General features: G+C 65.8%; 38 protein-coding genes (2 of these 38 cut by a window edge). 19 read left to right on the forward strand and 19 right to left on the reverse strand.

What is annotated here, in order from left to right:
- The 4 genes from lspA to EYS42_RS02515 all read right to left on the reverse strand — a co-directional run.
- Positions 1-197, reverse strand: the 5' portion of a protein-coding gene (lspA, locus tag EYS42_RS02500) for a signal peptidase II (RefSeq protein ID WP_130966261.1). 322 nt of this gene lie to the left of the window's left edge; only the first 197 of its 519 coding nucleotides appear in the window; its start codon is at positions 195-197; its stop codon lies off the left edge, out of view.
- 1 nt (position 198) lies between these two features.
- Positions 199-3120: an isoleucine--tRNA ligase gene (gene ileS, locus EYS42_RS02505; protein WP_130966262.1), complete on the reverse strand. Its 2922-nt coding sequence runs from the start codon at positions 3118-3120 to the stop codon at positions 199-201.
- 161 nt (positions 3121-3281) lie between these two features.
- On the reverse strand, positions 3282-4268 hold the full coding sequence (locus tag EYS42_RS02510) for a bifunctional riboflavin kinase/FAD synthetase (protein WP_130966263.1): 987 nt from the start codon (positions 4266-4268) through the stop codon (positions 3282-3284).
- Between the two features lie 47 nt (positions 4269-4315).
- Complete coding sequence (locus EYS42_RS02515) at positions 4316-5065, reverse strand: pseudouridine synthase (protein ID WP_130966264.1); 750 nt, start codon at positions 5063-5065, stop codon at positions 4316-4318.
- 276 nt (positions 5066-5341) lie between these two features.
- Here EYS42_RS02515 and EYS42_RS02520 point away from each other — a divergent pair, with 276 nt between their 5' ends.
- From EYS42_RS02520 to EYS42_RS02565, 10 genes are all read left to right on the forward strand, one after another.
- Positions 5342-6235: a glutamate/aspartate ABC transporter substrate-binding protein gene (locus EYS42_RS02520; protein WP_207301101.1), complete on the forward strand. Its 894-nt coding sequence runs from the start codon at positions 5342-5344 to the stop codon at positions 6233-6235.
- Between the two features lie 181 nt (positions 6236-6416).
- Complete coding sequence (locus EYS42_RS02525; RefSeq protein WP_130966265.1) at positions 6417-7502, forward strand: type II asparaginase; 1086 nt, start codon at positions 6417-6419, stop codon at positions 7500-7502.
- A 2-nt stretch (positions 7503-7504) separates the two neighbouring features.
- Positions 7505-8557: a porin gene (locus EYS42_RS02530; RefSeq protein ID WP_130966266.1), complete on the forward strand. Its 1053-nt coding sequence runs from the start codon at positions 7505-7507 to the stop codon at positions 8555-8557.
- Between the two features lie 33 nt (positions 8558-8590).
- Entirely contained in the window at positions 8591-9328 is a 738-nt protein-coding gene (locus EYS42_RS02535) for an amino acid ABC transporter permease (RefSeq protein ID WP_130966267.1), read from the forward strand.
- A 13-nt stretch (positions 9329-9341) separates the two neighbouring features.
- Positions 9342-10025 carry a glutamate/aspartate ABC transporter permease GltK gene (gltK, locus tag EYS42_RS02540; RefSeq protein ID WP_130966268.1) on the forward strand — a complete coding sequence of 228 codons (684 nt, stop codon included), beginning with the start codon at positions 9342-9344 and terminating at the stop codon, positions 10023-10025.
- A 25-nt stretch (positions 10026-10050) separates the two neighbouring features.
- Positions 10051-10779 carry an amino acid ABC transporter ATP-binding protein gene (locus EYS42_RS02545; protein ID WP_130966269.1) on the forward strand — a complete coding sequence of 243 codons (729 nt, stop codon included), beginning with the start codon at positions 10051-10053 and terminating at the stop codon, positions 10777-10779.
- 21 nt (positions 10780-10800) lie between these two features.
- On the forward strand, positions 10801-12084 hold the full coding sequence (locus tag EYS42_RS02550; RefSeq protein ID WP_130966270.1) for a Glu/Leu/Phe/Val family dehydrogenase: 1284 nt from the start codon (positions 10801-10803) through the stop codon (positions 12082-12084).
- Positions 12085-12100: 16 nt separating this feature from the next.
- The gene (locus EYS42_RS02555) at positions 12101-14092 is read left to right on the forward strand and encodes a sensor histidine kinase (RefSeq protein ID WP_130966271.1); all 1992 of its coding nucleotides are present in this window, start codon (positions 12101-12103) and stop codon (positions 14090-14092) included.
- On the forward strand, positions 14089-15450 hold the full coding sequence (locus tag EYS42_RS02560; RefSeq protein WP_130966272.1) for a sigma-54-dependent transcriptional regulator: 1362 nt from the start codon (positions 14089-14091) through the stop codon (positions 15448-15450). The genes EYS42_RS02555 and EYS42_RS02560 overlap by 4 nt, the downstream gene beginning before the upstream one ends.
- 22 nt (positions 15451-15472) lie before the next feature.
- Positions 15473-16303 (forward strand): MBL fold metallo-hydrolase, encoded by an 831-nt coding sequence (locus EYS42_RS02565; RefSeq protein ID WP_130966273.1) that lies wholly within the window; start codon positions 15473-15475, stop codon positions 16301-16303.
- Between the two features lie 4 nt (positions 16304-16307).
- On the opposite strand, the gene EYS42_RS02570 is transcribed toward EYS42_RS02565, so the two are convergent.
- The 6 genes from EYS42_RS02570 to EYS42_RS02595 form a co-directional block, all read right to left on the reverse strand.
- Positions 16308-17465 carry an acyl-CoA dehydrogenase family protein gene (locus EYS42_RS02570; RefSeq protein WP_130966274.1) on the reverse strand — a complete coding sequence of 386 codons (1158 nt, stop codon included), beginning with the start codon at positions 17463-17465 and terminating at the stop codon, positions 16308-16310.
- Positions 17466-17517: 52 nt separating this feature from the next.
- Complete coding sequence (locus EYS42_RS02575) at positions 17518-18714, reverse strand: acyl-CoA dehydrogenase family protein (RefSeq protein ID WP_130966275.1); 1197 nt, start codon at positions 18712-18714, stop codon at positions 17518-17520.
- Between the two features lie 51 nt (positions 18715-18765).
- The gene (locus EYS42_RS02580) at positions 18766-19950 is read right to left on the reverse strand and encodes an acyl-CoA dehydrogenase (RefSeq protein WP_130966276.1); all 1185 of its coding nucleotides are present in this window, start codon (positions 19948-19950) and stop codon (positions 18766-18768) included.
- Positions 19951-19988: 38 nt separating this feature from the next.
- Entirely contained in the window at positions 19989-21191 is a 1203-nt protein-coding gene (locus EYS42_RS02585) for a 3-oxoadipyl-CoA thiolase (protein ID WP_130966277.1), read from the reverse strand.
- A gap of 183 nt (positions 21192-21374) precedes the next feature.
- Complete coding sequence (locus tag EYS42_RS02590; RefSeq protein ID WP_342635509.1) at positions 21375-22061, reverse strand: retropepsin-like aspartic protease family protein; 687 nt, start codon at positions 22059-22061, stop codon at positions 21375-21377.
- 62 nt (positions 22062-22123) lie between these two features.
- Positions 22124-22612, reverse strand: a complete 489-nt coding sequence (locus EYS42_RS02595; protein ID WP_130966278.1) for a YajQ family cyclic di-GMP-binding protein — start codon at positions 22610-22612, stop codon at positions 22124-22126.
- A gap of 50 nt (positions 22613-22662) precedes the next feature.
- Between EYS42_RS02595 and murB the strand changes: the two genes are divergently transcribed.
- Together murB and EYS42_RS02605 are read left to right on the forward strand one after the other, a co-directional pair.
- Positions 22663-23679: a UDP-N-acetylmuramate dehydrogenase gene (gene murB, locus EYS42_RS02600; protein ID WP_425358861.1), complete on the forward strand. Its 1017-nt coding sequence runs from the start codon at positions 22663-22665 to the stop codon at positions 23677-23679.
- A 74-nt stretch (positions 23680-23753) separates the two neighbouring features.
- Positions 23754-24563 (forward strand): CsgG/HfaB family protein, encoded by an 810-nt coding sequence (locus tag EYS42_RS02605; protein WP_245503471.1) that lies wholly within the window; start codon positions 23754-23756, stop codon positions 24561-24563.
- A 13-nt stretch (positions 24564-24576) separates the two neighbouring features.
- On the opposite strand, the gene EYS42_RS02610 is transcribed toward EYS42_RS02605, so the two are convergent.
- The 4 genes from EYS42_RS02610 to EYS42_RS02625 form a co-directional block, all read right to left on the reverse strand.
- Positions 24577-25836, reverse strand: coding sequence for a GGDEF domain-containing protein (locus tag EYS42_RS02610; protein WP_130966280.1), 1260 nt, complete (start codon positions 25834-25836; stop codon positions 24577-24579).
- On the reverse strand, positions 25833-26870 hold the full coding sequence (locus EYS42_RS02615) for a GGDEF domain-containing protein (protein WP_165456610.1): 1038 nt from the start codon (positions 26868-26870) through the stop codon (positions 25833-25835). Before EYS42_RS02615 ends, EYS42_RS02610 begins: the two co-directional genes overlap by 4 nt.
- A 457-nt stretch (positions 26871-27327) precedes the next feature.
- Positions 27328-27645 (reverse strand): pyrimidine/purine nucleoside phosphorylase, encoded by a 318-nt coding sequence (gene ppnP, locus EYS42_RS02620; RefSeq protein ID WP_130966282.1) that lies wholly within the window; start codon positions 27643-27645, stop codon positions 27328-27330.
- Between the two features lie 22 nt (positions 27646-27667).
- Positions 27668-29158 (reverse strand): argininosuccinate synthase, encoded by a 1491-nt coding sequence (locus tag EYS42_RS02625; protein WP_130966283.1) that lies wholly within the window; start codon positions 29156-29158, stop codon positions 27668-27670.
- Positions 29159-29422: 264 nt separating this feature from the next.
- Here EYS42_RS02625 and EYS42_RS02630 point away from each other — a divergent pair, with 264 nt between their 5' ends.
- The 4 genes from EYS42_RS02630 to EYS42_RS02645 all read left to right on the forward strand — a co-directional run bounded on the left by EYS42_RS02630 (position 29423) and on the right by EYS42_RS02645 (position 46129).
- The gene (locus tag EYS42_RS02630; RefSeq protein WP_130966284.1) at positions 29423-40648 is read left to right on the forward strand and encodes a cadherin domain-containing protein; all 11226 of its coding nucleotides are present in this window, start codon (positions 29423-29425) and stop codon (positions 40646-40648) included.
- Between the two features lie 126 nt (positions 40649-40774).
- Positions 40775-41482, forward strand: a complete 708-nt coding sequence (locus EYS42_RS02635; RefSeq protein ID WP_130966285.1) for a glycine zipper 2TM domain-containing protein — start codon at positions 40775-40777, stop codon at positions 41480-41482.
- A 250-nt stretch (positions 41483-41732) separates the two neighbouring features.
- Entirely contained in the window at positions 41733-42845 is a 1113-nt protein-coding gene (locus tag EYS42_RS02640) for a GGDEF domain-containing response regulator (protein ID WP_165456611.1), read from the forward strand.
- Positions 42842-46129, forward strand: a complete 3288-nt coding sequence (locus tag EYS42_RS02645) for a CHASE domain-containing hybrid sensor histidine kinase/response regulator family protein (RefSeq protein WP_130966287.1) — start codon at positions 42842-42844, stop codon at positions 46127-46129. Before EYS42_RS02640 ends, EYS42_RS02645 begins: the two co-directional genes overlap by 4 nt.
- Before the next feature lie 26 nt (positions 46130-46155).
- On the opposite strand, the gene EYS42_RS02650 is transcribed toward EYS42_RS02645, so the two are convergent.
- From EYS42_RS02650 to EYS42_RS02665, 4 genes are all read right to left on the reverse strand, one after another.
- On the reverse strand, positions 46156-47037 hold the full coding sequence (locus EYS42_RS02650) for an FkbM family methyltransferase (RefSeq protein ID WP_130966288.1): 882 nt from the start codon (positions 47035-47037) through the stop codon (positions 46156-46158).
- A gap of 61 nt (positions 47038-47098) precedes the next feature.
- Positions 47099-50641, reverse strand: a complete 3543-nt coding sequence (gene dnaE / locus EYS42_RS02655; RefSeq protein ID WP_130966289.1) for a DNA polymerase III subunit alpha — start codon at positions 50639-50641, stop codon at positions 47099-47101.
- Positions 50642-50728: 87 nt separating this feature from the next.
- Positions 50729-52123, reverse strand: a complete 1395-nt coding sequence (locus EYS42_RS02660; RefSeq protein ID WP_130966290.1) for a DUF1501 domain-containing protein — start codon at positions 52121-52123, stop codon at positions 50729-50731.
- 8 nt (positions 52124-52131) lie between these two features.
- Positions 52132-54009: a DUF1800 domain-containing protein gene (locus tag EYS42_RS02665; RefSeq protein WP_130966291.1), complete on the reverse strand. Its 1878-nt coding sequence runs from the start codon at positions 54007-54009 to the stop codon at positions 52132-52134.
- A 111-nt stretch (positions 54010-54120) separates the two neighbouring features.
- On the opposite strand from EYS42_RS02665, the gene EYS42_RS02670 reads away from it, so the two are divergent.
- A complete protein-coding gene (locus EYS42_RS02670; protein WP_130966292.1) occupies positions 54121-54912 on the forward strand; it encodes a sulfurtransferase in 792 nt (263 codons plus the stop codon).
- Here the strand turns inward: EYS42_RS02670 and EYS42_RS02675 are convergent.
- Entirely contained in the window at positions 54883-55560 is a 678-nt protein-coding gene (locus EYS42_RS02675) for a TetR/AcrR family transcriptional regulator (RefSeq protein ID WP_165456612.1), read from the reverse strand. The two genes, EYS42_RS02670 and EYS42_RS02675, sit on opposite strands and share 30 nt — an antisense overlap.
- A gap of 98 nt (positions 55561-55658) precedes the next feature.
- Between EYS42_RS02675 and EYS42_RS02680 the strand changes: the two genes are divergently transcribed.
- Entirely contained in the window at positions 55659-57170 is a 1512-nt protein-coding gene (locus EYS42_RS02680; RefSeq protein WP_130966294.1) for a flavin-containing monooxygenase, read from the forward strand.
- Positions 57167-57671 carry the 5' portion of an alpha/beta hydrolase gene (locus EYS42_RS02685; protein WP_130966295.1) on the forward strand. It continues 401 nt past the right edge of the window, so the window shows 505 of its 906 coding nt (coding positions 1-505); it begins with the start codon at positions 57167-57169; the stop codon falls past the right edge of the window. The genes EYS42_RS02680 and EYS42_RS02685 overlap by 4 nt, the downstream gene beginning before the upstream one ends.

The following is a 57671-nucleotide window of genomic DNA, read 5'->3' on the forward strand; positions in this document are numbered from 1 at the left end:
GCCAGGAAGGAGAAGGCCGCGCCATGGTTGTGCACCCTCACCAGATTGAACCAGGAGGTGACCTCACGCGAGTCGTAGAGGTTGAACGCGCCGATCACCACCACCTTGGTGATCTGGTCGAGCAAGATGATGATGAGGGCGATGCCCAGCCAGGGCCACAGGCCCGCAGCGCCGCCAGCGGCTTTCTTGGTGGCCATGTCAGGCGTGCTCGCGGTGTTCACCTTCGCCATGCAGGTTGCTGTCGCAACGGCCGCACAGGGTCGGGTGTTCGGGGTTGATGCCGACGTCGTCGCGGTAGTGCCAGCAGCGCTCGCACTTGGCGGCCTTGGCCGGGTTCACCTCGATCTGGGTGCTGTGGCCCTCGGCCAGTTCCACGCTGGACACGATCAGCACGAACTTGAGGTCGTCGCCCAGGCTGCGCAGGTCGGCCAGCAGGCGCTGGCCTTCGTCGTCCTGCGTGCCCACGGTCACGAACAGGTTGGCCTGCAACGAGGCGCCCACGTCACCGCGGGTGCGCACGTCTTCGATGCGGCGGTTGCACTCTTCGCGGAAGGCACGGATGCGCGACCACTTGGCCAGCAGCTCGGTGTCCTTGTCGGCCTCATGGAAATCCCAGTAGGTCTCCGTGAAGATGGTGTCGGTCTGGCCATGGCCCTGGTTGAAGACCTTCCAGGCTTCTTCGGCGGTGAAGCTAAGGAAAGGGGCCATCCAGCGCAGCATGCCGTGCGTGATGTGCCACAGCGCGGTCTGGGCCGCACGGCGGGCCTTCGAGCCCGCGGCGCTGGTGTACAGGCGGTCTTTCAGCACGTCGAGGTAGAAAGCGCCCAGGTCTTCCGAGCAGTACACCTGCAACTTGGCCACCACGGGGTGGAACTCGTAGCGCTCGTAATGGGCCAGGATGTCTTCCTGCAGCTGCGAGGCACGGGCCAGCGCGTAGCGGTCGATCTCCAGCAGCTCGCCCAGCGGCACGGCGTCGGTGGCGGGGTTGAAGTCGGACGTGTTGGCCAGCAGGAAGCGCAGGGTGTTGCGGATGCGGCGGTAACCGTCGACCACGCGGGCCAGGATCTTGTCGTCGATGCCCAGGTCGCCCGAGTAGTCGGTGCTGGCGGCCCACAGGCGGATGATCTCGGCGCCCATCTTGGTGCTGATTTCCTGCGGGGCCACGGTGTTGCCCACCGACTTCGACATCTTGCGGCCCTGGCCGTCGACGGTGAAGCCGTGGGTCAGCAGGCCCTTGTAGGGCGCGCGGCCGTTGATGGCGCACGAGGCCAGCAGCGAGCTGTGGAACCAGCCGCGGTGCTGGTCATGGCCTTCGAGGTACAGATCAGCCTCGGGGCCTTCGGTGTGGCCGGCTTCGGCGTGGCTGCCGTTCTGGGCGTTGAGCACGTGGAAGAAGGTGGTGCCCGAGTCGAACCACACATCGAGGATGTCGGTGGACTTGCTGTACTCGGCGGCCTGCTCACCCAGCCATTCGGCCGGATCGAGCGTGGACCAGGCCTCGACGCCGCCTTGCTCGACCAGCGCCGCGGCACGGTCGATCAGGGCCAGGGTGTCGGGGTGCAGTTCGCCGCTGACCTTGTGCAGGAAGAACGGCAGCGGCACGCCCCAGTTGCGCTGGCGGCTGATGCACCAGTCGGGGCGGTTGGCGATCATGTCGCGCAGGCGGGCGCGGCCGTTCTCCGGGTAGAAGGTGGTCTGGTCGATGGCGTCCAGGGCCAGCTGGCGCAGGGTCTTGTCGGCCTTGTCGACCGTGAACACGCCCTGGCCTTCGTCCATGCGCACGAACCACTGGGCGGCCGCGCGGTAGATGACCGGCGTCTTGTGGCGCCAGCAGTGCGGGTAGCTGTGCGTGATCTCCTTGGTGGCCAGCAGGCGGCCGGCGTCACGCAGCGCATCGAGGATGACCGGCACGGCCTTCCAGATGTGCTGGCCGCCGAACAGGGGCAGTTCGGCCTCGTACACGCCATTGCCCTGCACGGGGTTGAGGATGTCGTCGAACTTCAGGCCGTGGGCGATGCAGCTGTTGAAGTCGTCCACGCCATAGGCCGGGGCCGCGTGCACGATGCCGGTGCCGTCTTCGGCGCTGACGTAATCGGCCAGGTAGACGGGGCTCAGGCGGTTGTAGCCTTCGTGCACATGCGCAAAGGGGTGCTTGAAGTTCAGGCCTTCCAGCTTGGCGCCCGAGGTGGTGGCCAGCACCTTGACCTGATCGGGCTCGAAGCCGTAGCGGGCCGAGGCCTTTTCCACCAGGCTTTCGGCCAGCACCAGCAGGCCCTTGGGCGTGTCGACCAGGGCATAGCTCAGGTCGGCGTGCATGTTCAGGGCCTGGTTGGCCGGGATGGTCCACGCAGTGGTGGTCCAGATCACGGTGAAGGCGTCCTTGGGCAGCGAGGCCAGGCCGAAGGCGGCGGCCAGCTTGTCGGGCTCGGCACAGGGGAAGGCCACGTCCAGTGTGCTGGACTTCTTGTCCATGTACTCGATCTCGAACTCGGCCAGCGACGAGCCGCAGTCGAAGCACCAGTACACGGGCTTGAGGCCGCGGTACACGAAGCCACGCTCCATGATCTTTTTCAGGGCACGGATTTCGTTGGCTTCGTTGCCGAAATCCATGGTGCGGTAGGGGCGCGACCAGTCGCCCAGCACGCCCAGGCGCTTGAAGTCAACGCGCTGGCCGTCGATCTGCTCGGCGGCATAGGCGCGGGCCTTGGCCTGCACGTCATCGCGGCTGAGGTTGCGGCCGAAGGTTTTTTCGATCTGGTTTTCGATGGGCAGACCGTGGCAGTCCCAACCGGGGATGTAAGCCGCGTCGAAGCCGGCCAGCTGGCGCGACTTGACGATCATGTCCTTGAGCACCTTGTTGACGGCGTGCCCGATGTGGATGTTGCCGTTGGCATAGGGCGGGCCGTCGTGCAGCACGAACTTTTTGGCACCCACGCGGGCAGCGCGCAGCTTGCCGTACAGGTCGCCAGCTTCCCACTCGGCCACCCAGGCGGGTTCGCGCTTGGGCAGGTCACCGCGCATGGGGAAGGCGGTGTCGGGCATGTTCAGCGTGGCGCGGTACTTCGACTCGGGTGCGGCGTCCGGCTTGTTGCCCTTGGCGGGCTTGGCATCTTGGCTCATGGCGATCTCGTCAGGTTCGAGCCACGGCCAGCGCTGACAAGGCGAGGCGGCCGGGCTTCGGCAATCGGGGGGCGCATCGCCGACCGACCCGGCGTTGCAAAGGTGTGGCGCAGCGGGCCCGCCACCGGTGCATCGCGCGCCGGCAGGTCAGTCGGCCCGCGTCAAATTCGGTCGCGGGTGGTCTGACGGCCCTGGGCCTGGAAGAAGCCCTTGGCGTCGGCGATGTCCTTGTGAATGGCCGCCTGCAAGGCCTCCAGCCCGTCGTAGCGGGCTTCGTCTCGGAGTTTGTGCAGCAGTTCCACGCGCACGATTTTACCGTAGCCCCCTTCTTTGCCCAGGGCAGCCGGCCACTCGAAGCAATGGACCTCCAGCAGCACACGCCCGGCGTCTTCCACCGTTGGGCGCACACCCAGGCTGGCCACGCCTTCCAGGGGCTGTTCGGCCAGGCCGTGCGTGCGGACCACGAAGATGCCGGAGGTGGCCGGCTTGTCGTGGCCGAAGCGCACGTTCAGGGTGCGACAATCGAGGCTGCGGCCCAGCTTGGCGCCATGGATGACGTGGCCGCTGATGGTGTAGGGGCGCCCCAGCATCTCGGCCACCCGGGGCATGTCGCCGGCCAGCAGGGCGTCACGCACACCGCTGGACGACACGCGTGAGCCGTGCACCTCGTAGCTGCGCATGCGGGCCACGTCAAAGCCCTGAGCCAGGCCTGCGGCGTCGAGCATGTCGTAGTCACCGGCGCGTCTGGCGCCGAATCGGAAGTCATCACCCACCAGCACGTAGCGGGCGTGCAGCCCCCCCACGATCACATCGTCGATGAAGGCCTGCGGGCTGAGCGAGGCCAGGCGCTGGTCGAAGGGCAGCACCACGACCTGGTCAACGCCGCAGCGCTCCAGCTCGGCCAGCTTGTCGCGCAGGGTGGCGATGCGGTGGGGCGCCAGTTCGGGCTTGCCCGCCAGGGCCGAGAAGTAATCCTTGGGGTGTGGCTCGAAGGTCATGACCGTGCTGGGCAGGCCCCGGTGCTGGGCCTCCGAGCGCAACAGGGCCAGCATGGCCTGGTGGCCACGGTGAACGCCGTCGAAATTGCCGATCGTCAGGGCACAGGCCGGAGCCAGCGCCGCATGGTGAAACCCACGAAAGACTTGCATGGCGAGATTATGGGCTCAGGCAGGGGCTCGGCGCAGAAGCGCAGGCATCAAGGCAGCACCACGGCCGGGTCTTCGATCCAGCACCACTGACCTGGGGCCAGATCGGCGGGCAGTGCCAGGCGGCCAATGCTGCTGCGGTGCAGGCCTTCCACCCGGTTGCTCACGGCGGCTACCATGCGCTTGACCTGGTGGTACTTGCCCTGCAACAGGGTAAGCCGCAGGTGGCAGGAGGGCTCACCACCCTCGCCTTCACCCACCACCTCGGCGGCATGCGCTGCCACCGGGGCCGGGTCGTCGTCCAGCACCACACCCGCCAGCAGTTTTTTGATCTGCTCGGGCGTGACGGGGTGCTTGCAGGTCACTTCGTACACCTTGGGCACGTTCTTCTTGGGCGAGGTCAGGGCATGCAGCAGCGCGCCGTCGTCGGTCATGAGCAGCAGGCCGGTGGTGTCCTGGTCGAGCCGGCCCACGGGTTGCAGGCCCCGGCGGCGCAGCGCAGGCGGCAGCAGGTTGTGCACGCCCGGCCAGGCGCCCGGCTTGAGCGAGCACTCGTAGCCGGCTGGCTTGTGCAACATGATCAGGGCCTGCACGTGCGTGACCCAGGGCAGCCCATCAACCACCAGGCTGAGGCGGTCTTCGGGGAACACGGCGTCGGGGTCATCGACCACTTCGCCATTGACGCTGACCAGGCCGCTGCAGATCAGGCCCTCGCATTCGCGGCGGGCGCCAAAGCCCTGGTCGAACAGGATCTGGTCGAGCGTGTTGTGACCGGCAGGCAGGCGGGGGCGACGGGCCATGGTGTGCGGCAAAGGGCGTGAAACGACAGGCCCGCGATCATGCCAGGGATCAGGCCAGGGTTCACCCTCAGGGGTGTCCGGCATTCCGTACGACCCACCGAACGGAAATCCGGACTTCCGCACAAGCGCCGCCAATCGCTGAAAAAACACCTTTTTGAATCAACAACTTGCGAGATCAACTGGGCCACAGAAAGCTGGCACGCAGCGTGCGAAATGCACAGGGTCTTCCACCGCATGGCCCCCGGCCACTTGAAAAGGACCACCGACATGAACCGCATGATGTTCCGCACGGCCGTGACGGCCGCCCTGCTGGCTGGCACCGCGCTGAGCAGCCTGGCCCAACCGGCCTCGCCCACGCTGGCCAAGATCGCCGAAACCGGCACCATCACCCTGGGCCACCGCGAATCGTCGATCCCCTTCTCGTACTACGACGACAAGCAACAGGTGGTGGGCTATTCCCACGAGATGATGCTCAAGGTGGTCGACGCCGTGAAGGCCGAACTCAAGAAGCCGGGCCTGGCCATCAAGCTGGTGCCCGTGACCTCGCAGAACCGCATCCCCCTGATCGTCAATGGCACGGTCGACATCGAATGCGGCTCGACCACCAACAACACCGAGCGCGCCCGCCAGGTCAACTTCTCGACCAACATCTTCGTGGTCGGCACCCGCCTGATGACCAAGAAGGATTCGGGCATCAAGGACTTCCCCGACCTCAAGGGCAAGAACGTGGTCGTGACCGCCGGCACCACCTCGGAGCGCCTGCTGCGCAAGTACAACGAAGAGAAGGATGCCGGCATGCGCATCATCTCGGCCAAGGACCATGGCGAGTCGTTCCTGACCCTGGAAACCGGCCGCGCCGTGGCCTTCATGATGGACGACGCCCTGCTGTACGGCGAAAAGGCCAAGGCCAAGAAGGCCGATGACTGGGTGGTGGTGGGCAAGCCGATGTCGGAAGAGGCTTACGCCTGCATGCTGCGCAAGGACGATGCCGGTTTCAAGAAGATCGTCGATGCCGCCCTGACCAGGGCCATGACCTCGGGCGAAGCGGCCAAGATCTACGCCAAGTGGTTCCAGCAACCGATCCCGCCCAAGGGCCTGAACCTGGCCTGGCCGATGTCGGACGACGTGCAGGCCCTGTTCAAGGCCCCCAACGACAAGCCTTTCGAATGACATGAAGAGTGGCCCGGGCCATTCGCCCGAGGCCACCGAACGAGGTCGGGCACGCACTGCCGGCCCCCGCTGAATCTCACCCAGCCGTTCCAACCCTCGCAGCACCGCACACGGCCCTCAACACCCTGAATGTGGCCGGGTCGAGCCGCTGCATTGCCTGAACCCCACAAGGAGTGAAGACATGAACCATCCCCTCAGCCGCTGGCTGACCGCCGTGGGCGCTGCCCTGGCGCTGGGCTTCGTGCCCGCCCAGCACGCCCTGGCACAAGCCGCCAAGAAAGCCCAGGTGGTGATCCTGGCCACCGGCGGCACCATCGCCGGTGCTGGCGCCTCGGCCGCCAACAGCGCCACCTACCAGGCCGCCAAGGTGCCGGTGGACAAGCTGCTGGCCTCGGTGCCCGAGATCGGCAACGTGGCCAACGTGCGCGGCGAGCAGGTGTTCCAGATCGCGTCGGAAAGCTTCACCAACGCCCACCTGCTGCAACTGGCCAAGCGCGTCTCGGCCCTGAGCAAGCAGAAGGACGTGGACGGCATCGTGATCACCCACGGCACCGACACGCTGGAAGAAACCGCCTTCTTCCTGAATGTGACCGTGCGCACCAGCAAGCCCATCGTGGTGGTGGGTTCCATGCGCCCCGGCACGGCCCTGTCGGCCGACGGCGCCCTGAACCTGTACAACGCCGTGGCCACGGCCGCAGCCCCTGCCGCCGCCGGCAAGGGCGTGCTGGTGACCATGAACGACCAGATCCACACCGGCCGAGACGTGAGCAAGGCCGTGAACGTGCGCCCTGACGCCTTCAAGAGCCCCTGGGGCGAACTGGGCATGGTGGTGGAGGGCCAGACCCACTGGTTCCGCGCCCCCGTCAAGCGCCACACGGTGAACAGCGAGTTCGACATCGACCAGATCGACGCCCTGCCCCAGGTGGACATTGCCTACGGCCATGGCAACGCCTCGCCCGTGGCCTACCAGGCCTTCGCCGCCGCTGGCGCCAAGGCCCTGATCCACGCCGGCACCGGCAATGGTTCGGTCTCGAAAGACGTGGTGCCTGCCCTGCGCGAGTTGCGCAGCAAGGGTGTGGTGATCGTTCGCTCGTCGCGCGTGGGCGGCGGCGGCTTCGTGCTGCGCAACGCCGAGCAACCCGACGACGACTACGACTGGGTGGTGGCCCATGACCTGAACCCGCAGAAGGCCCGCCTGCTGACCGCACTGGCCCTGACCCAGACCACCGACACCAAGCAAATCCAACGCATCTTCCTGGAGTACTGAGCATGCAACGCAAGAACCACCTGACCCTGGCCGCTGTCTCTGCCATCGCCACCACCGTGGCCCTGGTCCTCCCCTTCACGGCATCGGCCCAGAACGCCGTGACCGTCTACGGCATCGCCGACCTGTACCTGCAATACGGTCAGGGCAGCACCGGCTCGCAGCTGTCGGTGCAAACCGGCGGCGTGAGCGGCTCGCGTCTGGGCTTCAAAGGCACGGAAGACCTCGGCAACGGCCTGAGCGCCCAGTTCCAGCTGGAAATGGGCATCAACGCCGACACCGGCTCGCTGGGCCAGGGTGGCCTGGCCTGGGGTCGTCAGGCCTGGGTGGGCCTGAACCAATCGGGTCTGGGCTCGCTGAACCTGGGCCGCCAGAACATTCCCCAGTACGTGGTGCTGGACACCTTCGACCCCTATGGCACGGGCGCTGGCTCGGCCGCTTCCAGCGGCATCGTCTCGACCACCAGCCGCGCCAACAACAGCATCGTGCTGAAGTCGGCCAGCTTCGGCGGCTTCACCGTGCAGGCCATGACCGCCCTGGGTGAAACCGGCACCAGCAACACCGCCAGCAATGTGTACGGCCTGGGTGCCCAGTACAACGCAGGCGCCTTCGCCGCGGGCCTGGCCCTGAGCCAGTTCAAGGCCGCCGACGCCACCAAGGTGGACGCCAACTACGCCCTGCTGACCGGCAGCTACGACTTCGGTGCCTTCAAGGTGACCGGCGGCGTGCAGCGCGTGAACAACCTGGGCGGCGTGGCCACCGTGGACCGCACCGAAGCCCTGGCCGGCGTGCTGGTGCCGGTGTCGGCCAACGGCACCTTCAGCGCTGGCGTGGGCACAGGCACCACCGAAGACCTGGCCGGCAGCCGTGCCAGCCAGTACACCCTGGGCTACACCCACGCCCTGAGCAAGCGCACCAGGCTGTACGCCATCGGCACCGTCATCCAGAACGGATCGGGCACCCAGTACACCGCTGGCGCGGCCAGCGGCGCCGGCCCGACCACGGCCAACGGCAAGGACGTCAGCGCCCTGCAGGTCGGCATCCGCCACGCCTTCTGAGGCTGACGTGCGCACCCCTCATCAGGAGCAGACATGAGCTATCAATGGAACTGGTCGGTGTTCACCGAACCCACGGTCACCGGTGATGGTGGCGTCTACTGGGACTGGATGGTGGCGGGTCTGAAAATGACCGTCACCGTCTCGCTGAGTGCCTGGGTCATCGCCCTGGCCCTCGGTTGCCTGATGGGGGTGCTGCGCACGGTGCCCTCCCCGTGGCTGCGTCGTTTCGCGACCGGCTATGTGGAGGTGCTGCGCAACATTCCTTTGCTGGTGCAGCTGTTCATCTGGTACTTCATCGTGCCGGAGCTGCTGCCCACCGCCTGGGGCGATGCCATCAAGCAGCTCGCCCCCGAAACCCAGCAGTTCGGCGCCGCCGTGCTGTGCCTGGGTCTGTTCACCAGCGCCCGCGTGTGCGAGCAGGTGCGCGCCGGCATCCTCAGCCAACCCGTGGGCCAGGTGCGCGCTGCACTGGCCCTGGGCCTGAGCCTGCCCCAGGCCTACCGCCATGTGCTGCTGCCCATGGCCCTGCGCCTGGTGGTGCCTCCGATCACCTCGGAGTTCCTCAACATCTTCAAGAACTCGGCCGTGTGCTCGACCATCGGCCTGCTGGAGCTGGCCGCACAAGGTCGCCAGCTGGTGGACTACACCGCACAGGCCTACGAGTCCTTCATTGCCGTCACCCTGATGTACCTGGCCATCAACGTGGTGGTCATGCTGCTGATGAGCTGGCTGGAAAAGCGCGTGCGCGTGCCCGGCTACATGGGTCAATGACCAGGAGATGAACATGGCTTACGAATTCGACTGGTCCTCCATTCCCGCTTCCCTGCCCTTCCTGTGGGATGGCATGCTGGTCTCGCTGGAGATCACGGCCACGGCCCTGGTGGTGGGCATCCTGTGGGGCACGCTGCTGGCCATCATGCGGCTGTCGCCCCTGGCCCCGCTGCGCTGGTTCTCGGCGGGCTACGTGAACCTGTTCCGCGCCGTGCCGCTGGTGATGGTGCTGCTGTGGTTCTTCCTGCTGGTGCCGCAACTGCTCACCCAGGTCTTCAAGCTCGACCCCACCACCGATGTGCGCCTGGCCTCGGCCCTGGTCGGCTTTGCGCTGTTCGAAGCGGCCTACTACTCGGAGATCATCCGCGCGGGCATCCAGAGCGTGCCCAAAGGCCAGCTGGCCGCCGCCACGGCCCTGGGCCTGAGCCGCATGCAGGCCATGCGCCTGGTGATCCTGCCGCAGGCCTTCCGCAACATGGTGCCGCTGCTGCTGACCCAGGGCATCGTGCTCTTCCAGGACACCTCGCTGGTCTACGTCTCGGCCCTGGCCGACTTCTTCGGCTCGGCCTACAAGGTGGGCGACCGCGACGGCCGGCTGGTGGAAATGCTGCTGTTCGCCGGCGGCGTCTATTTCGTCCTCTGCTTCGCGCTGTCGCGCTGGGTGCAGAGCCTACAAAGCACCCGCACCCACGTCTGAGCCCGCGCGCTCACCGGAGTCCCCCATGATCCAGATCGACCACGTTTCCAAGCACTACGGCGCCTTCCAGGTGCTGACCGACTGCTCGACCACCGTCGCCAAAGGCGAAGTGGTGGTGGTGTGCGGCCCCTCGGGCTCGGGCAAGTCCACCCTGATCAAGACCGTCAACGGCCTGGAGCCCATCCAGGGCGGGCGCATCATCGTCGATGGCGTCACGGTCAATGACCCGAAAACCAACCTGTCCAAACTGCGCTCACGCGTGGGCATGGTGTTCCAGCACTTTGAGCTGTTTCCCCACCTGAGCATCATCGAGAACCTGATGCTGGCCCAGCTGCACGTGCTGGGTCGCGGCAAGGACGAAGCCCATGACAAGGGCATGCGCCTGCTGGAGCGTGTGGGCCTGAAGGCCCATGCATCGAAGGCGCCCGGTCAGCTGTCGGGCGGCCAGCAGCAGCGTGTGGCCATTGCCCGCGCCCTGTGCATGGACCCGGTGGTGATGCTGTTCGACGAGCCCACCTCGGCGCTCGACCCCGAGATGGTGGGCGAGGTACTGGATGTGATGACCGAGCTGGCCACCGAAGGCATGACCATGATGTGCGTGACCCATGAGATGGGCTTTGCGCGCCGAGTGGCCGACCGGGTGATCTTCATGGACGCCGGCCGCATCGTCGAAGACCGCCCCAAGGCCGACTTCTTCGACCACCCGAATTCCGAGCGTGCCCAGCAGTTCCTCGCGCGCATCCTGCACCACTGACCCCCGCTGAAAGGTCTCCCCATGGTTCATACGCCTCGAATTCCTTCTTACCTGCCCGAAGACGCCCCCGGCGCCTGGGGCATGTTCCTGGAGCAACTGGACCGGGTGGAGCCCCACCTGGGCGACCTGGCCCGCTGGACCGACACCCTGCGCCGTCCCAAGCGCACGCTGATCGTCGATGTGCCCGTGCGCATGGACGATGGCCGCATCGAGCACTTCGAGGGCTACCGCGTGCAGCACAACCTGTCGCGCGGACCAGGCAAAGGCGGCGTGCGGTTTCACCCCGAGGTGAACCTGTCGGAAGTGATGGCCCTGTCGGGCTGGATGACCATCAAGAACGCCGCCGTGAACCTGCCCTACGGCGGCGCCAAGGGCGGCGTGCGCGTCGACCCCAAGCAGCTGAGCCTGGGCGAACTGGAACGGCTGACGCGTCGCTACACCAGCGAGCTGGGCCACTTCATCGGGCCGGACCAAGACATCCCGGCCCCCGATGTGAACACCAACGACCAGGTCATGGCCTGGATGATGGACACCTACGCCATCAACCACGGGGCCATGCACACCGGCGTGGTCACCGGCAAGCCCGTGACCATGGGCGGCAGCCTGGGCCGCCGTGACGCCACCGGCCAGGGCTGCTACGTGGTGGCCCGCGAGGCCTGCCAGAAACTGGGCATGCAGCTGCCGGGCAGCCGCGTGGCCATCCAGGGCTTCGGCAATGTGGGCAGCGCCGCCGCACGGGCCTTCCACCAGGCCGGTGCCCGCATCGTGGCCATCCAGGATGTGGCCGGCACCGTGCACGCCGAAGCCGGCATCGACCCCGTGGCCGTGAGCGAGCACCTGGCCCGGGGTGGCCAGTGGAGCGACCTGCCCGGCACCACCTTCCTGAGCCGCGAGCAGTTCTGGCAGACGCCCTGCGACATCCTGCTGCCCGCCGCCCTGGAAAAGCAGATCACGCTGGCCAATGTGGGCCAGATCCAGGCCCGCCTGATCGTGGAAGGCGCCAACGGCCCGACCACCCCCGAAGCCGAAGACGTGCTGAACGCCCGCGGCTGCGTGGTGCTGCCCGATGTGCTGGCCAATGCCGGTGGCGTGACGGTGAGCTACTTCGAGTGGGTGCAGAACGCCACCAGCTTCTTCTGGACCGAGCAGGACATCATGGACAAGCTCGACCGCGTGCTGACCGAGGCATTTGCCGCCATCTGGCAGCTCTCGCAGGAGCGAGGCGTGAACCTGCGCACCGCGGCCTTCATCCAGGCTTGCACCCGCGTGCTGCAAGCCCGTGCCATGCGTGGCCTGTACCCCTGACTGATATCCTTGGGTCATGCCTGACGACAGCCCCGACACGCAGACATCGATCCGTGACGCCCTGCTCACGGGCGATGTGTCGGTGCAGGAGGTGGTGCGCCGCAGCCGCATCATGGTGGGCGCCCTGCTGGTGGCGCTGGCCATGCTGGCCACCGGCTTGCTGGCGTATGAGGCCAGCTGGCGCCAGGGCCTGGCGGCCTCGCGCTCGAACACCGAGCACAAGCTTGAGCTGTTCAACTCGGCCATGGAGGGCATGCTGAACCGGCTGGAAACGGTGCCCGCCACCATCCAGCTGAACCAGGAAGTGCTGGCCCTGCTGGCCGCCCCCCAGCCCAATGCCTCGACCGTGCCGGTCAATGCCTACCTGGCCAAGCTCAACGCCCAGCTGGGCAGCATGGCGGTGTATGTGCTGAACACCCGTGGCACGGTGGTGGGCACCAGCAACTACCGCGAAGCCGGCAGCTTCATGGGCGAAGACCTGTCGTTCCGGCCCTACTTCCTCACGGCCCTGGCCGGGCAGGTGGGGCGGCATTTCGCCATCGGCAACACGAGCCGCCAGCCGGGCTACTACCTGGCCAACCCCATCCGTCAGGAAGGCCGCATCGTGGGCGTGGCCGTCATCAAGATCTCGCTGCAACCCGTGCAGCAGCTGTGGGCCATGCTGGCCACGCCCGCCGTGATCGTCGATGAACACGACGTGATCATCCTGGCTTCCGAGCCCGACTGGCTGTACCAGCGACTGGCCGAAACCCCGATCGAAAAACGCATCGAGCTGCAGATCGCGCAGCTGTACAGCGAAAGCCGCCTGCGGCTGTTTCCCCTGGGCCCCGAGCTGGTCAACCCCAGCGAGGTCACCCGCCGGGACGGGCTGGTGCTGTCGAACCACGCCTTCCAGGAGCGCCTGGGCCGAACCCTGATGGCCGTGCCCCGCGACCTGCGCAAGATGGGCTGGCGCCTGTGGAGCCTGCACGAGGTCGACAGCGTGCGCAAGCAGGCCGTGATGGTGGCCATGCTGTCGGCCGTGGCCACCGGCTTCGTATGCCTGCTGTGGCTGGTGGTGCAGCAGCGCCAGCGCCTGGTGCGCCAGAAGCTGGCGGCCAAGCGCATGCTGGAAAAAGCCAACTCCGACCTGGAGTCGAAAGTGGCGCGCCGCACCAGCGCCCTGGCCAGCGCCAACGAGCGCCTGCGCAAGGAAGTGGCCGAACGCATCCAGGCCGAACACACGCTGCGCGAAGCGCAGGACGAGCTCATCCAAGCGGCCAAACTGGCGGCGGTGGGCCAGATGTCCACCGGCATCACGCATGAGCTGTCACAGCCCCTGGGCGCCATCCGCACGCTGGCCGGCAATTCCAGTGCCTTTCTGCAGCGCGGCGACCTGGCCACGGTGGGCAGCAACCTGGCGCTGATCACCCGCCTGACCGAGCAGATGGGCGAGATCGTGCAGTCACTCAAGGGCTTTGCGCGCAAGGCACCGGCCACCGCCAGCCGCATGGACCTCTCTCAGGCCGTGAACAATGCGCTGCTGCTGTTCGTGGCGCGCCTGCGCAGCGACCACGTGAGCTTGCACAACGACTGCCAGGACGAGGCCATCGAAGTGTGGGGCGAACCCAATCGGCTGGAACAGGTGCTGGTGAACCTGATCGGCAATGCGCTGGATGCCATGAAAGACCAGCCCCACCGCACACTGCACCTGCACACCGAGGTGGCCGACCCGAACCGCATCCGCCTGCTGATCGACGACAACGGCCCCGGCCTGCCCGCCCACGGGGCAGACCGGCTCTTCGAGCCCTTCTTCACCACAAAGCCCCGCGGTGAAGGGCTGGGCCTGGGCCTGTCGATCTCGCGCGACATCGTGCGCAGCTTCCAGGGGGAACTGCGGGCCGAGAACCTGCCTGAGGGCGGTGCGCGCTTCATCATCGATCTGCCCAGCCGTGCACCGGAGCCCGGTGAAACGGCCGATCCCCCCACGACCGAACATTCAGCCCCCGCTGCCAACCCGCTGCCATGACCGCGACCGTCCCTGCCCCCGAGCACCTGATCCTCATCGTCGAGGACGACCCGGCCCTGCGCCTGGGCTGCGTGCAGGCCATGCAGCTGGCCGGCCTGCCCGTGGAGGGCGTGGCCTCGGCCGAGCAGGCGCTCACGCGCATCATGCAAGGTGGCGTGGGCGTGGTCGTGACCGACATGCGTCTGCCCAAGGCCGACGGCCTGTCGCTGGTGCGCCTGTGCCAGCAGCATGACAAGGCCCTGCCCGTGATCATGATCACCGGCCATGGCGACATCAACCTGGCGGTCGATGCCATGCGCAGCGGCGCCTACGACTTCATCCCCAAGCCCTTTGCGCCCGAGCACCTGACCGAGGTGGTGCGCAAGGCCCTGGAAAAGCGCCTGCTGAGCCTGGAGGTGGGGCAGCTTCGCCGCCAGCTGGCCTTCCGCAACGGCATCGAAGGCAAGCTGATCGGCAAGTCGGCCGCCATGGCCGCCGTGCGCAAACTGATCATGGACGTGGCCGATTCGCCGGTCGATGTGCTGGTGCATGGCGAAACCGGCTGCGGCAAGGAGCTGGTGGCCCAGGCCCTGCACGACTGCTCGGGCCGGCGCGAGCAGCCCTTCGTGGCGCTGAACTGCGGCGGCATGCCCGACAACCTGCTCGACAGCGAGCTGTTCGGCCACGAGGCCGGTGCCTTCACGGGCGCGCAAAAACGCCGCATCGGCAAGATCGAGTTCGCCGCCGGCGGCACGCTGTTCCTCGACGAGCTGGAAACCATGCCCATGCCCATGCAGATCAAGCTGCTGCGCGTGCTGCAGGAACGCCAGCTGGAGCGCCTGGGCGCCAACCAGTCGGTGCCGGTGCACTGCCGTTTCGTGGCCGCCACCAAGGAGAACCTGCAGGACAAGGCCAGGGACGGCAGCTTCCGCACCGACCTGTACTACCGACTGAACGTGGTCAACATCGTGCTGCCGCCCCTGCGCGAGCGCCGCGAAGACATCCCCATGCTGATGACGCACTTCGGCCTGCTGGCGGCCGAACGCTTCCACCGGCCGCAGCCCGAGATCAGCGCCGAGCAGATGTCGCGCCTGATGCAGCACGACTGGCCGGGCAATGTGCGCGAGCTGCGCAACGTGGCCGACTGCCTGGTGCTGGGCGTGCCCAATGCCGTGCTGGGCGCCCCGTCGGGCTCGGCCAGCCCCGTGGCGGATGCGGGCGGCTTGCCCCTGGCCGAGGCGGTCGAGCGCTTCGAGCGCGAGCTGATCCAGGCCGAGCTGGAGCGCCAGGGCGGAAACGTGGCACGATGCGCGGAGGCCCTGAAAGTGGCCAAGACCACGCTGCACGACAAGATCAGGAAGCACGGCTTGCAGTCCTGATCCTTCAAGGAGACTCTGGCCCATGCGCATCCACCACCTCAACTGCGGCTCGATGTGCCCCCTGGGCCAGCGCCTGATCAACGGCGAAGGCCGCTGGCTGGGCAAGGCCAAGATGTGCTGCCACTGCCTGCTGATCGAGGGCCGCGATGGCCTGATCCTGGTGGACACCGGCATCGGCACGGCCGATGTGGCCCAGCCCTCGCGCATGGGCCTGGCCTTCAATGCGGTCGTGAACCCGCAATACCGCATGTCGGACACCGCCTTGTTCCAGATCCGCGAACTGGGGTTCGATCCGGCCGATGTGCGGCACGTCGTGCCCACCCACCTCGACCTGGACCATGCCGGCGGCCTGGGCGACTTCCCCAAGGCCCAGGTGCATGTGTTCCAACGCGAGCTGGACGCGGCCCTGTCGCGCCCCACCCTGCAGGAAAAGGGGCGCTATCTGCCGCACCAGTGGGCCCACGGGCCGGCCTGGGTGCGCCACGAGGTGGCGGGCGAGCGCTGGATGGGCTTCGAGGCCATGCGCGCCCTGCCCGGCACCGACGACGAGGTGCTGCTGGTGCCCCTGACGGGCCACACGCGGGGCCACTGCGGCATCGCCGTCAAGGGCGATTCAGGCTGGATGCTGCATTGCGGTGACGCCTACTTCTACCGTGGCGAAACCGACATGGACCCCACCTGCCCGCTGGGCCTGCGCATTTTCCAGAACCTGGTGCAGATGGACGGGGCCACCCGCATGGCCAACCAGCAGCGCCTGCGTGAGCTCAAGCGTGACCACGGGCACGAGGTCACGCTGTTCTGTGCGCACGACCCCGTGGAGTTCGACACACTCGCCACGGCTGCGGCGGTGTGAAGGTTCAGGCCACCACGCCCGCGTGCTCGGTCATGCGGGCCGACACCTCGCCCAGGTGATGCAGGGTGTCGCCCAGCGACAGCTCGATGCAGGTCAGGCGCTTGAAGTAGTGCGCGCCCACGTATTCGTCGGTCACGCCGATGCCACCGTGCAGCTGCGTGGCCTGTTGCCCCACAAAGCGCATCGATTGCCCCAGCTGCACCTTGGCCTGCGCGACCGCACGGCGGCGCTCGGCCGCAGGCGCCGTGAGCTTGAGCGTGGCGAAGTAGCTCATGGAGCGAGCCAGCTCCAGCTGCATCTTCATGTCGGCCGCGCGGTGCCGCAGGGCCTGGAAACTGCCGATGACCACGCCGAACTGCTTGCGCGTGTTCAGGTAGTCCACCGTCAGCGCCAGCAAGGCTTCCATGGCGCCCACACCTTCGGCACACAGGGCCGCGATGCCGATGTCGACCATGTGCTCCAGCGCGTCGATGCCCTCGGCCACGATCAACGTGGCAGGCGTGTGGTCGAAACGCAGCTCGGCCGCGCGTGACGCATCCTGCAGCGGGTACAGCGCCGTCTGCAGGCCCGCCGCGCCCTTCTCGACCAGGAACAAGGCAATGCCTTCGCGGCTGGCCACATCGCCACGCACGCGGGCCGGCACGATGTAGGCCTCGGCCACACCGTCATCACCGCCCACGGGCACCAGGTTCTTCACGCCGCTCAACAACCACTGACCACCTTGCTGCACGGCCGTGGTGGCCACCACGTTCAGGCGGTGGCGCGCGCCCTTTTCCTGCAGGGCCGGCAGCACACGTGCTGTGCCTTCGGCCACACGTGGCAACCAGGCCTGCTGCAAAGCGGCCGGCGCATGGTCACGCAGCAGGCCCGCGCCCATCAGGCTGGCCGCCGCATACGGTGAGGCCACCAGGCCGCGGCCCAGCTCTTCCATCACCACCATGGCCTCCACCGGGCCCATGTCCATGCCGTCGAAGTCGGCGGGCACGGCCAGGCCCAGCAGGCCCAGCCCCCCCAGGGCTTCCCAGGTGCTGCTGGGGTCGATGCCCTGTGCGCCACCGGCCTTGGCCAGCGCCCGACGGTGGTCGAAGGTGTGGTCCTTGTGCACCCAGCGGGCCACCATGTCGCGCAGTTGATCCTGGTCGGGCGTGAAATCGAAATCCATGTCGGCGTCCTTTGGCGAATGTGTCGCTTGAAACCTGAGGCCCTGTGCAGGCTCAGCCCAGCAGGGTCTGCGCCACGATGTTGCGCTGCACTTCGTTGGAACCACCGTAGATGGTGGTCTTGCGGTAGTTGAAGTAGTTCGAGGCCAGCGGCGCGCTGTCCACGCGGCCGCCCGGAAAACCACCCGCGTACTGGTCACCCTGCCAGCCGGCCTCCATGGCCTCCATCAGGAAAGGCAAGGCGGCCGGGCCTGCGGCCAGCATCATCAGTTCGGTGTAGCGCTGCTGGATCTCGCTGCCACGGATCTTGAGCAGGCCCGCCACATCCAGCGCCTTCTTGCCGCCCTGCTCGGCGCTCAACACGCGCAGCACCATCATCTCCAGCGCCACGATGTCGACTTCCAGCAGCGCGATCTGGTCGCGAAAGCGCACGTCGTCGTACACGCCTTCGGCCTGCGCGATGCGCTTGAGGCGCTCCAGCTCGCGCTTGGCGCGGTTCACGTCGGCAATGTTGGTGCGCTCGTGGGCCAGCAGGTACTTGGCGTAGGTCCAGCCCATGTTCTCCTGGCCCACCAGGTTCTCGACCGGCACTTCCACGTCGTCGAAGAAGACTTCGTTGACCTCGTGCTCGCCGTCGAGCGTGAGGATGGGCCGCACCTTCACGCCGGGCGACTTCATGTCGATCAGCAGGAAGGAGATGCCGGCCTGCGGCTTGCACTCGGTGTTGGTGCGCACCAGGCAGAAGATCCAGTCGCCATGCTGGCCCAGCGTGGTCCAGGTCTTCTGGCCATTGACGATGTAGACGTTGCCATGGCGCTCGGCGCGGGTCTTGACCGAGGCCAGGTCAGAGCCCGAACCCGGCTCGCTGTAGCCCTGGCTCCACCACACATCGCCGCTCATGATGCCGGGCAGGAAGCGCTCGTGCTGCTCGGGCGAACCGAAGGCCATGATGACGGGCGCCACCATCACCGGGCCGAAAGGCACGATGCGCGGGCTGCCGGCCATGGCGCACTCTTCTTCGAAGATGTGGCGCTGCACGGCATCCCAGCCGGGGCCGCCGAACTGGCGCGGCCAGCCGTAACCATGCCAGCCCTTGCGGCCCAGGATGCGCGCCCAGCGCTGCATGTCGTCCTTGCTCAGGCGCTGCGCCTTGTGCACCTTCTCGGAAATCTCGGCCGGCAGGTTCTCGCGCACCCAGGCGCGAATGTCCTGGCGAAAGGCTTCCTGCTCGGGGGTGAAGGTCAGGTCCATGTCGGTGTCTCCGTCGGTGTGTGCGTGGTCGGGTCTCGTGGCGACCCGGTGTCAGCTGAAGGCCTGGATGCCGGTCTGGGCGCGGCCCAGGATCAGGGCGTGGATGTCGTGGGTGCCTTCGTAGGTGTTGACCACCTCCAGGTTGACCACGTGGCGGATCACGCCGTATTCGTCGGAAATGCCGTTGCCGCCGTGCATGTCGCGGGCCACGCGGGCAATGTCCAGCGCCTTGCCGCAGTTGTTGCGCTTCATCAGCGAGGTGATCTCGGGGGCGGCCGTGCCTTCGTCTTTCATGCGGCCCAGGCGCAGCGAGCCTTGCAGGCCCAGGGCGATTTCGGTCTGCATGTCGGCCAGCTTTTTCTGGATCAGCTGGTTGGCGGCCAGCGGGCGGCCGAACTGGGTACGGTCGAGTGTGTACTGGCGCGCGGCGTGCCAGCAGAATTCGGCCGCGCCCATGGCACCCCACGAGATGCCGTAGCGGGCCGAGTTCAGGCAGGTGAAGGGGCCCTTGAGACCTTCCACATGGGGCAGCTCGTTCTCGGCCGGCACGAACACCTTGTCCATCACGATCTCGCCCGTGATGGAGGTGCGCAGGCCCACCTTGCCGTGGATGGCCGGCGCACTCAGGCCCGCCATGCCCTTTTCCAGGATGTAGCCACGGATCTTGCCCGCATCGTTCTTGGCCCACACCACGAACACATCGGCCACGGGCGAATTGGTGATCCACATCTTGGCGCCGGTCAGCTCGAAGCCCCCAGGCACGCTGCGCGCGCGGGTCACCATGCTGCCGGGGTCAGAGCCATGGTTGGGCTCGGTCAGGCCGAAGCAGCCGATCCATTCGCCACGCGCCAGCCTGGGCAGGTACTTCTGCTTCTGCGCCTCAGAGCCGAACTCGTTGATGGGCACCATCACCAGCGACGACTGCACGCTCATCATCGAGCGAAAGCCAGAGTCCACACGTTCGACCTCGCGGGCCACCAGACCGTAGCTCACGTAGTTCAGGCCCGCACCGCCGTACTCGGTGGGGATGGTCACGCCCAGCAGGCCCAGCTCGCCCATCTCCTGGAAGATGGCCAGGTCGGTGGTTTCGTGGCGGAAGGAATCGCGCACGCGCGGCATGAGGCGGCCTTCGCAGTAGGCGCGGGCCGCATCCATCACCTGGCGTTCGTCGTCAGACAGCTGCGAGTGCAGCATGAAGGGGTCTTCCCACTGGAAGGAGGCTTTGGCAGCAGACATGGGGGTGTCCTGTGAAGGCGACGGGAAAAAGAAAAAACTCAGCAGCGCTCGATGACCAGGGCCAGGCCTTGGCCCACCCCGATGCACAGGCTGACCACGGCGTAGCGGCCCTGGCGGCGCTGCAGCTCGCGCGCCACCGTGAGCAGCAGGCGTGCACCGGAAGCACCCAGCGGGTGACCCACGGCGATGGCGCCGCCGTTGGGGTTGACGCGCGGGTCATCGAAGGCCACGCCCAGCTGCTTGAGGCAGCCCAGCACCTGGCTGGCAAAGGCTTCGTTGATCTCGATGATGTCGAGCTGGTCGAGCGTGAGGCCCGCACGGGCCGTGGCCTTGCGAATGGCCTCGACCGGGCCCAGGCCCATGACGCGTGGGGCCACACCGGAAGCGGCAGCCGCCAGCAAGCGGGCCATGGGCTGGGCCCCGGCCTGCTCACCCACCGCGCGGTTGCCGAGCAGCAAGGCCGCAGCGCCATCGTTGATGCCCGAGGCATTGCCCGCCGTGACCACGCCGCCTTCGAACAGCGGGCGCAGCTTGGCCAGGGCCTCCAGGCTCACGTCAGGGCGCGGGTGTTCGTCGGTGGCCACCACCACGGGCGGCGTCTTGCGGCCGGTGGGCACGGCGATGGGGTGGATCTCGCCTGCGAAAAAGCCGTCGGCCTGGGCGCGACCGAATTTGTGCTGCGAGGCGAGCGCGAAGGTGTCGGCCTGCTCGCGGGTGATGCCGAGGTCATGCGCCACGTTGTCACCCGTTTCAGGCATGGTGTGCGCGCCGTAGGGCCCGGTGATGCGGGGGTTGGGGAAGCGCGAGCCGATGGTGGTGTCGAACACCTGGATGTCGCGGCTGAAGGCCGATTCGGCCTTGGCCATGACGAAGGGCGCGCGGCTCATGCTTTCCACGCCACCGGCCAGGTACAGGGCCCCTTCGCCGCAGGTCACGGCCCGGGCCGCGTCGATGGCGGCGGCCAGGCCGCTGGCGCACAGGCGGTTCACCGTCTGCCCGGGCACGCTCACGGGAAAGCCCGCCAGCAAGGCCGCGTTGCGGGCCACGTTGCGAGAGTCTTCACCGGCCTGGTTGGTCGAACCCAGGATCACGTCTTCGATCTGGTCAAGGCGGAAGGGGCTGCGGGCCAGCAAGGCCTGCATGACGTCGGCCACCAGGTCATCGGGCCGCACAGCCGACAAGGCCCCAGCATGGCGCCCGATGGGCGAACGCAGGCCGTCGTAGAGGTAAGCGTCGAGCACGTGGATCTCCGTTTGAAGTTCTGCAAAGCAGAACAATGAAACACCCCCCAGCGCGACGCAGTCTAGCAGCGCTGCTGAGCATGATCAACCAGAGATCGCCCTCAGCCCCTCCCGCAATCCGCAGACAAATCAGGCTTAACTGTTCTGCAAAAACAAAAACAGTTCTGCAAAGCAGAACATGGATCAGAATCGACGGATCAGGGTCAACTGATCGGCGGCCTTCTGCATCTGGAACCGGTTGAGGAAACTGTTGCCCAGCAGGATCTCGGACATGTTGCTGGGCATCACGGTGGCGTCCACGTTGAAGACTTCCACGTCCTGAATGCGTACACGGTCGAGCTTGACCCGGTAGGTGTGAACCGAGCCATTGGCCGTATGGGCCATGCCCCGCTGGCCTTTCTCGTAGTCGATGCCCAATCGCCTCGCCTCTGCTGCCCCCATGGCCACCGAGGTGGCACCCGTGTCCACCATGAAGCGAACCGCTTTGCCATTGATGCTGCCTGCGGTGGTGAAATGCCCGCCGCTGCCTGAGGTAAGCACAATCCGCTCTCCGCGTGCACCGCCTTGCCCGGGCTGATCACCGAGGCTCACGGGGGCTCCGCCCAGCCTGATCGTCTGGCGCTGCCCCGCCACCTCGACCACCGCCGAATCACCGGCCACGCTCAGCACCTTGACACCCTGGTGACTGTCGCCGGCAGCCAGGGCCTTGGGCGCGCTGCCAGCGATCACCAACAAGGCCTTGTTGCCCATCGCACCGGTCATGGCCACGCTGTGTGCGCCCCCAGCACCCTGGCCGTGCGTCAGGTCAGCCGAGCCGATCAGGCCAACGAGCAAGGCCCAGACCGCCAGTCGCCCAAGCACCATCGTCATCCCTGTCTGTTGTGTGTGCGTCATCGTGTGAAAACGCCCGGCAAGCCGGGCGTTCAGTGGGGTCAGTCGCGGTAGTTGCCGAAGTCGAAGGGGTAATCGAGCTCCTTGCGGATCACGCCTTGCGCGGCCTGCAGGTCGTCGCGCTTGTTGCCCGTGATGCGCACTTCCTCGCCCTGGATGCTGGCGTTGACCTTCATCTTGCTGTCCTTGATGACCTTGACCACCTTCTTGGCCAGCTCTGCGTCGATGCCGGCCTTGATCTTGACCACCTGCTTGACCTTGTCGCCACCGATTTTCTCGATCTTGCCCAGGTCCAGGAAGCGGATGTCCACCTTCTGCTTGGTCAGCTTGCTGTAGAGCACATCGCGCACCTGCTCGACCTGGAAGTCGCTGTCGGCAAAGATCACGACCTCTTTTTCCTTCTTCTTGAACTCAACCGCGGCACTGGTGCCTTTGAAATCGAAGCGGGTGCCGATTTCCTTCGCGCTGGTGTCCACGGCATTGCCGACGGCCTCCAGGTTGGGGTCGAGCTTCACGTCAAAACTGGGCATGGAATCAATTCTCCTTTGGGGTCTGCGAAAATTCTGCCATGCACTCGCCCCTGGCCGTCGAAAACGGCACCAACCTCAAGCCTTACAACACGTTCGGACTGCCCTGCGTGGCCCGCACCCTGGTGCGCATCACGTCGGAAGCCGACGTGCGCCGCCTGCTGGGTGACCCCGAGCTGGGCCGCGCCCCGAAATTCATCCTGGGCGGCGGCAGCAACCTGGTGCTCACCCGCGACCTCGATGCCTGCGTGCTCAAGCTGGAGGTGAAAGGCCGCGCCCTGGTCGAAACCCGCGACGATTGCCACATCGTGGAAGTGGGCGCCGGCGAGAACTGGCACGACACCGTGCAGTGGTGCCTGGCACAAGGCCTGCCCGGCCTGGAAAACATGGCTCTGATCCCGGGCACGGTGGGTGCAGCCCCTGTGCAGAACATCGGGGCCTACGGCATCGAGCTGAAAGACCGCTTCGAATCGCTCGACGCGGTCGACCTGGTCACGGGCCGCACCATCACCCTGACCGCCGAGCAATGCCGCTTCGGTTACCGCGACAGCGTGTTCAAGCAGCACCTGGCCGGCAAAAGCATCATCACGCGTGTGCGCCTGCGCCTGCCCAGGCCGTGGCAGCCGGTGCTGGGTTACCTGGAGCTGGAGCGCAAGGTGCAGGAAACCGGCATCACCGAGCCCAGCGCCCAGCAGATCTTCGACTGGGTGTGCGCCGTGCGCCGCGCCAAGCTGCCCGATCCGGCCGTGGTGGGCAATGTCGGCAGCTTCTTCAAGAACCCGGTGGTCACGCCCGAGCAATGCCGCGACATCATCGCGCGCGACCCGCACATCGTGCACTACCCCATGGAGGACGGCAGCTTCAAGCTGGCCGCCGGCTGGATGATCGACGCGTGCGGCTGGAAGGGCAAGTCCATCGGTCGCGCCGGGGTGTATGAAAAGCAGGCCCTGGTGCTGGTCAACCGCGGCGGAGCCAGTGGCGCCGAGGTGGTCACCCTCGCGCGTGCGATTCAGGAGAGCGTGTACGGACGCTTCGGCATCCGGCTGGAGCCTGAGCCCGTGGTGGTGTGATCCCCCCTTGGAGGGGGGTGTGGCGCGAACAACTTGCATCAAGATGCCGGGATTCATTCCAAGGGAGTCCCGCCATGCCAGACATGTCCATCCGCTTCGCCGCTGCCGCTCTGCTCGCCGGCATCGCGCTGCATTGCGCCGCTGAACCCAGTTCGGTGGGTGAGCGCAAGATCGCCGTGCCACGGTGCGACAAACCCGTCGCCAAGGTGATGATCGGCGAGATCAAGTGCAAATCGGTGGACTGTGGTTCGAACGCCGGAGGTGAAGACCCTCGCCGTTACAAGTGGTGGGAAAGCATCGGCACAGGCAATACCGTGAACCAACCCAGCTACACCGGTGTGGGCACGGGCATGACGGAAATGCTGGCCACTGCACTGTCACAGACGGGCTGCTTCGAAATCATGGAGCGTGCCGCTCTGGAAGAACTGAACAAGGAACTGGCGCTGGTCGGGCGCAAGGTGGAGGCCGAGGCTGCAGATTACATGGTGACCGGGTCCATCACGTCGCTGGGCTTCGAACAAAGCTCCACAGGGTTGGGCGGCCTGGGGTTTCTGCCCAAGCCCATCGCGCTGCTGGCCGGCAGCGTGGACTTCAAAAAGTCCAAAGTCTGGATGAACATGGATCTCCGACTCGTTGATGTGAACAAAGCCAAACTCATGGGCTCCAGAACATTTGAAGCCAACAACCAGCGAAACGGTTTCGGTGTTTCCGCCGCAGGCTGGGCTGGCGTGGGTTTTGGCGGCAGCCATGCGGCCATCAGCGGATCTCCTCTCGAGGAGGTCGCACGAGATCTTCTGGTTCGCTCGACAGCGTTCGTGACCGACACGCTGGCCAAAAAGAACGTGGTGGAGCGCATCGAATTCGCCTCCAACGGCAAAGAATGACCACAGGCTCCGTTCAGGGCGTGAGCTCATTCAAGGGCAGGTCAGCGGAAGTGAGCACCCACCTGTCACGCCCCTGACGCTTGGCGCGGTACAAGGCATCGTCAGCCATCGAGATCAACCGGTCCACCGATGCGCCTGGTTGGTCGGGAGCCATCAGACACAAACCCTGGCTGATGGAAACCCGAGCGCCACTGGGCGAAGCCTCGTGCCGAAGGCTCAGCCCCGAGACCGCCTGCTGCAGGCTGTCGGCCAGCCGGCACGCCGAAGCCTCGGTGGCCCAGGGCAGCATCACGATGAATTCTTCGCCCCCCCACCGGGCCAGCACTGCACCACCGCCACTGACCGCGCTGGCCATCGCCTGGGCGATCAGTTTCAGGCATTGATCACCGGCCGGGTGTCCATGGCGATCGTTGTAGGCCTTGAAATGGTCGACGTCGATCAGGCACAAGGCCACGGGCTGCCGCGTATGGCGATGCTCAGCCCAGGCCTGTGCCAGATGCGCCTCGAAGTCGCGTCGGTTGGGCAAGCCAGTCAGGCCATCCAGGCGAGACAGGCGGGCATAAGCGCGCCTTGAAGCCTCCAGCGCATCGCGCAGGGTCTGTGCCCGATCAGAGCCTGCAAACCGACGCCGCTCTTCCAGCTCCAGCCGGTAGTTCATCACCAGTGTGTAGGCCGTGATCAGCAGCACCAGCATGACCAGCGAAAGCTCCATCTGCCAGCCAAACGACCCCGGAGGTCGGCCAGCGTAGACCACTCGCCCGACCAACATGCCACAGGTAAAGCCCGAGAAAACGGCGGCATATTGAAAGGGAAATCGCTGCACAAGGTTACCGTAGATCACGATGGGCATCAGGCCCGCATAGTAGGTCGTGGCCAACGGGCTTTGCGAGTGCGCCACGATCACCAGCAGACTCACTCCTGCACCGATGCCTGTCAGCATCACGATCGTGTCAATCAACCACCCCGGCAGGGCCAGCACGTCCTTCTTGAACGCAGTGGTCCCCACCAGCAACAACAGTGCGGGCGGCGTGAAGTAAAGCAGGCGGATACGCCAGCCAAGCTCCACGGCATCGGGTACGAGGATGGTATCGACAGCCAGGAAGACGTTGTAGATGACCAGTGCGACCGCGCCACTGACCAGGTGGTGGTTGAGACGGGCCTCCTTGCGCGAATCGGCAAACCGAGCCTCCATCGTCGGGTCCGTGAACTTCAAGGCCGGAGGGCGCCAGCCCATCAAAGCGCGCAAGGCCTGCACCATAGACCAAGCGTTCATGAAACCGCTCCAAGCGCGCCGGAGGGCGCGATGCCTTGGTCGGCAACCGGTGTCGAAGGCAGCGCGTCAGCTTGCACCACACGGTTGCGCCCGAGTTCCTTGGCTGCATACAGGGCTGCATCGGCTCGGGCCAGCAAGCTGCCCGCGTCGAGGCCATCGCGGCCGTGGGTAGAGGCCAGCCCCACACTGATGCTCACGATGTCCGAGGTGAGCGAGCGGGCATGTGGCAAGGCCAGCGACGCCACTGCGCGGCGCAGGCGTTCTGCAGCGGCCAGGGCATCAGCCCCCTCCATTTCGGGCAGCACCACAGCGAATTCTTCTCCGCCCAGCCTGGCCACCATGTCGAGTGGCCGCCTGAGGCAGTCGTTCATGGCACGACACACCTGGCGCAGACACTCGTCACCCGCCTGATGCCCATAGTGGTCGTTGTACTTCTTGAAGTGGTCGATGTCGACCATGACCAGGGTGAGCGGCTGGACTTGCTGGCGCGCACGTTCGGTCGAGTCGTGCAGGTACTGCTCGAAACTGCGCCGGTTGGCGGCCCCGGTGAGCGCGTCTGTGGTGGCCAGCCCTGCCATGCGGTCATGCTCTTGCTCGAGGGCATGGTCCAGGGCCCGCTCACGCAGGCCCAGCAGGAACGCCATGCGCTCGTCGCGCTCGAGCTTGTAGCTGGCGTACAGCGTGAAAATCAGGGTGGCGCAAAGCAGCAGTGTGATGGGCGTGGCCATCACCCCCGTGGGATCAGGCACGGTGGACATCAAGGCCAGGTGAACCCCCATGGCACCTGCAGCCATCAGGCACGCCGGGAAGAACCGGGCCAAAGCACACGTGAAGATCACCACCAGGTTGACCTCGACGGTGCGAATGAAGGCCATGTGGCCGCTGTCCAGCCAGATCAGGAGACCGCTGAGTGCCAGGGCATACAGGCCGGCCAAAGCCACCCCCCACTCGATGAACCAGTGCACCGGCCACCGATGGAGCAACCAGATGCCAGGCAGCAGGGCCACGGGGAACGCCACCAGTCTGACGAACATACCCTCCAGGAACACTGAAGGGGTCATGAGCCAGTCGACAAGCATCACCCCAGCGAACAGGATGATGGAAGCCAAACCCACCAGAGTGACCACGGTGAGTCGCCTCAACAAGCCATCTTGATGGTACCAACCCTCCAGAGGACGAGGGAAGTGCAACCACCATGAGGGCCTTGCCAGGCAGTCTTCGATCAACCCAAGCTTCTCGAGCACCTGATCAGGTGACGCGGCAGCACATGGTGACGGCACAACAGGCAAAGCAACGGACTCCTCGTTGAAGTGCTCAGGATGACACAAGCGCCCGCCACGGTGTGCGCTTAACGCTGAGAAACATCAACAGCCCGATAACTTTCCCACAAACGGAGCCGTCTGCCATCGAGCTCGCGGGGTGAACGCAGACCAGCCGGACACAAAAAACGCCTCCGAAGAGGCGTAAGAGGCATCAAGGAACGCGACTGGATCAGCCGAAGTGGCAGATGTAGTGGTAGGGCTCACCCTCCACCTTGATCTCGAACGAGGAGTTGCCCGGCACGTTGTAGCTTTCGCCCGGACCGTAGCTCTTCCATTCGTCAGAGCCTGCCAGCTTGATGGCGCAGCGGCCTGCAACCGTTTCCATGATCTCGGGTGCGCCGGTGTTGAAGGTCAGCGAGGCAGGCAGGATCACGCCAACCGACTTGCGGGTGCCGTCGGCCAGGGTGACGGTGTGCGACACGCACTTGCCATCGAAGTACACATTGGCCTGGGTGTTGACGGTGCCGGCCAGGGTGGTGGTGGTCATGGTTGAAACTCCGTTGAATCGATCACTTGGCCTTGGCGGCCTTGGGGGCAGCAGCCTTGGGCGCGGCCTTCGGGGCAGCAGCAGGCTTGGCGGCGGCCTTGGGGGCAGCGGCCGGCTTGGCAGCAGGCTTTGCGGCAGGCTTCTTGGCGACAGGCTTGGCAGCCTTGCCCGCAGCAGCGCGCTTGGCCTTCACGTTGGCGCCGATGCGCAGGCGCAGGGCGTTCAGCTTGATGAAGCCGGCTGCATCGGCCTGGTTGTAGGCGCCGCCGTCGTCGTCGAAGGTCGAGATTTTGGCGTCGAACAGGCTGTCGGTGGCCGACTCACGGCCGGTGCACATGATGGTGCCCTTGTACAGCTTGAGCTTGACGGTGCCGTTCACGGTGGCTTGCGAGGCGTCGATCAGGCCTTGCAGCAGTTCGCGCTCGGGGCTGAACCAGTAGCCGTTGTAGACCAGGCGTGCGTAACGGGGCATCAGGTCGTCCTTCAGGGCCAGCACTTCGCGGTCCAGGGTGATCGACTCGATGGCACGGTGGCCGGTCAGCAAAATGGTGCCGCCAGGGGTTTCGTAGCAGCCGCGGCTCTTCATGCCCACGTAGCGGTTCTCGACCTTGTCCAGGCGGCCGATGCCGTGCTTGCCGCCCAGCTCGTTCAGCTTGGTCAGCACTTGCGCGGGGCTCATCTTCACGCCGTTGATGGCGACCACGTCACCCTTGGCGTAGGTCAGCTCGATGGTCTCGGCCTTGTTGGGCGCCTTCTCGGGCGACACGGTCAAGCGCCACATGTTGGCTTCAGGCTCGAAGTTCGGATCTTCCAGCACGCCACCTTCGTAGCTGATGTGCAGCAGGTTGGCGTCCATCGAATACGGGGCGCCGCCCTTGCGCTTCTTGAAGTCCACCGGGATGCCATGCTTGTCGGCGTAGGCCAGCAGCTTTTCGCGGCTCAGCAGGTCCCACTCGCGCCACGGGGCGATCACCTTCACGCCGGGCAGCAGCGCGTAGGCACCCAGCTCGAAACGCACCTGGTCGTTGCCCTTGCCGGTGGCGCCGTGCGAGATGGCGTCGGCCTTGCTCTTCTTGGCGATCTCGACCAGGCGCTTGGCGATCAGCGGGCGGGCGATGGAAGTGCCCAGCAGGTATTCGCCTTCGTACAGGGCATTGGCGCGGAACATGGGGAACACGAAGTCGCGCACGAATTCTTCGCGCAGGTCTTCGATGTGGATGTTCTCGGGCTTGATGCCCATCTTCAGGGCCTTGGCGCGTGCGGGCTCGATCTCTTCACCCTGGCCGATGTCGGCGGTGAAGGTGACCACTTCGCAGTGGTACTCGTCCTGCAGCCACTTCAGGATGATGGAGGTGTCCAGGCCGCCGGAGTAGGCCAGCACGACCTTCTTGACCGAGGGCTTGGCTGCGGTGGCAGCGGCCTGAGGCGCAGCAGTGGCGGGAGCGGCCACAGCCGTCTTGGCGGGCTTGGCAGGCTTGGCGACGGCTTTCACAGCCTTGGCGGATTTGGACATGTTCGTTCAGGTTCAGTCAGACGAAAGCCGAGATTTTAGGCCCCCGGCGGCGCCTCCACGAAATAGCCGGCGAAGCCGTGAAATCTGACCGCCTGGCGACCGCTTTTCCGGGGCTGCCCCCAATGGCGCTTGGCAGAAGATTCAGGAGCAATCGAAGGTGTTGTATCTGGAGGTTCGTCTGTCCGAAAACCGCCCTGCCCGCTTGTTCCACGCCGCCTTGTGCTGCGCGGCATTTTTCGCTTTCCGAAAGACGGTGAGGGCTGCATGAACTGGACGCGCCACCTCAAGCGCTTGCGCCCCGGGCGCAAGGCCGACCCGCTGCAGTTCGACGGGGTGCTGGAAGAGATTGAACCTCGGCTGCTGTTCAACGCCGACGCCGCAGCGCCGGTGATGGCCCTGTTGCCCGACAGCGCCCGAGAGCCTGATCTGCTGCACACGCACGTGGTGAGCACTCCACAGCAGGCGCAGGCCACCCAGGGCGGCAGCACACAGCAAAATACCGCGCGGGAGCTGATCGTCGTCGACGCGCAGGTGCCGGACGCCGAGCAGCTGCTGGCCAGCGTGACCGCAGGCAAGGCAGAAGGCAGCTACACCGTGCACTGGATCGGCGCACAGGACGACGGCATTGCCACCCTGAGTAGCTTGCTGGCGCAACGGCGTGACGTGACCGCCCTGCACCTGATCAGCCACGGCCGCGACGGTCAGCTGCAACTGGGTGCCACCACATTGGACGAAAGCGCCTTGCGCAGCCGCCTGGGCGAAATCAGTGCCTGGCAGAACGCCTTCACGGCCGACGCCGATTTCCTGCTGTACGGCTGCGATGTGGCCGCCACCGGCCGCGGCCAGCAGTTCGTGGACGACCTGGCCCTGCTCACGGGCACCGACGTGGCGGCATCGACCGACCTGACGGGCCACGAGGCGGCTGGCGGCGACTGGGTGCTGGAGTACCAGCGCGGCCAGATCCAGCACATGTCGCTGGACGCGCGCGGCACGGCCTGGATGCACACGCTGGCCACCATCAGCTTCCAGGACGGTGTGAACAGCTACAACAGCACGGTGGACACCTATCTGGAAAGCGCCACACCAGGCACCTCTCGAGGCACGAGCGACACGCTGATCGTGGACAACGGAGACCCCAACAAAAAGCAAACACTCATCCGCTTCGACAACATCATCGGTGCGTCGGCCATCCCACTGGGCTCGACCATCACGTCGGCCACCCTCACAGTGTATGTGACCAATGACGACAACAGCGACACCGTCACCATCCATCGCATGCTGGTGTCATGGGGCGAGTCATCGACCTACAACTCAATGGTCAACGGCGTCAGCCGCGACAACGTGGAGGCAGCAAGCGCGTCAATGTTCACACTGGACGCAGGCATCCTGGGGTCAGCCACCTTCGGCGACCTGACAACTGCCGTGCAAGCCTGGGCCAACGGCGCCGCGAACCATGGCTTCCTGCTGGCCACGGGTACAGCCAATGCCGACAACTGGACCATCAGAAGCTCGGACTTCAACACCACCATTTCGCAGCGCCCCAGACTCGACGTCACCTACACGGCCCCGACTGGCCCCTCGATGGACCTGGACGCCAACAACAGCTCGGGTGCCACAGGCAACAACCACAGCGTCACCTTCACGGAACAGACCCCGGTGCTCATCGCCGACACCGACGCCACGATCACAGCCGGATCGGCCAGCAACATGACCGGTCTGACCGTGACGCTGAGCAACCGCCCGGATGGCGGCGCCGAGTCTCTGCTGGTGGATGTGAGCGGCACCAGCATCAGCAGCGTGGGCTACAACAGCACCACCGGCGTGCTGAGCCTGACCGGCAACGACACTGCCGCCAACTACCAGAAGGTGCTGCGCACGCTGCAGTACGCCAACACCTCGGACAACCCCAGCACCACGGCGCGCACGGTGAACTACACCCTCACCGACACGAACGGGCAGACCACCACGGCCACCACCACGGTGTCCATCAGCCGGGTCAATGACGCGCCCGTTCTGACGAGCAATGGCGGTGGCAGCAGTGCTGCCATCAGCCTGGCCGAGAACCAGACCGCCGTGACCACTGTGACGGCCACCGACGTGGACAGCGGTTCGCTGACCTACTCGATCGCCGGCGGCGCCGATGCGGCACGGTTCAGCATCAACAGCAGCACCGGCGTGCTGACCTTCACTGCAGCACCCGACTTCGAGAACCCCACAGACGCTGGCGCCAACAACGTGTACGACGTGATCGTGCAGGTCAGCGACAACAACCTGAGCGACACGCAATCGCTGGCGGTGACCATCACCGATGTCTCGTCGGCGCTGGTGGTGACCACCACCACAGACAACAACGACAGCGGCCTGGGCACGGCCTTCACGGCTGAACAACTCAATGTGAGCAAGGGCACCGACGGTCGAATCTCCCTGCGCGAAGCCCTGATCGCAGCGAACAACACGGCCGGCACCGACACGATCACCTTTGCACTGACTGGCGCCACGGGCCTGTACGGCGAATACACCATCAACATGCTGTCGACGCTGCCCGACATCACGCAGGCGGTGGTGATCAATGCCGCTTCACAGGCCGGCTACACCAACCGTCCGGTGGTGGTGCTCGACGGCAACGGAGGATCGGGCAACGGTTTCACGCTGGCCGCCAATGCCGATGGCAGCACGATACGAGGCTTCGTGATCCGGGGCTTCAGCGCCGACGGCATCCACATCGTGGCGGGCTCCGACAACCACACCATCGTGGGGAACTACATCGGCAGCTTCAACGCCGATGGCAGCAACGCAGGCGCGACCGAGCGCAACGGCAGCGAAGGCATCCAGTCGGCCGGGGCCAACGTGGTCATCGGCGGCACCGCCACGGCCGACCGCAATGTGATCTCGGGCAACACCTCGCCTTACAACATCTACTTGTCCACCGGGGCCAACGGCACGGTGATCCAGGGCAACCACATCGGCACCGATGCCTCGGGCACAGCGGTCTTCGCGACCAACAGCGCCTACGGCATCATGGTCGAGACCAGCAGCAACAACGTCACCATCGGTGGCACGGCCAATGGTGCAGGCAATGTGATCTCTGGCTTCACCAGCCGCGGGATCTGGGCCACCACCACGGGCACAACCACCATCCAGGGCAACAAGATCGGCACCGATGTAACCGGCTCGGTCGACCTGGGCAACGGCGAGTACGGCATCTATGTCGATGACGCGGGCAGCGTGGTCATCGGCGGCACGGCTACCAACGCGGGCAATGTGGTGTCGGGCAACAACGGCGGCGGCATTTACCTGGGCAACAGCGGCACGGCCCTGGTACAAGGCAACATCATCGGCCTGAATGCGGCCGGCACGGCGGCACTGGGCAACACCGGGGTGGGCCTGCACATCAACAACAGCGCGGTGACCACCGTTGGCGGTAGCACCAGCGCGGCACGCAACATCATCTCGGGCAACAGCAGCCACGGCATCCATGTGGCATCCAATCAGGCCCACCTGATCCAGGGCAACTACATCGGCACGGGCGCAGACGGCAGCACGCTGCTCGGGAATGGTGGCTCCGGTGTGTACATCGCGGCCACGGGTGTGACGGTGGGTGGCAAGAACGCCGGCGAAGGCAACGTGATTGCCGGCAACACGGGCGCCGGCATCAATGTGATCGCGGGCTTTCACAGCAACCTGATCTATCGCAACTCGATCCACAGCAATGGCGGGCTGGGCATCGACCTGGACAACAACGGCGTCACGGCCAACGACTACAACGACGGCGACGGAGGCGCGAACTACCGAAACAACTTCCCTGTGATCACCTCGGTGGTGACCAACGGCACCACCACCACGATCCAGGGCTCGGTCGATTTCTTCAGCGGCCCGGAAACAATCTACATCGAGCTTTTTGCCAGCCCTAGCAAAGACGCCAGCGGCCACGGCGAAGGACGAACCTACCTGGGCGCGGTGCAGGTCACCACCACGGCAGGCACGGGTGACGCCACGTTCTCGCTGACTGTGACGGGCGTGAATGTGGGTGACTGGATCACTGCGGTGAGCAACGTGGAAACCACCTACCTGGGCGCCTCGGAATTCGCGATGGCGGTTCAGGCTGTGGCCCCTGCCCAGGCGCCACGCGGCCGGCTGATCTGGACCGTGAACGATCGGCTTTACCAGCAGTATGCCGACTGGAGCACCAACGGCTGGAGCGGCACGGGCACCAACGGTCTGAACTTCAGCGACGACATTTCGATGATCGCCGCGGCCGAAGCACCCACGCGCAACGAGATCATCTTCATCGGCTCGGCCGACGTGTCGGGCAAGATCCTGGCTGGCATCTGGAACGGCAGCAGCTGGTCGTCGCTGTTCAGCATTCCAGTGGCCACGCCCAGTGCCACGGCCGCACAGCTCAACAGCTTCGCTGTGGCCTATGACCCGCTCAATGGCAATGCCATGCTCGTGTGGGACAACGGCAGCACGGGCACCAACAGCCTGTCGTACGCCATCTGGGACGGCAGCAGCTGGAGCGCGATCCAGACCGTGACGGCCCCTGTGAGCGGCGAAGTGGTGCACATGAAGCTGGTGGCCAACCCGAGGGGACACGACATGGTGCTGGTGGCCAGCACCACGGCGGCCACCAGCAACCAGTTCGCCATGGTCTGGAATGGCAGCAGCTGGGGCGATGCCCAGACACTGGGAACCAACAGTTCCAAACAGTATTTCGAGGCCAATGTGGCTTACGAAAGCCAGAGCGGTCGCGCCCTGGTGTTCTATGACAACTCGGCCAGTGACTCGGCCAGCGTGCAGTACCGTGTGTGGAACGGCAGCAGCTGGAGCAGCGAGGCCACGGTGGCCCCGCCCGCTGGCATCACGGCCACGGCCGAGCTCTACAGCACCGTCATTGCCACCGACCCCGGCAGCAACCGCATCGCCCTGGCCGCCAAAGACGCCAACAATGATGTGTGGGCCGCCGTGTGGGATGGCAGCAGCTGGGGCAGCCAGAAGCTGGTGACCGATTCGGGCGTTCGGGTGTCGGAAGACCACAGCACCATGGCCCTGGCGTTCGAGAGCCAGTCGGGCAAACTGATGATCGCCTACGGCAAGGCCACAGGGCCCTCGCTGCACTACATGACCTGGACCCAGGCAGGTGGCTGGAGTGCAGAAGCCGTGGCCCTGAGCATGGGCGACACCGACTTCGCCCAGGTGGTCAAGCTCTACGCCGACCCCTACAGCAATACCATCATGCTGGGCGTGCAGGACCAGGACGCCGACCTGACCATGGCCGCGTGGGACGGCTCGGCCTGGGGTACGGCCACGCAGCTCGACAGTGCCACCGGCCTGCCCCAGCGCGAGAAATTCGTCTTCGTGTGGAACCGTAATGCGCCGGTGGTCAGTGGCCTGTCAGGTGACACGCTGACCTACGTGGAAGACCAGCCCGCCGCCGTGCTGGACCAGGGGGGCGACGCTGCCGTGTTCGTGGCCGATGCAGGCGGCTACAACGGCGCCAGCTTCTCGGTGTCGTTCCTGTCGGGCAGCACCGCTACCGAAGACGTCCTGTCGATCCGCCACCAGGGCACAGGCGCCGGGCAGATCGGCCTGTCTGGGGGCAATGTGACCTACGAAGGCGTCGTCATCGGCACCTGGAGCGGGGGCAGCAACGGCGCCAACCTGGTCATCGCTCTGAACGCCAACGCCACCAACGCGGCCGTGAGCGCGCTGAGCCGGAACATCAGCTACCAGAACACCAACACCACCACCCCGTCGACCACCTCGCGCGTGGTGCGTTTCGTGGTGACCAACGCGGGGGGTCAGGCCAGCACGCCCGCCGACGTCACCGTGGCCTTGACCGCCCGAAACGACGCGCCCACCCTGACTGCCACGGCCCAGAACCCGACCTTCACCGAGGCCGCAGGCTCGGCCACGCAAGCGGCCGCCGTGGCCTTGTTCAGCAGCGCCAGCGCCAACCCAGTGGACGCCGGCCAGGGCTTCAAGTCGCTCACGTTCACGGTCAGCAACCTGCTGGATGGCAGCAACGAACGGATCGTGGCCGATGGTTCCTCGATTGCCCTGCTCAACGGACAGACTGGCACCACCGCCACCAATGGCCTGGCCTACTCGGTCAGCGTGTCAGGCAGCACGGCCACCGTCACCCTGACCCACCCGGGCAGCCTGAGCACGGCGTCGCTGCAAAGCGTGGTCAATGGTCTGGCCTACCAGAACACGCAGCTCGACAACCCCACGGCGGGCACACGAACCGTCACGCTGACCCAGGTGCAGGACGACGGCGGCACGGCCCTGGGCGGCGCTGATGTGCGCACACTTTCGATTGCCTCCAGCGTGACGGTGGTGGCCACCAACGACGCCCCCGCCATCAGCAGCAACGGTGCTGGGGCCACGGCGGCCGTGTCGGTGGCCGAAAACAGCACCGCGGTGACCACTGTCACCACCTCTGACCCTGACCACAGCACCTTCACTTACAGCATCGTTGGTGGCAGTGACGCCGCACGCTTCAGCCTGAACAGCAGTTCAGGCGCCCTGAGCTTCAATGCCGCACCCAACTTCGAGGCGCCCTCCGACTCTGACGGCAACAACACCTATGTGGTGATCGTGCAGGTCAGCGACGGCAGTGCCACCGACACCCAGACCCTGACCGTCACGGTGACCGACCTGAACGAGTTCAGCGTGGGCACCGTGAGCGACAACAACGCTGCAGCGAACACCGTGGCCGAGAACGCCGCCAACGGCAGCAGCGTGGGCCTGACCGCACGGGCCATCGATGCCGATGGCAGCAACAACACCGTCACCTACAGCCTGAGCGACAGCGCTGGTGGCCGTTTCGCCATCCATGCCACCACCGGCGTGGTCACGGTGGCCAATGGCAGCCTGCTGAACTTCGAAGCCGCCAGCACCCACACCATCACCGTGCTGGCCACCAGTGCCGATGGCTCCAGCAGCAGCCAGAGTTTCAACATCGGCGTGACCGATGTGAACGAGTTCTCTGTCGGCCCGGTCTCTGATGCCAATGCAGCAACCAACACGGTGGCCGAAAACGCCACCACCGGCACTTTGGTGGGCCTGACCGGCTTCGCCCAGGATGCGGACGGCAGCAACCACACGATCAGTTACAGCCTGAGCGACAACGCTGGAGGGCGATTTGCCATCAACGCCAGCACGGGGGTGGTGACCGTGGCCGATGGCAGCTTGCTGAACTTCGAGACAGCCACCAGCCACAACCTCACCGTGGTCGCCACCAGCAGCGACGGCTCCAGCAGCTCCCAGAGCTTCACCGTTCAGGTCAGCGATGTCAACGAGTTCAGCGTGGGCGCGCTCAGCGATGTCGATGCAGCGGCCAACCAGGTGTCAGAAAATGCAGCGACGGGCGATGCCGTGGGCCTTCGTGCGCAGGCCGTGGATGCCGATGGCAGCAACAACACCATCACCTACAGCCTCAGCGACGATGCAGGCGGCCGCTTCAGCATCGACGCCATCACCGGTGTCGTGACCGTAGGAAATGCCGCCCTGCTCGACTACGAGACCAGCACCAGCCACCAGATCACGGTGGTGGCCACCGGCAGCGACGGCTCCAGCCAGAGCAGCAACTTCGCGGTACAGATCACTGACGCCAGCGAAGGCGGTGTCGGCCCGATTGCCGACACCGACAATGCCGCCAATGCGATCAGCGAAGGAGCCAGCAATGGCGCCAGTGTGGGCCTGACGGCCAGTGCCACAGACCCGGATGCCACGGACACGGTCAGCTACAGCCTGACGGACAGCGCGGATGGGCGCTTTGCCATCGACAGCGCCACGGGCGTGGTGACCCTGATCGACGCCTCACGCATCGACCGCGAGGCCAGCGGCAGCCACACGATCACCGTGCGGGCCCTGAGTTCTGATGGCAGCGCCACCACACGCAACTTCAGCATCCAAGTGCTGGATGTGGACGAATTCGATGTGGGTGCCGTGTCTGACCAGGACGCCGCCACCGATGCCGTGGATGAAAACGCCGCTGGGGGCACCCTGGTAGGCATCACCGCGCGGGCCCAGGACGGCGACGCCACCACCAACACCATCACCTACAGCCTGAGCGTCAACCCCGGCAACCGCTTTGCCATCGATGCACAAAGCGGTGTGGTGACCGTGGCCAATGGCGCTTCGCTGGACTTCGAGAGCAGCACCAGCCACAGCATCACCGTGCTGGCCACCAGTGCCGATGGATCGACCCGCACGCAGGTGTTCACCATCGCGGTGCGAGATGTCAATGAGTTCACGGTCAGCACGCCGACCGACGCCGATCCGGCACCAGACCAGGTCAACGAAAACGCGCTCGCCGGCGCCCTGGCCGGCCTCACGGCCCAGGCATTTGATGCCGACGGCACCACGAACTCGGTCACCTACAGCCTGTCGGACGACGCAGGCGGTCGCTTCGTGATCGACAGCGCAGGGGTGGTGCGCGTGGCCAATGGCGCCACCTTCAACCACGAGGCGCAGGGCAGTCACACCATCACTGTGGTGGCGACCAGCGCCGATGGTTCGCAGCAGAGCCAGAACTTCACCATCGACGTGGCCGATGTCGACGAGTTCGATGTCAGCACCCCCGTGGATGCAGACGGCGCAGCCAACACTGTGCAGGAAAATGCAGCCCATGGCACCGCCGTGGGGGTGCAGGCGCAAGCCAGTGATGCCGATGGCACCACCAACGGCATCACCTACAGCCTGAGTGACACGGCAGGCGGGCGCTTCACGATCGACCCGGTCAGTGGTGTGGTGACCGTGGACAACGCCTCCCTCCTCGATTTCGAGGCTGCATCCATCCACACCATCACGGTGCTGGCCACCAGCGCCGACGGTTCGACCAGCAGCCAGAGCTTCAACATCACGCTGACCGATGCGAACGAATTCAGCGTGACCGCCGCGACCGACACCGACGCCGCCCTCAACGAGGTCCTGGAAGGCGCAAGCACCGGCACGGCGGTGGGCCTGACAGCGCGGTCGCAAGATGCAGATGGCACGCAGAACAGCATCAGCTACTCGCTGGCCGACAACGCGGGCGGACGCTTTGCCATTGACGCGGTCACGGGCGTGGTGACGGTGGCCGATGGCAGCCTGATCGACTTTGAAACCAGCGCGACCCACACGATCACGGTGCGTGCCACCAGCGCAGACGGCTCGACCCAGGACCAGAACTTCACCGTGGACATCCTGGACCGCAACGAATTCACCGTGAGCACACCGACCGACACCGACACCGGTGCCAACAGCGTGCAGGAGGGGGCCGCGACCGGCACGGTGGTCGGCGTCACCGCCCTCGCGCAGGACCCTGACGGCAGCAACAACACCGTCACCTACAGCCTGGTGGACAACGCTGGCGGCCGCTTTGCGATCGACGTCAACACCGGTGTGGTCACCGTGACCAACGGCAACCTGCTCGACTTCGAAGCCAGCGGCGCGCACACGCTCACAGTGCGCGCCACCGGCAGCGATGCCTCCACGCAGGACAGCAGCTTCATCGTGACCGTTCAGGATGTGAATGAGTTCGATGTGTCCACCCCGGTGGACGCCGACGCTGGTGTCGACACGGTGCAGGAAAATGCAGCCAACGGCAGCACCGTGGGCATCACGGCCCAGGCCTCGGACGCCGACGGCAGCCTGTCCACCGTCACCTACAGCCTGAGCAACGATGCAGGCGGTCGCTTTGCCATCGATGCCGGCTCTGGCATCGTCACGGTGGCCAATGGCAGCCTGCTCAACCACGAGGGGGCCAGCAGCCACACCATCACCGTGGTGGCCACCAGCGCGGATGGCAGCACCCGCAGCCAGAACTTCACGGTGGCGGTGACCGATGCCAACGAGTTTGCCGTGACCACGCCCGTGGACACCGATGCAGCCAGCGACACCGTGGCCGAGAATGCCGCCACCGGTACCACCGTGGGACTGCTGGCGTCGGCATTTGACGCCGACGGCACCCAGAGCACCGTGAGCTACAGCCTGACCGACTCGGCAGGTGGACGTTTTGCCATCCACACCAGCACTGGCGAAGTGACCGTGGCCAACGCCGCCTTGCTGGACCACGAATCGGCCAGCAGCCACACCATCACGGTCAGGGCCACCAGCGCAGACGGCTCGCAGCGTGACCAGACCTTCACCATCGCCATCACCGACGTCAACGAATTCGGGGTGAGTGCCGCACAAGACGCTGACCCAACGCCCGACGGCGTGCAGGAAAACGCTGCCAATGGCAGCCTGGTGGGGCTGACCGCACGGGCCACCGACGCCGACGGCACCAACAACGCCGTGAGCTATGCCCTGGTTGATGACGCCGGGGGGCGGTTCGCCATCGACGCCAGCACCGGGGTGGTCACGGTGGCCGACGGCAGCCTGCTGGACGCCGAAGCCCAGGCCAGCCACGACATCACGGTGGAAGCCATCAGCAGCGATGGCAGCCGCCAGAGCCGCAGCTTCAGCATCGCGCTGCAGGACCTCAACGAGTTCACCATCAGCCCGCTGGGTGACATGGACAGCACCGACAACCGTGTCGCAAACAGCACCGGAAGCGGCATGGCCGTGGGCGTGGTGGCTCGTGCCAGCGACGCCGACCGCACGGGCAGCACCGTGCGTTACACCCTGATGACGGACCCCAGCGGAGCGTTCGCGATCGATGGTCAGACCGGTGTGGTGACCCTGGCAAGGGCCGAGATGCTGAACCGCCAGACCGACAACATACAACGCATCACGGTGATGGCTCGCAGTGATGACGGATCGACCACGTTGATGGACTTCGACATCCAGGTGATGGCCATGCCGGCCGAGCCTGTGATGGTGCTGCCAGAACCCACCCCGGAGCCTGTGCGCCCAGCACCCGAGCCCCTGGTCGACGCCACGCCCGACCCGACACCCGAACCCGCCCCTGCAGAGCCTGCCCCGCCGGCCCCTGTGGCCGCACCGGCCCCCCAAGGCGACGTGGCCATGCCCGGCCCCAGCCTGACTCTGCCGCCAGCGTCCGGTTGGGCCGTGCCCATGGGCACAGGCGCCGTGAAGGTGCTGCTGACGCCCGTGCCCAGCGTGGCCATGGCACAGGCCATGCCTGTGCAACTGACCGTGACCGCCTTGCTGGACCTGTCCAATGGGGCGACCATGAGCCCCCTGGGTGCCGCCGAACTCAGCCGGCTGAGCCTGCCTGCAGCCCCCGTGACCATGGCCCAGGCCAGCGAACTGCCGCTGAGCCTGGACACGCTGGCGCCCACCCTGGTGCAAATGGGTGGCCTGACCCTCAGCCTGGGCAGCGTGTTCTGGCTGTCCCGGGCCAGCACCTTGCTGACCAGCCTGCTGGTGGCCACACCCATCTGGCGCACCATGGATCCACTGCCCGTGCTGGCCTCCACCGGCCTGGGTGGCGGCGCGCCTGGCGAGGGTGGAGACGACGGGCCGGAAAGCGATCGCATGGCCGAAGGCATGTTCGCCGACGTGCCCCATCAGCACGAATCGGTCCAGATCATCGGGTGACGTGCGAGATGACTTTTCGCGCCAGTTTGCAAACTTTCACCTGAAACGGTCATCCGGGGAACGCCATGCGCCGTTGAACGACTGCAGCCCTGCCTGTCGCAGGCTGTCGCTTCACGGAGACCACACATGCGCCACCCCATACTCTCTGCCCTGACCCTGGGCTTGCTGGCCATCAACGCCCAGGCCGGCCAGACCGTGGCCCAGACCGTGATGGCCAGGGTGGTGTCGTCCACCCCGGTGATGGCCCAGGTGGCCACCCCCCAGCAGGTGTGCTTCGACGAATTGCAGGCTGTGCCGCCACAAGGCAGCGGCGCAGGGGCCTTGCTCGGCGCCATCGCCGGGGGTGTGATTGGCAATGCCGTGGGCAAAGGTGCAGGCAATGCGGTGGCCACCGGCCTCGGGGTGTTCGGCGGCGCCGTCCTGGGCGACCGCATCGAAAAAGATGGACGCCCTAGAGGGCAGCGCACCGTGAGGCGCTGCGAACAGCAGTCGGCCTACAGCCAGCAGGTGGTGGCCTACCAGGTGGTGTACGAGCTGCACGGCCAGCAGTACAGCACCCGGATGAACAGCCAGCCTGGCCCCACGATCCCGGTGCAGGTCTCGGTCACCCCTGTGGGCCAGGCCGCGGCGTACAACACGGCGCCGGCGTACACCCCACCCCCGCCGGTGTATGACACGCCGCCGGTCGTCATGCAGGCCCCAGTGGTCGTGCCAGCACCGGTGGTGGTGCACCGTCCGGTCGTCATCGAAACGGCCTACGAGCGGCCGATCCACCGCCGCCACTGGCATCGTCATGAGCGCTTCCACGACCACAGCCACCATCGCTGGGATTGATCCGCTCGCACCGGGTGTTGACCGCTCCGTCAAGCACCGAGCGAACAAGGAAGGACAAGTGGCGAATGGCATGCCGGGCGTGCAAAGCCGGCTTTTGTGTGCACTTCCGCATGCCAGGGTGTCTGAGCAGACACACAAGGCTCAAGCCTGAGCGGCGTCTTCCGTCAACATGGTGATGGGATTGCCACGGACGGCAGGGTGATCCCGCTGCATGCTCAGGAAGGCCGTCACCACACGCCAGGTGTGCGCCATGACGACTGCCCTTTCTCCCGGCGTCATCTCTGACGCCGAGACATTCATCCGCCAGGAAGCCCGCATCCTGCTGGTCGACGACGACCCGGATGCCATCCGGCTGATGCACCAGATGCTGCAAGGCTATCGCCACGTGCGTTTCGCCACCCGGGTCCACGACGCGATGCAACTGATCGAGCGCGAAGCGCCCGATGTGGTGCTGCTGGATGCCGAAATGCCCGAGAGCAACGGCTTTGCCCTGTGCGAACGGCTCAAGCAGCAAGCGCACACCCGCGAGATCCCTGTGCTGTTCGTGACCGCTCACACCGATGTGAGCTTCGAGGTCAGGGCCCTGAGCTGCGGCGCCGCCGACTTCATCACCAAACCCATCAGCGCGCCTGTGTTTCAGCTGCGCGTGGCCCACCACCTGCGCACCAAGCGCCAGATGGACCTGCTGAGGCAACTGGCCACCATCGATCCGCTGACCGCGCTGCCCAATGCACAGGCCTTCCAGCAAATGCTTCGCCAGGAATGGCGACACAGCGAACTGACACAGCGCCCCCTGTCGTTGCTCGTGATCGACCTGGACCAGTTCCGCAAGTTCAACTGGCACCAGGGTCACCAGGAAGGCGACCGGCGCCTGCAAGCCACGGCCGAGGTGCTTCAGGCCCAGCAACAAGCCTGCGACACCGTGGCTCGGGTGGGCGGTGACGAGTTCGCCTGGCTGATGCCTGGCAGTGACGCCCAGACCCTGCAGGAGCGGGGCGAGGCGCTTCAAGCGGCGCTGCGTTCGCAAGGCCTGGGCAGCGCCGAAGGACAACCCGGCGGGCGCACTGTCTGCGCCGGCGGCAGCGCCCGTCAGGCCAGCAGTGAGCTGTGGGGACTGCAGGACCACCGCATGGAAATGGCAGGCAGCAGCCACACCCAGTTGCTCGATGCGGCTCAGCGCAGTCTGACACTTGCGCGCCAGCAAGGTCGTGGCAGACTGGTGACCGTGGCCCTGCACGAGGCCCAACGCGTGAGGCATGCGGCACCGCACACCCTCGGGCCCGTGGAGCACACCCCGGCCAGTCAGTATCTGCAGGGCGTGACATCGACGCGTGCCCCCGTTTTTTCCGTGCCTCCGCAATGACCCCTCACCAACCTGCCGCACCCCACAGCATTCACCCGGCCCGATGGGCGCTGGGTGTCTGGTTCGTGGGGCTGCTGGCTGCCATGGCCATGGGCATGCGCGCAGAAGTGGCGAACGACCAGCGCCGCCAGGAGCAGTTCGCGGTGCTGACCGAGCAGGCGGTGCAGGACGTCAGCGTGCGCATGCAACGCTACGAGTACGGCTTGCGCGGCGCACGCGGTGTGGTGGTGGGCGCCGACGTGAGTGCGATCAACCGCCAACGCTTCGAGGCATACAGCCGCACCCGGGAGATCGACCGCGAATTCCCCGGCGCACGAGGGTTTGGCTACATCCGCAAGATTCGGCCGGCGCAGGTCGACACCTTCCTGCGCACCGCACGCCTTGAAGGCCCGGCAGACTTCAGCATCCGTCAATTCAAACCGCACAACGGCGACCTGTTCGTCATTCACTACATCGAGCCCTTGAGCCGCAACAGTGAAGCCATGGGTCTGGACCTGGCCAGTGAGCCCATCCGCAAGGCCACCGCACTGCGCGCCATGCACACCGGCCTGCCCACCATGAGCGGCCCCATCACGCTGGTGCAGGCCTCGGGCGCACGTTCGCGCGGGCTGCTGCTGATGCTGCCTGTGTACCGCCTGGGCACACAGCCCCACACGCCCGCTGAACGAGAAGCCGCGACAGAAGGCTGGACCTACGCACCCCTGCTGATCGACGAAGTGATCGGCAACCCCGCCCTGATGGACCGCCACTACGTGCTGACCTTGCAAGACCGGTCAGACGACGAAGCCGTGCGTTTTTTCCAGTCGGCCCGCGCCGAAGCCATGAGCTTGGCGGCTCGGCCCGAACAACAGGTCGGCACCCGGACGCTCGATGTGTTCGGACGCCAGTGGCAACTCGACGTCAGGTCCACCCCCGAGTTCGAACATGACCTGGGCCTGACACCGGCCTACGTGCCAGGGGCCATCACCGCCGTGCTGTTCACCTTGCTGTCGGGCCTGGTGTACGCCCTCTTCGCCCACTGGGCTCAACTGGGGCGCCTGGGCGAGCAGCAGGCCCGCCTGGCGGCCATGGCAGCCAGTGCCAATGACGCCCTGATCGGCTTGGACCACGCTGGCCTGATCAACGAATGGAACGATGCGGCCACCCGCATGCTCGGGTACCCACGCGACAGCGCGCTGGGACAGCCCCTGGTGCGGCTGCTGGCACCGCAGTACCTGCGTCCACTGGCCGAGCAACACATGACTCAGGCAATGGACGGCCACCGCGTGCCGCCCACCGACTTCGTCTGCCTGCACCTTGACGGCACCCTGCTGGACGTGTCGATCACGCTGGCACCCATCACCGATGCGCCAGGCAAGGTCATGGGGTGCGCCCTGACCATCCGCGACATCACACCGCAGAAGCAGGCGGCCGAGCGCATCCTGGCCTTGAACGCCACACTGGAGCAGCAGGTGATCGAGCGCACGGCACAGGCCGAGGCGGCCAACCAGGCCAAGAGCGCTTTCCTGGCCACCATGAGCCATGAAATCCGCACACCCATGAATGCGCTCAACGGCATGGCCTACCTGCTGGGCAAAAGCGAACTCGACGACCGCCAGAAACAGTACATCGACACCCTGCAGGACGCCTGCAAGGACCTGCTGCGCATCGTCGACAACGTGCTGGACCTGTCCAAGATCGAGGCAGGCCAGATCAACCTCAACCCACAGCGTTGTCAGATCGGTCAGCTGGTCGGTGAGGTGGTGCGCCTGTTCGAGCCCACCGCGCACAGCAAGGGACTGCAACTGCTGCACCGCGTGACCGACCCGCAGGCCCACGACCTCCTGATCGATGGGGGCCGGCTCAAGCAGATGCTGTCGAATCTGGTGGGCAATGCCGTGAAGTTCACCGCGTCAGGCCTTGTGGAGGTCGATGCCAGCGTCCAGAGCATCGATGGTCGGCGTGTGAACCTGTTGCTGCAGGTCAAGGACACGGGCATCGGCATGAACGACGAGGTGCTCAAGCGGCTGTTCCAGCCCTACCAGCAAGCCCAGCACGAAGAGCCTCAGCAGTTTGGCGGCACGGGCCTGGGGCTGTCGATCGTCAAGACCCTGGCCGAACACATGGGAGGACAGGTGGGCGTTCGCAGCCAGGCCGGTCAGGGCAGCGAGTTCTGGATCAGCCTGCCTTGCGAGCTGGCCCAGGGTGACGCGCAGCGGCCTGCCTCACGAACGGGATCAAGCGCCCTGCCCGAACTCCAGGGTGACAGCCGACTCGCAGGTGTGCGTGTGATGGTGATCGACGACAGCGAGGTCAATGCGCTGATCGCCCGCCAGATCCTGCAATTCGAGCAAGCCGACGTGCGCATGGAAACCGATGCGCGCAACGCAGTGGACTGGCTGATCAAGCACCCTCACGAGATCGATGTGGTGCTGATGGATGTGCAGATGCCGGAGCTGGACGGTCGCCAGGCCACCCAACTGCTGCGTCACCACCACCCCGACAAGACCCTGCCCGTGATCGCACTGAGTGCCGGCGTGACCGAACCGGAGCGTCAGCAAGCCATGGCCGCCGGCATGAACGACTTCATCGCCAAGCCTTTCGATGCCGTGGTGCTGGTTGGTGCTGTGGCCCATTGGTCCAGGCGCGCCACACCCAGCATGGATCGCCATCAGGGTGCGTGGAATGCCACCCTGCCGTCCAGCACCCCCTGGCCGGAGTTGCCTGGTGTGGACCTGCCTGCCGTGCAGGCGAGGTTCGGTCGGCAGGTCGATCTGTACGCCACGATGATGCACCGCATGCTGGCCGAATTTGGTGGTGAGCAACTGCCAGACACGTGTCCACCAGAAGCTGAACTCGTGGACCACCTGCGGGCGCGCCTGCACAAGCTCAAGGGCATTGCCGGCAACCTGGGCGTGATGCGGGTGCACGCACAAGCCGAGGCGGCCGAGCGGGCCGCAAAGGAGCAGCAGCATGAGGCACTCAGCCAGCGCCTGGTTGCCCTGCGAGTGGCCCTGGCGGATGTGTCTGAGCGGGTGTTCAGTCGCTTGTCCGATGCGCCAGCTCCGGCCGCACCAGCAATGGCCGCCACACGGATGAGTGATCAACAACTGCGCCGCTGGCTCGAACAGGTCAAGGCGCGTGACCTCGATGCGCTCCAGCAATGGCCGCATGCGCGTGCCTGTCTGCAAGACCAGCTTGACGCCAGCACGCTGTTGTCCATCGATTCGGCCTTGCAGCGCCTGGATTTCGCACAGGCGCAGGCTTTTCTGCGCGATGTGCGCTGGACGCAGCCCTCACCTTGAACACCGAGGGCTGCACGCCCCCAGGTTCAGCGCCAGAACAGCAGGTCGTCGAAGGCGCCATCCACGCCTTCAAGGTAGGTCATGACCTCGGCCGTGGTGACATTGACCGTTGGCGCTTTCTCGAAGACCTTGTAGGGGAAGCCGTCCAGGATCTGCGCAAAGCGGGTCCGGTCGAACGTCTTGCCCTCCAGGCGCCACAGCTCGAAGAAACCCACCTTCACCTGCGACCAGAAATGGTCGCTCAAGGCGGTGGCGATCAGTTCGTCGTGCCCCTGGGTGTCCGACTTGTAGAAGATCGGGCGGCCCGAGGCCAGCCAGCGGTCTTCCTGCGTGGCCGCATTGACGACCTCGACCTTCGATTCGCGGTACACCGGCGGCATGGCCTTGAGGTTCAAGGAGTAGTTGCCCACGTTGCTGGGGTCTTCGTAGAAGCTGATGGACCCCGACTCGGTCGACAGGCCCAGGTTCACCAGGTTCGCATGCGGCAGCATGCCCAGGTTGCGCTGGAGCATCTCGTGGTTGCCCGGGTGCGGCTCGTAGCAGTGCACCTCGCGCAGATTGGGCATCAGCGACAGGCACTGCCTGGAGAACAGGCCCACATTGGCCCCCACGTCCACCAGCACGGCCCCATCGGTCAGGCCCTGTGCAAACTGGATCAGGAACTTGGGCTTGCCCTCGTCCCATGACTTCATCAGGAAGGAATGCACGCCGATCACGGCGTCACAGGGCAGGTGCACAGGCAAGGGCTTGCCTTCGTGCACCAGGTGGAAGGGCGAGCTGGCCTCCGGCATCACCTCGAGCGAGCGCAGGCCGTACAGCTCGCGCATGAGCTTGAGGTTCATCGGGAAGGAGCCCTGGAAGGCCCGCAGGACTTCCACGATGTGCAGGGTGGTCGATGGCGCGTTCATGCCACCGACTGTGGACCAGACCGCCCCCAGACAAGCGCCCGAAAAGCGCCAGGCTTTGCCCTCAACCTTCGCCGTACACCAGGGTGGGCTGCCCGTGTGGCATCAGCTCCTTGAGGCGGCGCAGTGCCTCGTCGCTGGGGTAGATGCGAGACAGATCCCCCAGCTCCAGCTCGGCGCGGGCCGACAGCTCGGGCGTGTGGCGTTCGACCACCACGCGCAGCGGCAGCCCCTGCACCAGCTCAGGCAGATCTGGCTGGCCGGAGGGCACACGCCGCGCCGGGAACTCGCGCACGATGTCGGGTACCGGGCAATGCGCATCGGTGGCCTTGACCCGCACGAAGCGCGCGAACTTGCAGCGCGCCGTGGCCAGGCCCATCACCTGCTGCACGTTCAGGCGCAAGCCGCCCGAGAACCGGTCGGTCTGCACCTTGCCCTGGATGATCACCAGTTCGTCGTCCTTCAGCAGGTCCTTGTTGGCATCGAGCGTGTCCTGGTTGGCCACGGCCTCGATGGTCTCGCTCTTGTCGTCGAGCTTGAAGATGGCCACCCGCCCGCGGGTGCCGTTGATGATGCGCAGGTCGCTGATGATGCCCGACACCACCTGGGGCTCGCGGCTGTCCTTGAGGTCGGCAATGCGCTGGCGCGCGAAGCGGCGCACCTCGGCCTCCGACTCGTCGAACAGGTGGCCGGTCAGGTAAAAACCGATGGCGGTTTTTTCGAGCGACAGGCGCTCTTTCAGGGTCCAGGGCTCGGTGGGCACCAGGTCGGGCTCGTTGGTCGAGGCCGCATGGCTGTCGCAGAAGTCGAACAGACCGCCCTGGTCGGCGTTGGCGGCCAGGCTTTCGGCGTAATCGAAGGCCAGGGACACGCTGGCCAGCAGGGCCGCGCGGTTGGCCTCCATCTTGTCGAAGGCACCGGCCTTGATCAGGGCCTCGACCACACGCTTGTTCACGCGCGAGCGGTCGACCCGGGCACAGAAATCGAAGAAGCTCTTGTAGGGCCCCTGGGCCTTGCGCTCCTGCACGATGGCCTCGATGGCGCCCTGCCCTGTGCCCTTCACAGCGCCCAGCGCGTAGCAGATGCTGCGGTTGCCGGTCGGGATGAAGCGCCACTCGCCTTCGTTCACATCGGGCGGGCTGAAGGTGATGCCGAAGTTGCCCACGGCATCGTCGTGGAAGATCTTGAGCTTGTCGGTGTCGTCGCTGGCAATCGTCATGTTGCCTGCGAAGAATTCAGCGGTGTAGTGCTGCTTGAGCCAGGCCGTGTGATACGCCAGCAAGGCGTAGGCGGCCGCGTGCGACTTGTTGAAGCCGTAGCCCGCGAACTTCTCCATCAAGTCGAAGATCTCGTTGGCCAGCTCGGTCGAGATGTCGTTCTTGGCGGCACCCTCGGCGAACAGGCCGCGGTGGTGCTGCATCTCCTCGACCTTCTTCTTGCCCATGGCGCGGCGCAGCAGGTCGGCGCCGCCGAGCGAGTAGCCCCCGACGATCTGGGCCACCTGCATCACCTGCTCCTGGTAGACCATGATGCCGTAGGTCTCCTTGAGCACCGACTCCATCAGCGGGTGCGGGTAGGTCACCTCTTCCTTGCCGTGCTTGCGCGCGCAGAAGGACGGGATCAGGTCCATGGGGCCCGGACGGTACAGCGCCACCAGGGCGATGATGTCCTCGAAGACGCTGGGCTTGGCGTCGCGCAGCATGCCCTGCATGCCGCGGGATTCCAGCTGGAACACGGCCACGGTCTTGCCTTCAGACAGCAGCCGGTAGGTGGGCGCGTCGTCCAGCGGGATCTTGGCGAAGTCGAAGTCCTTCTGGTCCGGGTGGCGGGCCATGATGAACTCTTTGGCCGTCTCCAGGATGGTCAGCGTGGCCAGGCCCAGGAAGTCGAACTTCACCAGGCCGATCTGTTCGACGTCGTCCTTGTCGTACTGGCTCACGGCCGAATCGCTGCCCGGCTGCTGGTACAGCGGGCAGAAGTCGGTGATCTTGCCCGGCGCGATCAGCACGCCCCCGGCGTGCATGCCGATGTTGCGCACCATGCCTTCGACGTTCTCGGCCAGCTCCAGCAGCGAGGCCACTTCTTCTTCGGCCTTTTCGCGCTCGTTGATCTCGGGCGCTTCGTGGCGCGCGTAGATCACCTTGGCCTTGGCCGGGTCGAAATCAGGCGGCAGCTTGGCCAGCGTGACGGTCTTGCCCGGCGGGGCCGGGATCAGCTTGGCGATGCTGTCCACATGGCCGTAGCCCATGCCCAGCACGCGGCCCACGTCGCGCAACGCTGCCTTGGCGGCCATGGTGCCGAAGGTGGCGATCTGGGACACGGCCGCACGGCCATAGCGCTGCTTCACGTACTCGATGACACGGTCGCGGTTGCCCTGGCAGAAGTCGATGTCGAAGTCGGGCATCGAGACCCGCTCCGGGTTCAGGAAGCGCTCGAACAGCAGGTTGTACTTCAGCGGGTCGAGGTCGGTGATCTTGAGCGCATAGGCCACCAGCGAGCCCGCGCCCGAGCCCCGGCCCGGCCCCACGGGGCAGCCGTTGTTCTTGGCCCAGTTGATGAAGTCCTGCACGATCAGGAAGTAGCCCGGAAAGCCCATCTTCAGGATCGTGTTGATCTCGAAGTCCAGCCGCTCGACATAGCGCGGGCGCTGGGCGTTGCGCTCGGCCTCCTGGGGGAACAGGTGCAGCAGCCGCTCTTCCAGCCCCTGGTGCGACAGCTCCCGGAAGAACTCGTCCATGGGCTGGGGTTGCCCATTCGGCATGATCGGCGTGGGGAAATCAGGCAGTTGCGGCTTGCCCAGCACCAGGGTCAGCGAGGTGCGGCGCGCAATGGCGACCGTGTTGGCCAGGGCCGAGGGGATGTCGGCGAACAGCGCCTCCATCTCTGCCGTGGTCTTGAAGTGCTGGTCGCGCGTGAAGCGCTTGATGCGGCGCGGGTTGCCCAGGGTTTCACCCTCGGCGATGCACACGCGAGCCTCGTGCGCCTCGAAATCGTCAGGCGTCAGGAACTGGATCGGGTGGGTGGCCACCACCGGCAGGCCCAGGCGGGCGGCCAGTGGCACGGCGCCGCGGATGTGCGGCTCGTTGGTGGGGTGGCCCGCTCGCTGCAGCTCGATGTAGAAGCGCCCCGGGAAAATGCCGGCCAGCTTGCGGGCCCAGGCCTCGGCCTTGGCCTCGTCGCCCATCAGCAAGGCTTGGCCCACCGGACCCAGGTCGGCACCCGACAAGCACAACAAGCCCTCGTTGTTCTCGGCCAGCGACGCCCAGTGCACCCAGGCATGGCTGCGCTGGCCCGGGGCCGTCCAGGCCTCGCCCAGCAGTTCAGACAAGCGCAGGTAGCCCTGCCGGTTCTGGATGATCAGCAACAGGCGGTTGGGCGCCTTACCGGCCTCTTCAGGCTCCAGCCACACATCGGCCGCAATGATGGGCTGCACGCCCTTCTTGCGAGCGGCCGAATAGTGCTTGACCGCCCCGAACAGGTTGGACAGGTCGCTGATGGCCACGGCCGGCTGGCCGTCCTTGGCCGCGGCCTTGACCAGGTCGTCGATGCGCAAGGTGCCGTCAACGACCGAATATTCCGAGTGAGCGCGAAGGTGAACAAAGGGCATGGCCAGATTGTAGGGAGCCTGGCGCTCTGGCCACCCCAGGCTCACACCCCGGGGCTCAAAAACACAGAATTTCGGTCAACGCGGACCTCAGCGCATGAGGGAGGCCAGGGCCTGGCTGTCGAAACGCCCAATGCGCGGGAACACATCGCTCAGGCGGCTGCCCGCCCCGAACCAGGTGCCCAGGGCACCGCCCAGCTGGTCGATGGCCAGGTCGGGCACCCACACACCGCCGCCCAGGTCGTCGGGGCCGTTGCGGGTGTGGTCAGGGAAGCGGCCCAGCACCTGTTGCCCTCGCACGGCACCGCCCACGACCAGGTGGTGGTTGCCCCAGGCGTGGTCTGAGCCCTTGCCATTGCTGACCAGGGTGCGGTTGAAATCAGAAGCGGTGAACAAGGTGACCTTGTCGGCCAGCCCCAGGAAGGTCAGGGCCTTCATGAAGGCATCGACCGCTTCGTCGATTTCGGCAAACTTGGCCTGCTGCACATCGCGCTGGTCTTCGCCATGGGTGTCGAAACCGCCAATGCCGCAGAAAAAGCACTGGCGGTTCAGACCGAACTGCCCTCGCACGCTGATCAGACGGGCGACCATCTGCAATTGCTGACCCAGTTCACCTTGTGGAAAGGTGGTGGGCAAGGTGGCGCCTGCCAGTGCCCCGGCCAGGAAGCGCTGGTTGTCCACCGAGCGGCGCATGGCCTGCAGCCACACGCGGCCGAACACCTCGGTGCTGCCGGCCGCCAGCAGGTCGTCGATGGCCTCAGACAGCGGGTTGCGGGCTTCGCCGGTGCCGGTGGGCACGTAGCCCTCCATGCCGAAGCGGCCGCTGGCCGGCACACGGAAGGGCAGCAAGGTGGCATCGGCATTGGTGCCCCACAGGGTGCTGCCCGTGACCGACACGCAGGCGTAATCGCGCGAACCGCTGCTGGCCAGCACCGTGTCCATCAGGCGCCCGCCCCAGCCGCCCTTCACGTTGGGGCTGAAGCTGTCGGTCTGCCACTGGGCCTGCTGGTCGGAGTGGGAAAACAGCCCCGAAGGCAGTTCCACCGAACGGGCCTCGAACTGGCCCTTGTCGGTGGGCTCCATCAGGGGCCCGATGTTCGACAGCACGGCCATCTGCCCCGCATCGAAGCGGGCCTTCAGCAGCGGCATGGCCCCGTGCAGGCCGTAATCGGTGCCGCTGGTGTTGGTGGGTGACAGGCGCAGCAGCTGGCTGGCGGCCGGCTCGGAATTCCAGTTCAGCGTCAGGCCTTGGCGGGCCTGGGCGTACAGGGCGTGGCGGGTGGGGTCGATCGGCACCAGCAGGTTGTTGCCATCGTTGCCCCCGTGCAGGAACAGGCACACCAGGGCCTTGTAGTCTGAGCCGCTGCTTTGCGCAGTTTGCGCCAGGGCCTGCAGTTGCAGCCAGGGTTGCACAGCAGCGCCGGCAATGCCAGCGGCGGCCAGGTTGCGCAGGAACTGGCGACGGTCGGGACGGAACGCAGTCATGGCGGGCCTCACTTCTGCACGACAAAATCAAGGGAGACCACGGCCAGCATCAGGGCGGCGGCCACGCGTTCACGAACGGGCCATTCGCCTTCGCCGGGCATCGCCGCCATCAGCGTTGTCAGGCGCATGCGTGTCGCCGAGGTCATGCCATGGGCGAACAGCAGCGCGTTCATGCGGTCGATCAGCGCCCCAGGCCGATCGCCCAGGGCACGCCAGGGGCCCAGGTCGCAACGCACGGCAAACGGGTCGCTCCAGTTGTCGATCAGGTCGCGGAACACATTGAAGGTGCCCACGGCGTTGGTTTCGGTGGTGATCTGGGCTTCAGGACAGAAGAAATCCACCGGCAGGCCGTCGACCGCCTGGCGCAGCTGCGCGGGGTAGCGCGTGGTGGGCGCAAAGAAGTTGAACACCGACGGTGCCAGCAACGGGTGCTGACCCAGCGGGTTCTCTCCGCCAAACAGGGCCCAGAAGTTCGAGGTGCCCAGGGTGTCCAGGGGCTGGACATTGAAGGCGCGCATCAGGGCGGCAAAACGCACCAGCGGCTCACGCAGCTTGCCGAAATCAGGGCGTGCCGCCGTGGCCTCGCTGCGGGCCTCGGCGTGCAGCAAGATGGCACGCACCACGGCCTTGAGGTCGCCGCGCACGCCCTTGCCGTTGTCATTGAACACCGCCACCACCTGGCTCAGATAAACCCCAGAGGGGTTGCTGGTGACCAGCCGCTGGATCAGCTGCCGGCAGATGAAGGGGCCCACGTTGGGGTGCTGGAAGATGCAGTCCAGGGCCTGGGCCATGTCCTGCTCTGGGGTTTGCCCCGCAGGCAGCACGCGCCCATCGAGCAAGGTTTTCGTGCCAGGCTCATGGAAAGCCGCATAAGCGCGCATGGGGGTCACCCAGTTGCGGTCGTCGTTGTAGTCCGAGCCTTCGAACAGGTCGTCACCGCCCTGCTGCCCCCCGAAGGACCAGCCACTGAATGCACGGGCAAAGCCCTTGACCACGTCTTCGGTGTAGGTGGGCACCGGCACGCTGCCGTCTTTCACCGCCGTGCCATCGGCGTTCAGCTTGACCAACCCAATGGAAAACAGCTGCAGCACCTCGCGGGCGTAGTTCTCGTTGGGGTGGCTGCCGGTTTCTTCGTTGGCCTTCTCGCTTTCCAGCATGTTCAGGTAGTAGCCCATGGCCGGGTGCAGGGTCACGGCTTCCAGCAGGCTGCGGAAGTTGCCGAAGGCATGCCGGTTGAGCATGTCCATCCAGGAAGACATGGCGTAGGGCTTGATGTCGGGCGCGATGTTGGAGATCACGAAGATCTCGGACAGCGCAAACGCCACGCGTGCACGCAGTTGGCCGCGGTCAGCGCCCGCATCGTCGAACAGCCACTGGCGCCAGATGGCTTCGTAGCTCATTTCATCCGAGGCCTCACGCCGCTGGCCCGTCTCCGGGTCGGTGCCGCGGCGCAGGTCGAGGTAGGACACGTGCTCGGCCACTGGCGCGTTGAACTGTCGCCACAGCCAGTGGTTCAGCCCCTCGGCCTGCAAGGTGTCGATGTCAGACTGCCCCCGCACCCCGAAGGTGGCCTGCATCAGGAAACGGGCCGCTTCCCGTGCCGACAGGCCGCTTTCGCGCGGAGGCTCGATCGGGTCGTAACCGGGCAGCTGCGACAAGGTCGACAGGCCGGTGACCGGGTCGGTGCTTTGCTGCACCAAGGGGAGGCCTTCTCCGCCACCACAGGCCTGCAGCCAGGCGCTGGTGGCCGCCGCCAGCCAGGCCGGCCGTTGCCAGAACGGGGGCCGAATGGCCGCTTGCGAATCCCTGGAGGGGTCGGTGCGTGAACGCGCCGGATGTGCTGCGCCGCCTTCCAGCCCTGGCGGCGTGTCGACCGTGTCCTGCATGGTGTGCCCCTGCAACTTCAATGGCCCCGATGCTAGGCAACCCTGCTTGTTTCCAGGGCTTGTCTTGACGAAACGAAAAGTAAGTGATGCGGGGTTTCCTACAATCACGCCATGGCCGCGATCCTGAACATTTCCTCCTACAAGTTCGTCACCCTGCCCGATGCGCCCGCCCTGCGCGAGGTGCTGTTCGAGCGCGCCCAGGCGCTGAACCTCAAAGGTACGGTGCTGCTGGCCGAAGAAGGCATCAACCTGTTTCTGGCCGGCCCCGCCCAGGGCGTGCGCGATTGGGTGGGGGCGCTGCAGCAAGATCCCCGCTTTGCCGATCTGGCGCCCAAGGAAAGCTGGTCGGACACCGTGCCGTTTCGCAAGCTGCTGGTGAAGGTCAAGCGCGAGATCATCCGCATGAACCACCCCACCATCCGGCCGGATTGGCAAGGTGAAGAAGGCCGCGCGCCGGCCGTGTCACCGGCTGATCTGAATCGCTGGCTGGGCCAGGGGCACGACGACGAGGGCCGCCCGGTGGTCACGCTCGACACGCGCAACGCCTTCGAGGTCGACTACGGCACCTTCCGCAACGCGGTGGATTGGCGCATTCACAAGTTCAGCGAGTTCCCCGAGGCCGTGCAGGCACACAAGGCCGAGTTCGAGGGCAAGACCGTGGTGAGTTTCTGCACGGGCGGCATCCGCTGCGAGAAAGCGGCGCTGTACATGCAGGAAGCCGGCATCGAGCGCGTGTACCAGCTCGACGGCGGCATCTTGAAGTACTTCGAACTGACCGACGGGGCCCACTACGACGGCACCTGCTTCGTGTTCGACGAGCGCGAGGCGCTGGGGGCCGACCTGTCGGCACACCCAGGTGCGCTGCAGCAGACGTCAGGGGCCACTGAGGCCGGTGGGGCCTGATTCCATCAGCGAGAACATGCCCTGGTAGGGCAGCAGGTTGGTGGCCACCACCTTGTCGATGGGGGTGGCGAACCCATCGTGCATCCAGCGCGCGGCCAGCAGCACGTTCATGCCGATCAGGCCATCGGCCAACAGGTTCAGGTCGACATCCGGGATGCGGTCGGCCGGCACCAGGCGCTGCAGGTGCAGCTTGAGCAGGTCGGCGTAATCGCGTGCGGTTTCGTTGCTCAGTTGCGCCACCTCGGCGTCGATGCTCAGGGCGTCGACCAGCATGATGCGCCCGTGGCGGGGGTCTTCGCGGATGAAATCGAGGAACACGCGAATGGCCGGCTCCAACATGCCCAGCGGCGTCAGGGGCGCCTTCTGCAGCGACTGCAACGTGCGGGCCATCAGCTCTTCGCGCAACTGCCCGTAAACCGCCTGGAACAGCTCGCGCATGGACCGGAACGACTCGTAGAAATACCGCTCAGTCAGGTGCGCCGCCACACACACCTCCCGCACCGTGCTGGCGTGAAAGCCCTTGGTGCCGAACATCTCGATGGCACCCTCGATGAGCTTTTCTCGGCGCTGACGCTGGCGCTCTTCAGGCAGCACGCCTCCATAGCGGCGCTTGTTCGGAGAAGGCAAGGGCGAAGCGGTGTTTTCCATGGGGATCGCTATCTTGACATGAAGCATTGTCAAAGCTATTCTGACAAGAATTCTTGTCACAAGTCAAACGCCGCACACAAGGCGCCCAGGAGATCCGCATGAAACATCACGAACAAGGCCAGGCCCTGCCCGGCCGCACCTCGTCCAACGGGGTGGAAACGGTCCACGTCATCGTCATCGGCACCGGTTTTTCGGGTCTGGCCATGGGCGTGAAGCTGCGCGAAGCCGGGGAAGACAACTTCGTGATGCTCGAGCGCGCCTCCGATGTGGGCGGCACCTGGCGCGACAACACCTACCCGGGTTGCGCCTGCGACGTGCCCTCGAACCTGTATTCGTTCAGCTTCGACCCCAACCCCAGCTGGAGCCGCCTGTACGGCACCCAGCCCGAGATCTACGCCTACCTGCGCAACACCGCGCGCAAGTTCGACCTGCTGCGTCATGTGCGCTTCAACGCCAACGTGGTGGGCGCGCGTTTTGACGACCAGCGCCAGGTGTGGCGCGTCACGGCCGAAGACGGTCGCCAGTTCGAGGGCCGCATCCTCGTGTCGGGCATGGGCGGCCTGAGCAACCCGTCGATTCCCAACATCCCGGGGCTGAACACCTTCGAAGGCACCACCTTCCACTCGGCCACATGGAACCACGAGTTCGACTTCACCGGCAAGCGAGTGGCCGTGATCGGCTCGGGCGCCAGCGCCATCCAGTTCGTGCCGCAGATCGCACCGCTGGTCGACCAGCTGGACTACTACCAGCGCACGCCGGCCTGGGTGGTGCCCAAGGACGACCGCCCCCTGTCCGACAAGGAACGCCTGGACTACACCCAGAACCCCTGGCGCCAGCGGCTGTCACGCTACAAGCAGTACTTCCTGATGGAAGCGCGCTTCCTGGCCTTCCGCTACAAGCCCGAATGGATGGGCCTGGTGGCCAAGGTGGCCAAGCACAAGATCCGTCAGGCCGTGAAGGACGAGGCCCTGCGCGCCAAGATCACGCCCGACTACACCCCGGGTTGCAAACGCTTGCTGATCTCGAACGAGTACTACCCGGCCCTGGGCCGCACCAACGTCGACGTGATCACCGAAGGCATCCAGAAGGTCACGCCGCGCGGCGTGGTCACCCAAGACGGGGTGGAGCGTCCGGCCGACGCCATCGTCTTCGGCACGGGCTTCAAGGTGTCAGACCCCATCCCGCCCAAGACCGTGTTCGGCAAGGGTGGCCGCGACCTGCACGAAGTCTGGAAAACCGGGCCCGAGGCCTATCTGGGCATCACGGTGTCGGGCTTTCCCAACTTCTTCATTCTCATGGGTCCCAACACCGGACTGGGTCACAATTCGATGGTCTACATGATCGAGTCGCAAGTGCACTACGTGCTCGAAGCGATCAAGGCCATGAAGGAGCGGGGCATCAAGGCCCTGGATGTCAAGCCGCAGGCCCAGAAGGCCTTCATCGACAGCATCCAGGAAGGCCTGAAGTCCACCGTCTGGAGTTCGGGCTGCAAGAGCTGGTACCTCAATGAACAAGGCCGCAACGTCTCGCTGTGGCCAAGTTTCACCTTCGCCTACCGGTTCAAGACCCGCCGTTTCAACCTCTCGAAGTACACCGTGGAGAAGGCATGAGCTTTCAGTCGTTTGTTGCCAATCTGATCCTTCGCTGGCAGTTCAAGAAGGCCGGGAAAGGCCCGATCGATGTCAAGTTCGCACGCAACAAGGTCAACAAGCTGGCCGACCGCTACCCGCCGCCGCCCAAAGATGTGAAGCACACGCCGGTGCCGGCCAACCCTGCCAAGGGTCTGTGTGCCGCCGAATGGCTGAGCGTGGCCAACCCGCAGCGCACGGTGCTGTACTTTCACGGGGGCGGTTACTTCTTCTGCGGCCTGACCACCCATCGGCCCACCTGTGCCTACCTGGCCCGCAGCGGGCAAGCGCGCGTGCTGTCGGTCGATTACCGCATGGCGCCTGAAAACCGCTTCCCTGCGGCCGTGGAAGACGCTGTGGCCTGGTGGAAAGAACTGCTGGCTCAGGGCACCCGCCCCGAGCAGGTGGTGTTCGCTGGCGACTCGGCCGGTGGCGGCCTGGCACTGGCCTGCCTGCTGGCTGCCAAAGCCCAGGGCCTGCCCC

Source organism: Aquabacterium lacunae (assembly GCF_004310865.1).
Taxonomy (GTDB): domain Bacteria; phylum Pseudomonadota; class Gammaproteobacteria; order Burkholderiales; family Burkholderiaceae_C; genus Aquabacterium; species Aquabacterium lacunae.

Coding starts and splice junctions, on each gene's coding strand:
- EYS42_RS02545 (WP_130966269.1), top strand. CDS start 10,051: ATGATCCAGATCGACCACGTTTCCAAGCACTACGGCGCCTTCCAGGTG.
- EYS42_RS02525 (WP_130966265.1), top strand. CDS start 6,417: ATGAACCATCCCCTCAGCCGCTGGCTGACCGCCGTGGGCGCTGCCCTG.
- EYS42_RS02635 (WP_130966285.1), top strand. CDS start 40,775: ATGCGCCACCCCATACTCTCTGCCCTGACCCTGGGCTTGCTGGCCATC.
- EYS42_RS02665 (WP_130966291.1), bottom strand. CDS start 54,009: ATGCAGGACACGGTCGACACGCCGCCAGGGCTGGAAGGCGGCGCAGCA.
- EYS42_RS02680 (WP_130966294.1), top strand. CDS start 55,659: ATGAAACATCACGAACAAGGCCAGGCCCTGCCCGGCCGCACCTCGTCC.
- dnaE (WP_130966289.1), bottom strand. CDS start 50,641: ATGCCCTTTGTTCACCTTCGCGCTCACTCGGAATATTCGGTCGTTGAC.
- EYS42_RS02670 (WP_130966292.1), top strand. CDS start 54,121: ATGGCCGCGATCCTGAACATTTCCTCCTACAAGTTCGTCACCCTGCCC.
- EYS42_RS02595 (WP_130966278.1), bottom strand. CDS start 22,612: ATGCCCAGTTTTGACGTGAAGCTCGACCCCAACCTGGAGGCCGTCGGC.
- EYS42_RS02555 (WP_130966271.1), top strand. CDS start 12,101: ATGCCTGACGACAGCCCCGACACGCAGACATCGATCCGTGACGCCCTG.
- EYS42_RS02675 (WP_165456612.1), bottom strand. CDS start 55,560: ATGGAAAACACCGCTTCGCCCTTGCCTTCTCCGAACAAGCGCCGCTAT.
- EYS42_RS02615 (WP_165456610.1), bottom strand. CDS start 26,870: ATGTTCGTCAGACTGGTGGCGTTCCCCGTGGCCCTGCTGCCTGGCATC.
- EYS42_RS02515 (WP_130966264.1), bottom strand. CDS start 5,065: ATGGCCCGTCGCCCCCGCCTGCCTGCCGGTCACAACACGCTCGACCAG.
- EYS42_RS02645 (WP_130966287.1), top strand. CDS start 42,842: ATGACCCCTCACCAACCTGCCGCACCCCACAGCATTCACCCGGCCCGA.
- EYS42_RS02640 (WP_165456611.1), top strand. CDS start 41,733: ATGACGACTGCCCTTTCTCCCGGCGTCATCTCTGACGCCGAGACATTC.
- EYS42_RS02510 (WP_130966263.1), bottom strand. CDS start 4,268: ATGCAAGTCTTTCGTGGGTTTCACCATGCGGCGCTGGCTCCGGCCTGT.
- EYS42_RS02630 (WP_130966284.1), top strand. CDS start 29,423: ATGAACTGGACGCGCCACCTCAAGCGCTTGCGCCCCGGGCGCAAGGCC.
- EYS42_RS02610 (WP_130966280.1), bottom strand. CDS start 25,836: ATGAACGCTTGGTCTATGGTGCAGGCCTTGCGCGCTTTGATGGGCTGG.
- EYS42_RS02560 (WP_130966272.1), top strand. CDS start 14,089: ATGACCGCGACCGTCCCTGCCCCCGAGCACCTGATCCTCATCGTCGAG.
- EYS42_RS02530 (WP_130966266.1), top strand. CDS start 7,505: ATGCAACGCAAGAACCACCTGACCCTGGCCGCTGTCTCTGCCATCGCC.
- ppnP (WP_130966282.1), bottom strand. CDS start 27,645: ATGACCACCACCACCCTGGCCGGCACCGTCAACACCCAGGCCAATGTG.
- gltK (WP_130966268.1), top strand. CDS start 9,342: ATGGCTTACGAATTCGACTGGTCCTCCATTCCCGCTTCCCTGCCCTTC.
- EYS42_RS02605 (WP_245503471.1), top strand. CDS start 23,754: ATGCCAGACATGTCCATCCGCTTCGCCGCTGCCGCTCTGCTCGCCGGC.
- EYS42_RS02580 (WP_130966276.1), bottom strand. CDS start 19,950: ATGTCTGCTGCCAAAGCCTCCTTCCAGTGGGAAGACCCCTTCATGCTG.
- EYS42_RS02650 (WP_130966288.1), bottom strand. CDS start 47,037: ATGAACGCGCCATCGACCACCCTGCACATCGTGGAAGTCCTGCGGGCC.
- EYS42_RS02520 (WP_207301101.1), top strand. CDS start 5,342: ATGATGTTCCGCACGGCCGTGACGGCCGCCCTGCTGGCTGGCACCGCG.
- EYS42_RS02535 (WP_130966267.1), top strand. CDS start 8,591: ATGAGCTATCAATGGAACTGGTCGGTGTTCACCGAACCCACGGTCACC.
- EYS42_RS02550 (WP_130966270.1), top strand. CDS start 10,801: ATGGTTCATACGCCTCGAATTCCTTCTTACCTGCCCGAAGACGCCCCC.
- EYS42_RS02575 (WP_130966275.1), bottom strand. CDS start 18,714: ATGGACCTGACCTTCACCCCCGAGCAGGAAGCCTTTCGCCAGGACATT.
- EYS42_RS02570 (WP_130966274.1), bottom strand. CDS start 17,465: ATGGATTTCGATTTCACGCCCGACCAGGATCAACTGCGCGACATGGTG.
- EYS42_RS02625 (WP_130966283.1), bottom strand. CDS start 29,158: ATGTCCAAATCCGCCAAGGCTGTGAAAGCCGTCGCCAAGCCTGCCAAG.
- EYS42_RS02590 (WP_342635509.1), bottom strand. CDS start 22,061: ATGACGATGGTGCTTGGGCGACTGGCGGTCTGGGCCTTGCTCGTTGGC.
- EYS42_RS02565 (WP_130966273.1), top strand. CDS start 15,473: ATGCGCATCCACCACCTCAACTGCGGCTCGATGTGCCCCCTGGGCCAG.
- ileS (WP_130966262.1), bottom strand. CDS start 3,120: ATGAGCCAAGATGCCAAGCCCGCCAAGGGCAACAAGCCGGACGCCGCA.
- EYS42_RS02660 (WP_130966290.1), bottom strand. CDS start 52,123: ATGACTGCGTTCCGTCCCGACCGTCGCCAGTTCCTGCGCAACCTGGCC.